The following is a 55543-nucleotide window of genomic DNA, read 5'->3' as shown; positions in this document are numbered from 1 at the left end:
CTCGATCTGCGCCTGATCCGCCGATGGGAACCGAGCGCAATTGCGTTGTGCCTTGGCTTGAAGGTTAAAGCCAGCCCGGCTGTAGAGCTGGGTTCCAACAGGGTTTGTGGTGCTGAGCGCGTATTGCACGATGTTGGGTTGGCCATCGACACCGCGTTCGGGCACGGCGGTTGGGGCGACAACCTCGTAGGTTTCGCGGTTTTGCTCAATCCGCGCCGCGTCAGATTCGATGCTGCGGCGGCCCGAGACAGCCGCGAAATCCTGCTCGTCAGAAATCGCCGGATTGCTGGGTGCAGGACCGGTTTGAGCAGTCTGGCCCGAGGTGTTGGCCAGCGCAGCCGCAGCCTGGTTCGCGATATCCGCATTTTCGCCAGTGGCGAGTGATGGCGGCAAGGCAGAACCTGGTGCGCCCAAGGGCTGTTGCGAGACATCGACTGGTGCCAGCAATGGGTTGTCGACGGTCCCCTGCCCGGCCAACTGTGCCTCACGTTGGGCCTGATAGGCTGGCGTGTTAAATCCCGTTCCCTGCACCGGCGCGACCGTATCGCAGGCCGCGACAAGGGCGATGACAGGAACCAAAGCAAAAACACGCATTCAACCGCTCCATTACTCGTGATCAGGCTGCCTGAGGCTTACCACCATTTCGCTGGTTTTGCCATAAAGCCCGCCGCGTTTTCCAACGCATAGGCGGTGTTGAGCAGGTCACCTTCATCCCAGGGCCGTCCGATCAGTTGCAGACCCAGCGGAAGCCCTTGTTTGTCGAGCCCCGCGGGTACTGAGATACCCGGCAGACCGGCAAGGTTCACGGTCACAGTAAAGACGTCGTTCAAGTACATTTGAACAGGATCGGCCTCTGTCATTTCGCCCAAACCGAAGGAGGCGGACGGGGTGGCCGGAGTTAGGATCGCGTCGATGCCTGCGGCGAAGACATCCTCGAAGTCTTTCTTGATCAATGTGCGGACTTTGCGGGCGCGGTTGTAATACGCGTCGTAGAAGCCCGCCGACAGCACGTACGTCCCGATCATCACGCGGCGCTGAACTTCGTGGCCAAAGCCTTCGGCGCGGGTTTTCTCGTACATTTCGGTGATGCCATCGCCCTGCGCCAGCGCCGCGCGGCGCCCATAGCGGACACCGTCATAGCGGGCAAGGTTCGAGGATGCCTCGGCAGGCGCGATCACATAGTAGGCGGGCAGTGCGTATTTCGTATGGGGCAGTGAGATGTCGACGATCTCCGCCCCTGCGTCTTTCAGCATCGCAGCGCCATCGGCCCACAGCTTTTCGATCTCGGCGGGCATCCCGTCCATGCGGTATTCTTTCGGAATCCCGATTTTCTTGCCTTTGATGTCGCCGGTCAGCATCGCCTCGAAATTCGGGACGGCCAGTTCGGCGCTGGTGGAATCCTTGGGGTCGTGACCGCACATGGTTTCCAGCATGATAGCCGCGTCGCGCACATTCTTGGTCATAGGGCCAGCCTGATCCAGCGAGGACGCAAAGGCCACGATGCCCCAGCGCGAGCAGCGACCGTATGTTGGCTTGATGCCGGTGATACCGACAAACGCGGCAGGTTGACGGATCGAACCACCGGTATCGGTGCCGGTCGCGGCCAGACACAGGTCAGCCGACACAGCCGACGCCGACCCGCCCGAAGACCCGCCGGGAGTCAACTGAGCGTCGTCATTGCCGCGCCGCCAGGGGCTGACCGCGTTGCCATAGGTCGAGGTTTCGTTGGACGAGCCCATGGCGAATTCGTCCATGTTCAGCTTGCCCAGCATCACGGCTCCGGCATCGGCCAGCTGCTGCGATACGGTGGATTCGTATTCGGGCTTGAACCCGTCCAATATTTTCGAGGCCGCCTGTGAGGGCACGCCCTTGGTGCAGAACAGATCCTTGATGCCGATCGGTAGACCGCACATCGACGGCGCGTCGCCGCCCTTGATCCGTTCATCGGCAGCCTTGGCGCGCTCCAGCGCGATTTCAGGCGTTTTGTGGACAAAAGCGTTCAGCGCGTCGGCGTCATCAATGGCCTTCAGGCAGGATTCCGTCAGCTCAACCGAGGTCACATCACCGGCGCGCAGCGCATCGCGGGCTTCGGCCAGGCCCAGTTTGTTCAGATCGCTCATGTCTTACTCCACCACTTTGGGGACGGCAAAGAACCCTTCGCGCGCGTCGGGGGCGTTGGCCAGAACCTTGTCCTGCTGGTTGCCATCGGTGACCACGTCCTCACGCCGCTTCAGGCGCATCGGCTCGACCGAAACCATCGGTTCGACGCCTTCGACATCCACTTCGTTCAGTTGCTCGATGAACCCAAGGATGGTGTTGAACTCGGATGCCAGCGCCGGCAGCGCGTCATCCTCGACCTTGATACGGGCCAGTTTCGCCACCTTGGCGGCGGTGCTTTGGTCAATCGACATCGGAAACCCTCATATGCGTTAGGGGGCATTTACCTGTCTGTTGCCGCAGTCGCAAGGCCAGTAGTCCCCGACAAGGGACAAGTTATCGTGTCGGATTTCGCCACCCATTCGCTGGTGAATAGCCGGTATGCACGTAAGTAAACCAATTAGTTCACTTCAAATCTTGAAAAACTAAACCGAACTGTTCATTTCATCTGTTGTGAAACGACACAAACCTGGAGACAGAACATGAAAAGCCTCATCACTGCCGTTACGTTGTCCGCCTCTCTTCTGGCCGCACCGGCCATGGCGATGGGCATCAGTTCACTGAACCTGACCCGTGATCTGACCTTCCCCACCCCGATCACCGAGCCGGTCACGCAAGATCAGGTCAAACCGGGCAAGTAAGCAGATCACCTGCCCCTCTGCCGGGTCAGAGTTCCCCCTCATCTGACCCGGCAATGACAGAATTGGGTGCTGCACATGTTGTGGCATCTCGCTACGGTGGCTTATCAAGACTGTGCGGATCGCCAAGATCCGCAAAAAGCCAGCGGAGTAAAACATGAGCGCGCGCAAACAAGCAGTTCTGGATGCCATCGACGCGGCCAATGCACATGATCCCAACGTTGATGATGGCCAGCCCGAAGCTTTGCTATACGGCAAACGCATGAGTGCCGAGATGGACCGGCTGTTTCCCAACGCCTCGGAAGCGCTACAGATCGCAGCGCGAGGGCAGCATATCGAGCGCTGGAAGTTGGCCCGAACCGAATATCCAGAGGGTCGCGCCGGATATCTGGCCTGGCGCAAGGCGCAAGGTGTGCACCATGCGGATGTGGTGATGTCCCTGATGGCCCAAGGCGGCTACAGCGAAACAGAGGTTGACGCCGCAGGCCGCATGTTGCGCAAGCAGGGCATCAAACGCGACGCCGAGGTTCAGGCACTGGAAGATGTGATCTGCTTTGTCTTTCTGAAATGGTATTTCCAGCCATTCGCAGACAAGCATTCCCCGGAAAAAATCCAGCGCATTGTCGAAAAGACCGCACGCAAAATGTCACCCGAGGGGCGCGCCCGGGTTTTAGTTGAATTTGACCTGCCGGAGCACCTGGCTGCAGCCTTTCAGGGTTAACATAAAGGCTGCGCTGAACCAGGTTCATTAATCGTGCGTTAACCAACGCCAGGTTAACTGAGCATGAACCATATTCAGCCCGCACGGGCGCTTCTTAACTCCAATTTCCGGGTCAAAGATGTCCAGAAATCTGTGTCTTGTCGTCGGCATCCTATTTGCCTTGGTTGGATGCCAGGAAATGCCTGCCAGCAAACCCGATGCAAAGGTCATTGCGGTCGGCGATTCGCTGATGGCGTGGAACTCGCCTTCGGGTTCATCAATCCCCGATGTTATCGAAGAAACGATTGGTGCACCGGTCGTTGACCGCACGGTGTCTGCAGCTTGGCTGCAAACGAAATTTGACCCGAATGGCGCACCTGAATCTGGGGTTCAGGCCCAATATGCCGAGGGCGATTGGTCCTGGGCCATTGTTAACGGCGGCGGTAACGATCTGATGCTGGGTTGCGGATGCACACGCTGTGATACCGTTCTGGACAATATGATCTCGGCTGATGGTCAGTATGGCCAAATTCCGCAGTTCCTGCGCCAGATTCGGGCGAACGGCACCCGCGTAATTTATGTCGGCTACTTGCGCAGCCCCAATCTGATCACACCGATCGAACATTGCAAAGCCGAAGGGGATGAGTTTGAGGCCCGCATTGCCAAACTGGCGCAGCGGGATGAAGGGATCACATTCGTCTCATCACAGGATGTGGCGCAGCCCGGCGATGCCTCATATTTCTCGTTTGACCTGATTCACCCATCGCGTAAATCCAGCCGGATCATCGGTCAGCGTGTCGCAGCCGTTATCAAAGCACAGGGTATTTGATGGCGCCCGCTCGCATGCGGATCAAAACCCTGCGATAGGCCTCAATCATCCAACCGAGCATCGTGGCATTCAGGATATGCCACATGAAATGTGTGCCTGTCGGGAACTGCGAACAGATCGGCTGATCCAAAGAACGGAACGTGATTGACAGGATCAGAATGAACGCGCCAATCGTCATATCCCTTGCAAACTGCGGTTGCCGCTGGCGCAATAGATAGGCGTAGATCAGGATCAACAAGGGCACAGGTGCATAAGCGGCCGAGCTGCCAAGGCCAGGCACCCACTGGAACAGCGGGATCGTCGCCGCTGCGTAGGGGACAAACAGAATGGTCCCACCCAGCGCATATCCCCATGGCATGCGCCAGATGTTTTTGTTTACGGCAAAGATGTAGATCAAGATGAAGAGCAGGATCGGCGTTACATCGGCAACGGCCGCCCAGACCTGTGCATGGGTATGAAACAAATAGCTGCCGACACCGATGATCCCAAGCACCAGAACCAGCCCCATCGCAAGAGGCATGTCTTGCCCGCGCACCCGCCGCCACATGATAAAGGCCGAGATCAGAAAGGCGGCATTGGTGATCGCATTGATCGGCTCGGCCCAATAGGCGGCGGACAATCTTTCACAATAGCTGTCGATTTCCTGCATCCAATCCATAGAATTTTACATAGCGGATGCTAGGCTGATGCCAATAGGCATCATTGGAGGATTTCAGCATGAACATCATTTGGTTGGGACATGGCAGTTTCCGCATCGAGACCGGCGGTCAAGTGCTGTTGATTGATCCCTGGCTGACGGGCAACCCGGTTCTGCCCGAAGACCAGCATGACGCCGCATTGGACGGGGCAACGCATATCCTGCTGACTCATACGCATTTCGACCACGTGGTCGATGTGCTGCCTTTGGCCAAGCACCTAAAGGTCCCAGTAGTGGGTCAGTACGATCTGATGGGCTATTGGGCCGAGGCCGAAGAGATCGAAACCATCGGGTTTAACAAGGGCGGAACCGTCAATCTGAACGGCGTCAAGGTTACAATGGTTCCTGCTTCGCACAGTTCCACATTCTCCACACCTGACGGGCTGCGGACCGGTGGTAGCGAGGTCGGCTATATGATCGCCGCCGAGGGGCGCATGCTTTATGTCTCGGGCGATACGGACATCATGGCCGACATGGATTGGATGGGCGACTATTTCAAACCCGATATCGGCATCCTCTCGGCGGGTGGCCATTTCACCATGGATATGAAAGCGACTGCCTATGCCGCAAAGCGATATTTCGACTTTAAGACGGTGATCCCCTGCCACTACAAGACCTTCCCGATCCTAGAACAATCTGCCCAGGCGCTTGTTGACGGGTTGCCTGGGGTCGATGTGATCGAACCCGAGGTTATGAAGGCAATCTCCCTCTGATGCCGGCCTCGGATTTCAGCACGCAGGAATACGCGGACCGTTTGGCCAAGACTCGCGCAGCAATGGCTCAACGCGGGGTTGAAACTTTGCTGATCACGGATCCCTCCAACATGGCCTGGCTGACGGGCTATGACGGATGGAGTTTTTATGTACCCCAAATGGTGATTCTGCCTGCAAAAGGCACCCCCCTTTGGTGGGGGCGCACGCAGGACAAAGCAGGGGCAGCCCAGACCACATGGCTGGACCCGTCTGACCTGTTGGACTGGCCCGAAGACCATGTTCAGCACCCTGATCACCACCCCGTCGACGCGCTGGTGACTACGCTGCGCGACCGAGGGTGGACCACCGGGTTGGGGGTAGAGATGGACAACTATTACTACTCGGCCGCCAGCCACCAGATTCTTGAACGCGCCTTTGGCGAATTAATCGATGCCACCGGCCTCGTGAACTGGCAGCGTGCGGTCAAAAGCGACGCCGAGATCGCAATGATGCGCAAGGCGGGTCAGTTGACGGCGCATATGCACGAGGTTCTGCGCGCGGCGTTTCGTGAAGGTCTGCCCAAAAACCAACTGGTTGCCGAAGTGCAAGCGGCAGGTATTGCCGGGTTGCCCGGCTTGGCTGGGGACTACCCCGCGATTGTGCCAATTGCGCCATCGGGTCGAGAAGCTTCGGCTTCGCATATCACCTGGAACGACAGGCCTTTGGCACGTGGTGAGGCAACCTATTTCGAAATCTCGGGATGCTACCGCCGCTATCACTGTCCAGCCAGCCGAAGCCTGTTCCTGGGCAACCCGCCAGACGATATTCGAAGGGCCGAAGCAGCGGTTCTGACCGCAATCGATACCACTTTGGCCGCCGCACGCCCCGGCACCACATGCGAGGAAATCGCCGCCTGCGTTTATGACTGCTTTGCCCGCGCCGGATATGAGAAGCGCAACCGCACCGGATATCCCATCGGGCTCAGCTATCCACCGGACTGGGGCGAGCGCACTATGAGCCTGAGGCCCGGCGACACAACGGAACTGCAGGAAAACATGACGTTTCATTTGATGCCAGGCCTGTGGACATCAGATTGGGGTCTGGCGATTACCGAAAGTTTTGTCGTGACCCCCGATGGCGGGCAACCACTGGCCGATATCCCGCGCGAGATGGTGGTGAAGCCTTAAGCGCGTTGCGCCGCGAAAAAACTTCTCAGCAATTCGGCGGATTCCTCTGCGGCGATACCGTCATAGATTTCGGGCTGATGATGGGCCTGCGGATGCGAAAACACCCGCGCACCGTGGGCAACGCCACCCGATTTCGGATCGGACGCGCCATAGTAAATGCGCCGGATACGGGCCGCGGCCATCGCTGCAGCGCACATGGCGCAAGGTTCCAGTGTGACATAAAGATCATGCCCCGGCAGCCGTTCTGACCCGGCTTCGGCGCAAGCAGCGCGTAAGGCCAGTATTTCGGCATGGGCCGTCGGGTCGTTCAACTCGCGCGTTCGGTTGCCGGCCGCAGCAACAAGCTGGCCATCGGGCGAGACGATAACGGCCCCAACCGGAACCTCGCCCCGCTTGGCGGCCGCGCGTGCCTCGGCCAACGCCTTATCCATATGCGATTTGAACACCATGCCTCTGACTGCCTCAGAAACCTGCCTTTCGCAAGCGGGCACGATGAGGTATGGCCGAGGCCATGAGTAATACCCCTCCTCCCGGCGATCGGATCGCCAAAGTGCTGGCCCGTGCAGGCGTCGCCTCGCGACGTGAGGCTGAACGTATGATCGAAGCAGGCCGCGTTGCGGTGAATGGCAAGGTGATCGACAGCCCCGCCCTGAACGTGACAGGCAAAGATAAAATTGTGGTCGACGGCAAACCAGTTTCTGAACCCGAACCCTCGCGCCTATGGCTCTATCACAAGCCGACCGGTCTGGTGACAACGACCAAGGACGAAAAAGGCCGCGCCACGATCTTTGACGAGTTGCCCGAGGATATACCGCGTGTGATGTCCGTGGGCCGGCTGGACCTGAACTCGGAAGGCCTCTTGCTGCTGACCAATGACGGCGGCATCAAACGCAAGCTGGAGCTTCCCTCAACCGGCTGGCTGCGCAAATACCGCGTTCGGGTGAACGGACGCCCCAAGGACGAAGACTTCACCCCCCTGCGCAAAGGCCTTGTAATCGAAGGCGAAAGGTTTCAGCCCATGACCGTGTCGCTGGATCGCCAGCAAGGTGCGAATGCCTGGCTGACCATCGGTCTGCGCGAAGGCAAGAACCGAGAGATTCGCCGCGCAATGGAGGACATAGGTTTCACCGTAAACCGCCTGCTCCGCGTTTCTTATGGCCCCTTCCAGTTGGGTGATCTGAAACCCGGTCAGGTTGAAGAAGTTCGCCGCCGTGTTATGCGCGATCAATTGGGGTTGGATGGAGGTGCCAAGCCCGAGGGCACCGCCAAACGAACCACGCGCCCGCAGCGAAAACGGCCCCTGATCGGCAAGAAACCCCGCAAGTGATGCGGGTTTAGCAACCTTCCCCCTAGCGCCAAGCCTGCGTATCCCCTAGATTTTCTGGGAACGCTGCGATTTGGGGGGCTGAATGTCCGGGAGCGGAGTGCAAAAACTGGCCTATGCGGCCCTGCTGGTGCTGTTGTTCGGCGTCTGCACCGGGCTGTTGGGGGGGCTGTAGCCATGGCCAAACGGTTTGGTGGCAAATACAGCCCGCAGGGCGGGTCTGAACCAGATGGACCACCGCCGCGCGGCCAATTTGATGGGGCGCGGGTCGAACCTGCTGGTGCAAGGGCCAACGTCTTGTTCATTCCAGCGATCCCGTTGGTCTTTTTGTCGTTGAATGATGGCGCAATTGGCATGACCATGGGCCTTGTGGCCGCTGGCCTGCTGACCGCTGCGGCTTTCTTGCTACGTGAGGGGTTGCGAGCCGAAGCAGCCTACAACGCACGCAAAACCGCCCGCCGCCCGGCCTTTCCGCGCAAGATCTTTGCCAGCATACTGACCGGTATCGGCACCGCGCTGGCCGCTTATCGGAGCGAGTATCTGGATGCCGAGGCCGTTGGCCATGCCAGCCTGTTGGCGCCAGTGTTGTTCGGCACAGCGGCCACTGTATTGCATTCGGTCTCCTTTGGCTTTGATCCGCTGAAGCACAAGGGCATGGAAGGCATCGACACATTTCAGCAAGATCGCGTGGCCCGCGTGGTTGATGATGCCGAAAAGCATCTGACCCAGATGACCGATGCGATCAAACGCGCAGGTGATCGCCGGATCGAAGCGCGGGTTGAACGGTTTCAGGACACTGCCCGCGACCTGTTTCGCACGGTCGAAGAAGATCCGCGCGATCTGGCCGGAGCGCGAAAATATATGACTGTGTATTTGCAAGGTGCGCGCGATGCGACCGTCAAGTTCGCCGATGTTTATGCCCGCACCCGAGACGGTCAGGCGTTGGCCGACTATTCAGCTCTGCTGGATGATCTGGAACAGAATTTCGCCGCGCGCACGCGCAAAATGCTATTGGATGACCGCAGTGATCTGACGGTTGAAATTGACGTGCTGCGAGACAGGCTGCAGCGCGAAGGCGTCCGGTTGGACTGACCGGCCACACAGTAAGCGAGGAACATCCCCATGTCCGATGAGATCAAGAACAAGGCGGTCGAAGCCGAAACCCTGGTGCAGGAAGTCACTGCCGTCGCCCTGCCCGAACCAACGACCGAGCTTGTCTCGCTGGAAGAAGCCGACGAACCAGTCGGCGCTGAGATTCGCAAACGCATGGGCGAAATCGACATGGGTGACACCAACTCCATCGTGTCTTTCGGATCTTCTGCTCAGGCCGAGTTGCAGGAAATCAGCCAGGCCATGCTGGCCGATGTGCGCAACAAGGATGTGGGCCCCGCCGGGGATAGCCTGCGCAATATCGTGACCACGATCCGTGGGTTCTCAGTCAGCGAACTGGATGTTCGACGCGAACGCAGTTGGTGGGAAAAACTGCTGGGCAAGGCCGCGCCTTTTGCGAAGTTCACCGCGCAATACGAAGAGGTTCAAAGCCAGATCGACCGCATAACGGACAATCTGTTGAGCCACGAACATACGCTGCTCAAAGACATAAAATCACTGGACCTGCTGTATGAAAAGACACTCGGTTTCTATGACGAATTGGCGCTTTACATTGCAGCGGGCGAAGAGAAGCTGACCGAGCTCGACAGTCATGACATTCCTGAAAAGGAAGCCGAGGTTCAGGCCGCGCCCGAGGAAGAACAGGTGATGAAGGCGCAGGAACTTCGTGATCTGCGCGCCGCGCGGGACGATCTTGAACGCCGGGTACATGACTTGAAACTGACCCGTCAGGTGACAATGCAGTCGCTGCCATCGATCCGATTGGTTCAGGAGAACGACAAATCGCTGGTCACCAAGATCAACTCGACCCTGGTGAACACCGTGCCTCTGTGGGAAACCCAGCTGGCACAGGCCGTCACCATTCAGCGCAGCGCCGAAGCTGCGGCTGCTGTGCGAGATGCCAATGATCTGACCAACGAACTTCTGACCGCAAACGCCGCCAATCTGCGCGAAAGCAACAAGATGATCCGCGAAGAGATGGAGCGTGGTGTCTTCGATATAGAGGCCGTCAAACAGGCGAATGCCGATCTGATTGGAACGATTAATGAAAGCCTTGCTATCGCCGACGAAGGCAAAGCCAAGCGCGCGGCAGCTGAACAGGAACTACAGAAGATGGAAGCAGAGCTGCGCGACACGCTCGCTGCTGCCAAAGCACGGCGTGATGGCACTGGCGACAACGCCGGAACGGCCGTTCCAGGATAAGGCAGGCAGGGGTGCGGCCTTTGACCCATACAAAGCTGGGCCTCGGGGTCGCTGCACTGCTGGCACTGGTCGGCTGTGAAGAGGTCCTGACGCCGTCTGCCGCGCCGGAACCGCGCCCAGTGCCCCCACCGCCAGCGGCCAATGCCTATGTGCCGCCGTCTGCCGCCAGTCAGGATCTTGCGCGTTTCTATCAACGTATCGAGCGCGACTTGTTGGCACGCGGTTTATTACGAACTGACGGGGGCGGCCCGGATACACCATATGACGCGAGCGATCTGGAACGTAACTTCGAGGCGATTGCATTCTACAGTGAATACCCAAACCACAGTATTTCAATCGGATCGCGCCAGACTGACGGGCAGCTCAGCCGTTGGGTTGGCCCCGTTCGCATCCAAACCGAGTTTGGACCATCGATCCTTCCAGCTACACGCCAGAAAGATGCTGCAGATGTGCAGTCTTATTCGGCACGACTGGCGCGGCTCACCGGGCATTCGATTTCGATCGTCACCCGCAAGCCCAATTTCCACGTATTTTTCGCAGGCAAGGATGACAGCGCCTATGTGGTGTCACGTCTCAGGCAGTTGATTCCAAACATAAGCCAAGCCTCGCTTGATCTGGTGGCCAACCCGCGCTCGAATTTCGATTGTTTTGTATTCGCCTCGGCAAATACCTCGTCGCCGAACAAATATGTGCGGGCGGTCACCCTGATACGGTCTGAGCTGCCCGATCTGGTGCGGCTCAGTTGTATTCACGAAGAGATTGCGCAAGGTCTGGGCCTGTCCAATGACAGCCCCGCCGCGCGCCCGTCGATCTTTAACGACGATGACGAGTTCGCACTGCTGACAAGTCATGATGAGAAACTGCTGCAAATGCTTTACGATCCGCGCCTCAAGCCCGGTGTATCGGTCGATCAGGCCCGCCCCGTGGTGCGGATCATTGCGCGTGAACTGATGGGTCAGCCGCTCTGACCCCTAAAAGACAGGAGACCCCAAATGGGAATTTTCGATTTTCTGACCGGAGAGTTCATTGATGTCATCCATTGGGTGGATGACACCCGCGATACCATGGTCTGGCGGTTCGAGCGTGAGGGTCACGAGATCAAATACGGTGCCAAGCTGACCGTGCGCGAAGGTCAGGCGGCCGTTTTTGTGCACGAGGGGCAGTTGGCGGATGTGTTCACGCCCGGCCTTTACATGCTTGAGACCAACAACATGCCAATCCTGACGACCCTTCAGCATTGGGATCACGGCTTTCAATCTCCGTTCAAGTCCGAGGTCTATTTCGTTAACACGACGCGGTTCAACGACCTGAAATGGGGCACGAAAAACCCAATCATGCTGCGCGATCCGGAGTTCGGCCCGACGCGGATCCGGGCCTATGGCACCTATACGGTGCGGGTGAAGGACCCGGCCAAGTTTCTGGTCGAGATCGTCGGCACCGATGGTGAATTCACCATGGACGAGATCAGCTTTCAGATTCGCAACATCATCGTGCAGGAATTTAGCCGCGTGATCGCGGGATCGGGCATCCCGGTTCTGGATATGGCGGCCAATACCGCCGACCTGGGCAAGCTGATTGCGGCTGAGGTATCGCCCGTGTTGGATAGCTACGGGTTGGAAATGCCCGAGTTTTACATTGAGAACATCTCGTTGCCACCCGCCGTCGAGGCCGCTTTGGACAAACGTACCTCGATGGGGCTGGCAGGTGATCTGGGCAAGTTCACCCAGTATTCAGCAGCCGAGGCTATGACGGCAGCGGCCAATAATCCCGGTCAGGGCGGCGGCATGGGCGCGGGCCTTGGCATGGGAATGGGCATGGCGATGGCCAATCAAATGGCGAATATGGCAGCGGGCCAGCCGAGCGGCCCGTGGGGATCTTCCGCCCCCGCTGCCTCGCAACCGGCTGCACAGATGGCCCCGCCACCCCCGCCCCCGGTTGAGCATGTGTGGCATATCGCAGTGGACGGTCAAACAAGCGGGCCGTTTTCCAAGGCCAAGATGGGCCGCATGGCTGCGGACGGAGAGCTGACGCGCGACACCCACGTCTGGACCGCCGGTCAGGATGGCTGGAAAAAGGCCGGGGACGTTCAGGAACTGGCGCAGCTGTTTACCATTTTGCCGCCGCCTCCGCCCGGAGCCTAAGTCGCACTATGACCGAAGAACACCGTTTCCCCTGCGCCCAATGCGGCGCGGATTATCGGTTCAGTCCGGGTGATGGCACGCTAACCTGTGATCATTGCGGTCATTCCGAGCCAATTGGCTCGGGGCCGTGGGGCGGTGCAAGCCTACGCGAGCTGGATTTTGATGCCGCGCTTGCGGATCGGCTGCCCGACAGTGAGATCGAAGAAACGCGGGTTCTGACCTGTTCCAACTGCGCCGCTCAGGTCGAGTTCGACCCCAACACCCATGCCGCTGAATGCCCGTTCTGCGCGACACCCGTAGTGACAGATACCGGGGTGAACCGCCATATCAAACCAAAGGGCGTGCTGCCCTTTGCGCTGAACGAACGCACCGCTCAGAAAGCCATGAATGATTGGCTGGGCAAGCTGTGGTTTGCGCCGAATGGATTGCAGGAATACGCACGCAAAGGGCGCAAGATGCAGGGTATTTATGTGCCCTACTGGACCTTCGATGCGGATACCAAATCCAGCTATCGCGGCGAGCGGGGCGTGGTCTATTATGAGACCCGCACCGTCATGCGCGATGGCAAACGGGTTCAGCAACAGGTGCCCAAGGTCCGCTGGACACCAAAATCCGGTCGGGTTGCGCGGTTCTTTGACGATGTTCTGGTGCTGGCCTCTCATTCCTTACCCAAAAGCTACACAGATGCGTTGGAGCCCTGGGATCTGCCCGCTCTGGAGCCGTATCAGCCCGAATACCTGGCCGGATTCCGGGCCGAGGCCTACACAGTCGAGTTGCGAGATGGGTATACCGAAGCGCGCCATCATATGTCCCGAGTGATCGAGCGGGATGTGCGCTTTGACATCGGCGGAGACCGCCAGCGTATCCATTCAGTTAACACCGATGTCAGAGATGTGACCTTCAAGCATATCCTGCTTCCGGTCTGGATGGCCGCGTATAAGTACCGAGGGGAAACCTACCGTTTTGTCGTTAACGGGCGCACCGGGCGCGTCCAGGGCGAACGGCCTTGGTCTTCGGTCAAGATCGCGATCGCTGTGGGGCTGGGCCTGATCGTTGCGGCCGGTGTTGGCTATCTGGTGGCAACGGGTCAGCAATAGCCCCCCTTGCGCAGGATCGGGGCTGCGGCCATCTTCAGCCGGAATTCTGCAAAGGAGAACGCGTTTATGACATTGTCTGCTTTGAATAATTTGCTAGAGCAGCGACATTCCTGCCGGGCTTTTCGCCCGGACCCGGTTCCCGCGCAGCAGATAGAGCAGATCGTCGCCAGCGCCTTACGCGTGCCCAGCTGGTGTAATGCGCAGCCCTGGCAATTGGTGATCACACGAGGTGAGGAAACAGACCGCTTCCGGCAAGCCTTGCAAAACGAGGTTGCAACTGGACAGCCCAACCCTGACATTCCCTTCCCGACCTCCTATTCCGGCCCCTATCAGGACCGTCGCCGCGCCTGCGGTTGGGCACTCTACAAGGCGGTCGGCGTCGAGCGAGGCGACCGGGAAGGATCCGCAGAGCAAATGATGGAAAACTATAAGCTGTTTGGGGCACCCCATTGCGCGATCCTGTCCAGCCCGGCTGAACTCGGCCCTTATGGCGCTATGGATTGCGGCGGCTTTGTCACCGCTTTCACACTAGCAGCTCAAGCGCTTGGAATTGCTAGCATTCCTCAGGCAGCAGTTGCCGCTTATGGGCCGTTTCTGCATCGATACTTTGATATCCCCGAGGATCGCCTGATCTTATGTGCACTCTCATTCGGGTATTCCGATACGGACCACCCGGCCAACAGTTTTCGAACAGATCGTGCCGCGTTGGGTGACATTGTCGATTGGCGCGGTTAAACCCACTGGGAATATTGGGGAGAGAGCTATTGCGCGCGCTTCTACAACGCATTTCACAGGCCCGCGTTTCGGTGGATGGAGCAGTTGTCGGGCAATCTGGTCCGGGGCTGATGGTTTTGGTCTGCGCCATGCAGGGCGATACCGAAGAGCATGCGGAAAAGCTGGCGGCAAAGATTGCCAAGCTGCGTATCTTTAAGGATGAGCTGGGTAAAATGAACCGCTCGATTCTCGATGCCGGTGGGTCCGCGTTAGTGGTTAGCCAGTTCACGCTGGCCGCAGACACCTCGCGCGGCAATCGTCCAGGCTTTGCCAACGCCGCACCTCCCGAAGATGGTGAGCGTCTGTATCTTGCCTTCGCCCGATACATGTCGTCTCACGGCATTGCCGTCGAGACCGGGCAATTCGGCGCAGATATGGCAGTTGAACTGGCCAATGACGGCCCGGTTACGATCTGGATGGAAAACTGATGACCCGCACTGAACAAGCAATCGAGTTTTGGAAGTCAGGTGTTGCGGCGGTTGATGGTTTCACAGCCACCAAGACCGCCCTGCCCGGTATCGCGCGGCCCGATCGTATCCTTGCCGTTGGAAAACCCGCCGCTGCAATGGCGCGTGCGGCATTGGATCAGTTTGGCGACGTGCCTACGCTTGTCGTCACCAAAGATGATCATGGGCGCGATCTGCCCGTGGGTGTCGAGGTGATCGAAGCCTCGCATCCTGTGCCGGATCAACGCAGCCTGAACGGTGGTCGTACCTTGCGTGAAGCGGTTGAGGCGATGGAACCAGGCTCTCATCTATTGCTGTTGGTGTCGGGGGGCGCGTCTTCACTGGCCGAAGATCTTGTGCCGGGGAAATCGCTTGAAGACCTTGCCGAATTGAACCGCCAGTTGCTGGCGGAAGGGTTGGATATCGTGGCGATGAACGCCGAACGGCGGAAGTTGTCGCGGGTCAAAGGGGGCGGGTTGCTGTCTCACTTCAACGGCGCGAGGGCCACGGTGCTGGCGATTTCGGATGTTCCCGGCGACGATTTGAATGTGATTGGGTCAGGCATCGGCGCCCTGCCCCAGACCTATGCGTTCGACGCAACCACCCGCATCATCGCCTCAAACGCCCATGCCCGGGCTGCTGCTGCAAAGGCCGCACAAACAGCGGGCGTGCAGGTATGGGCAAATGAAGAAGCCCTGCACGATGATTATCTGGCCGTTGCAGCAGATGTGGGATCGAAACTGCGCGGCATGGAATGCGGTGCAATGGTGTTTGGTGGTGAGCCCACTGTTGTTCTGCCTCCCACCCCCGGTCGCGGCGGTCGAAATCAGGCGTTGGCGCTGGCGTTGGCCAAAGAAATCGCTGGTCTGGAAGGGCTTACCGTTGTTGTGGGCGGAACGGATGGCACAGATGGTCCCACCAACGCGGCAGGCGGTGTTGTGACTGGAACGACCTGGACAGATAACGCCCAAGATGCCCTGAATGCAGCAGATAGCGGCACTTACCTAGAACAGGCCAATGCGCTGTTGGTGACCGGACCCACCGGAACAAATGTAATGGACCTCATTGTCGCAATCCGCGACTGATTTGCCGTTTCTAATGTCACTAAGCACATTTCATTCGCCATCTTGGTCTGATCGGTGCCAAGCGGCTCCGTCGGATACATGTTCGAATGGCTAAAATCAAAGAAACAAAGCGCAATGCGCCACGCGTCCAAGTGAGATATTAAATCTTGCCGGGCTGGTCCAAATGCGCCAACGTTGACTCATGCGTCAATAACAAGCCCTTGAAGGGCAATATTCACTCAACTGGGAGAGATTACAGATGAAAGAACAACTAACCCATATGGCAGGCCAGGTCACAGCGGGGAAACTGACGCGCCGTGAGTTCATGGGCAAAGCTGCCGCTCTGGGCGTGTCGGCCGCTGTCGCCAGCACGATGTTCGCCGATGCTGCGCGTGCCGCCAGCCCGAAGAAAGGTGGCGTTCTGAAATTCGGCCTTCAGGGCGGCGAATCCACCAACTCGCTTGATCCGGCCACCTATGCAAGCTCGGTTCCGTTTCAGAACGGCAAGCAGTTTGGCGACCAGTTGGTCGAAGTTGCAACGGATGGCACCATCGAACCACGCCTAGCGGAGAGCGTCGAAGGCAGCGCTGATGCGAAGGTCTGGACCTTCAAACTGCGTCAGGGCGTTGAGTTCCACAACGGCAAGACCATGACCAGCGAAGACGTGCTGAAGACCATGCAGCGCCATTCAAACGAAGATTCGCAATCCGGTGCACTGGGTATCATGCGCGGCATCGAGTCGATGAAGGCCGATGGCGACAACTTCCAAGTTACCCTGAACGAGCCGAATGCTGACCTACCCTATCTGTTGGCCGACTATCACCTGATCGTCCAACCCGATGGTGGCATGGAAGATCCGGGTGCTGGCATCGGCACCGGTCCTTATCAGGTCGAGGTCAACGAGCCCGGCGTCCGTCATACCTACAAAAAATTCGCCAACCACTGGAACTCTGATTTTGGACATTTTGACGGCGTTGAAATTGTCGTCATCAACGACGCGACTGCTCGCACTGCCGCGCTGCAATCCGGCCAGGTTCACGCGATCAACCGGGTCGAACCCAAGGTGGCCGATCTGCTAGGACGCGCACCCAACCTGACCGTGCACTCGACGGCTGGCCGTGGCCACTATGTGTTCATCATGCATTGTGACACTGCACCGTTCGATGAAAACGAACTACGCTTGGCGCTGAAGCATGCGATCAACCGTCAGGAACTGGTTGACAAAGTGCTGCGTGGCTATGGCTCAATCGGGAATGACATGCCGATTAACGCCGCGTATCCGTTGTTCGACGGCTCGATCCCGCAGCGTGAGTTCAGCATCGAAAAAGCGGCTGAGCACTACCAGAAATCCGGCCATGACGGTTCGCCCATCATCCTGCGTGTTGCTGATGGTGCCTTCCCGGGTGCGGTGGACGCCGCAGCCCTGTTCCAGCAAACGGCGGCACAGGCAGGCATCCCACTGGAGATCAAGCGCGAACCCAATGATGGCTACTGGTCCGAAGTTTGGAACGTTCAGCCGTTCTGCGCCTCTTACTGGGGTGGTCGTCCGGTTCAAGATCAGATGTATTCCACCGCCTATCTGTCAAGCGCGGACTGGAACGACACGCGCTTTAAAGTGCCCGCTTTCGACGAACTGCTGTTCTCTGCGCGCGCCGAGCTGGACAACGACAAGCGCAAGGACATCTACAGCCAGATGGGCCAGATGGTCCGCAACGAAGGCGGCCTGATCTGCCCGATGTTCAACGACTTTGTTGAAGGTGTCAGCAATGATCTGGCTGGTTGGGAAAGCGACCCGACCCAAGAGATGATGAACGGCAACATGTCCCGCAAGATGTGGTTCGCGTAACTCGGGCCACGGATCATGCATCCTATCATCAAACTGGTTTCCCAGCGCCTCGCGCTGGGACTCCTGCTTCTCTTCGGTGCATCGGCTCTGATTTTCGGCCTCACCGAAGCTCTTCCTGGGGACGCGGCACAAGCAGTCCTTGGACAATCCGCAACCCCCGAGGCGCTGGAGAACCTGCGCGAAGAAATGGGCCTGAACCGCCCGGCCTTGACCCGTTATGCCGAATGGTTGGGTGGTATTGTGCAGGGCGATCTGGGTCAGTCCCTGACCAACAAGCTCGACATTGCTGAAAGCATTGGCAAACGGTTGGGCAACACCCTGTTTCTGGCCTGTGCTGCCGCAGTCGTCTCTGTTCCTCTTGCCATCTTTCTGGGTTTGCTGGCCGTGCGTTACCGCAATCGCTGGCCGGACAAGCTGATCTCTGCCATCACGCTGACAACGGTTTCGATCCCGGAATTTCTGATCGGCTACGTGGTAATCTACTTCGTTTCCGTGAAGCTGGGTTGGTTCTCGTCTCTGGCGATGATCAACGACACAATGTCGTTCGGAGAGAAGCTGAACGCAATCGCGCTGCCCGCCTTTGTTCTGACACTGGTCGTGCTGGCGCAGATGATGCGCATGACCCGAGCGGCGATCTTGAACCTGATGCAATCCGCTTACATTGAGACGGCCGAGTTGAAGGGCCTGTCGAATTTTCAGGTCATCGCGCGCCATGCGTTCCCGAATGCAATCTCACCCATCGTCAACGTAGTGATGCTGAACCTCGCCTATCTGGTCGTCGGCGTCGTCGTAGTCGAGGTGGTGTTCGTCTATCCCGGAATGGGTCAATACCTAGTGGATTCGGTGACCAAGCGTGACGTACCGGTTGTTCTGGCTTGCGGCGTGGTTTTTGCCGCCGTCTATATCGGGCTGAACATGGTGGCTGACATCGTTTCGATCCTGGCCAACCCAAGACTGAGGCATCCGAAATGATGAAGAATATTCCTATTTCGGCAATGATCGGTCTGTTCTTTACAGGATTGTACTTTTTCATCGCCTTTGCAGCCCCGCTGATCGCCCCCTACGGCATGGCCGAAGTGGTTGGCGATGTATGGGAACCGTCCAGCGCCGAGCATCTGCTGGGCACCGACAATATCGGGCGCGATCTACTGACCCGCATGATCTATGGTGGGCGCACCACGATCTTTATCGCAGCGGCAGCCACTATTCTCAGCTTTGTCACCGGCACCTCGCTGGGCCTTTTGGCGGCGGTGCTGGGCGGATGGGCCGATCAGGTGCTCAGCCGGGCGGTTGATCTGGTCATGTCGATTCCAACGCTGATCCTGGCCCTGGTCATTCTGGCGATTGTTCCGGTGACCGTGCCGATCCTGATCCTTGTGATGGGTCTGTTGGACGCCACGCGCCCCTATCGCCTGTCACGATCTGTCGCGGTGGATATCAACGTGATGGACTATGTCGAGGCTGCCAAACTACGCGGTGAAGGCCGCGGCTGGATTATCTTCCGGGAAATCCTGCCCAACGCCCTGTCGCCGCTGGTGGCCGAATTCGGCTTGCGGTTCATCTTCATGGTTCTGTTCATCTCGACCCTGTCCTTTCTGGGACTGGGCGTGCAGCCGCCGCTGGCGGACTGGGGCGGCATCGTGAAGGAAAACAAGGACGGCATCGTCTATGGCATCGGCGCGGCTCTGTACCCCGCTGTGGCCATTGCGACACTGGCCATCTCGGTCAACCTGGTGGCTGACTGGGTCCTGAACCGCACCACATCGCTGAAAGGAGGCCGGGGATGAGTGATACCCTTCTCAAGGTCCGCGACCTCAAGATCGGCGCGACCGTCTATCCACCGGGCGAAAAGCCCGATGACATCGAAATCGTACACGGGGTCAGCTTCGACCTCGAACGCGGCAAGGTGCTGGGGCTTATAGGTGAATCTGGGGCCGGTAAATCCACCATCGGTCTGGCCTCGATGGCCTATGGCCGGGGCGGTGTGAAGATCACCGGTGGTGAGGTCTGGGTCAACGGGCGCGATATCATGAAGTCGACCCTTGGCGATATTCGCAACCTGCGGGGTGGCGAAGTCAGCTATGTCTCGCAGTCTGCCGCCGCGTCCTTTAACCCGGCCAAGAAGATCATGGATCAGGTTGTCGAGGCGGCTGTTGAGCACAAGAAGTTCAGCCGCAAAGAGGCCGAGGTCCGTGCGCGCGAACTGTTTGCCAAGCTCGGTCTGCCCGATCCGGACAACATTGGGGATCGCTATCCGCACCAAGTGTCGGGAGGTCAGTTGCAGCGGTGTATGACCGCGCTGGCGCTGTGCCCCGAACCTGATCTGGTGGTGTTTGACGAACCGACGACGGCGCTGGACGTGACCACTCAGATCGATGTTCTGATGGCGATCAAGGAAGCAATCGCAGATACTGGTGTTGCCGCGCTTTACATCACGCACGACCTTGCTGTCGTGGCGCAGGTGAGTGACGACATCATGGTGCTGCGCATGGGCAATACGGTCGAGTATGGCAACACCGATCAGATCATAAACAACCCGCAAGAGGATTATACCAAGGCTCTGGTCTCGGTCCGGTCCATCGAGCATGAAGAGAAACAGCCGACATCGGAACCGGTGCTGAGCGTCGACGGGATCACCGCGCGCTACAAGGGGTTGAATTTCGACGTGCTGCACAATGTCAATGTCGAGCTTCATCCGGGGCAGACACTGGCGGTTGTGGGTGAATCCGGCTCGGGCAAGTCTACGCTAGCCCGCGTGATCACTGGTCTGCTGCCACCGCGCGATGGTGAAATCACGTTCAATGGGCGTAAACTGTCCGCGGACCTGAAAGGCCGAACGCGTGAGGACCTACGTGAGCTGCAAATGATCTACCAGATGGCGGACGTGGCAATGAACCCGCGCCAGACCGTTGGCACGATCATCGGTCGTCCGCTGGAGTTCTACTTCAACATGCGGGGCGCGGAAAAGCGCAAGCGCGTGGTTGAACTGCTGGATGAGATCGAGCTGGGCGAGAAGTTCATCGACCGCTACCCGGCTGAGCTGTCTGGTGGTCAGAAACAGCGTGTCTGCATCGCACGCTCGCTGGCGGCAAAGCCCAAGATGATCATCTGTGATGAGGTCACCTCGGCCCTTGACCCACTTGTGGCCGACGGCATCCTGAAGCTGCTGCTGGACCTGCAAAAGATCGAGGATGTGGCTTACCTGTTCATCACCCACGATCTGGCGACGGTCCGCGCGATCAGCGATAGCATCGCAGTGATGTATCAGGGCCGCGTTGTGCGCTACGGGCCCAAGAGCCAGGTGCTGAGCCCGCCTTTCGATGACTATACCGACCTGCTGCTCAGCTCGGTGCCCGAGATGCATCTAGGCTGGCTGGAAGAGGTTGTCGCCCATCGCAAGATGGAGAGCGCCGGGAACTGAGCACTGTATAACAGTTCCATGAAGTTTCGAAATCCCGGCACCTTGCTCAATTGCAGGTGTCGGGATTTTGATATTTGGGGCGCGAATGAACGGCCCTGAAACCGCGATTCCGCTAGAGTCGGTAGAACACCAAATCAGATAGGTAGGCCGATGGACCGCAAACTTCTTTTGATCATCCTGGACGGCGTCCCATGGCGCAATTTCCGCCGCCTATTCGGCAACCTCGAAGGTTGGGTGGACAGCGGAGAGGCGCGCGTTTGGAAGCTGCGAGCTGTGCTGCCCTCAATCTCGGCCAGCTGCTACGCGTCGATCCATACGGGCGTCACACCGCAGGAACATGGATGTACCGGCAACGGAAATGTGTTCCGCCTCAGCCATAAGGATGTATTCAGCCAAGTGCGTGAGGCTGGCGGTATCACCGGGGCCGTCACGCATAGCTATTGGTCCCAGTTTTTCAACCGGCACCCGTTCGATTATGTCCGCGACGTGGAATATGATGAACCAGATAGCAAGACCATCAACCACGGCCGGTTCCACACAATGACGGGCTATGGCAAGGATAACCAAATGACGCCTTCGGACGTTGATCTGTTTGCCACTCTGACCAACCTGTGCCTGCGCTTTGGTCTGGACTACGGCATCCTGCATGCCTGCACCCTGGACAGTATGGGCCATCGGTTTTTTCACGACTGCCAGGAAATGGACCATGCCTGTTTTGTCGCCGATGAAATGCTGGCCCCTTTCATCCCCCGCTGGCGACAGTTGGGATATGAGGTCATCGTAACCGCCGATCACGGACAGGACGAACGCGGCCATCACGGTGGGCGGGGCGCTTTGCAGCAGGAAACGGCGCTGTATTATTTTGGCGATGCCGACGGCCCGCGGGCCGATGCGGTGATTGACCAGTTGCAACTGGCCCCCACAATCCTGACCCGGATGGGCGCACCGATTGCGGACACAATGAAGGGCGAACCATTCCTGAAATGATCAGGGCCTAACCATAGGGCCAAATGCCCTGTCCCAATGCTTCGATGGCCACGGAGATACGTTCGAAACTGTCAGCTGCGCGTTTCACGCTGTTGCGTGCGCGCAGATAGCCGTGCACCAGACCCGCTTCGTTGATCCAATAGGCCTTACCTCCTGCCTCGGCTATCCGCTCGCAGTACGCAGACCCATCATCGCGCAACGGATCGCAATCCGCAGTGATCACTACAGTTGGAGGCAGGCCCGAGAAATCGGTATCGTTTAGCGGTGCAAAGGTCGGATCACTTTCGGGCGCGGCCCCGCCACACCGGACCTTTTCATAGAACAGGATCTCGTCGCGCGTCAGCAGCGGCGCCTGCGCATGCTCCAAATAAGACCCGGCAGAGCTGTCTCCGCCCAAGCCCGGATAGATCAGAACTTGCCCCAACACCTCAGCTGGTCGGCCCCTCATATGATGGGCAACTGCCGCAGCCAGATTGCCACCGGCACTGTCACCCGCCAACACAATGGGAACGCCGTATTCTGAAACCGCCCATTCAACTGCTGCCACACTATCCTGAAACTGCGCGGGATGCACATGTTCTGGGCATAGCCGGTAGTCCACTGAAACAACGCGATACCCAGTTTGGGCGCAGATTTCTGCACAGACGTCATCATGGCTGTCGAGCCCGCCCACGACAAAGCCACCGCCATGAAAATAGAGGACCACGCGGGTCGGATCGCCCGCTGTATAAACGCGGACCGGCACGCCATTGGCGGACCGGTCCTGTGTTTCAACTCCATTCGGGCGCGGCTGGCGAAAGGTCTGACACATCGCATCATAGACCTTGCGTTGATCTTCGATCGACAGATCAACCGCGTTGTCGGGATAGTTTTCTGCCGTGCGTCTTATGAACGCCCATGTTTCTTCATCGATCAGACGTTCATAATCCATGTTACCTCCCGGTCAGGCAGCCCACTCCCACGGCCGGGTGAACGATCCCAGCACCTTGCTGACATCGTCTTCGGATGAACCGTTCGCGTCAAGCTGCGCAACAAGGCCGCGCTTCTTGTCATCAATGACCGAAACCACCCGAGCGGCCACTCCAGCCTCTTCCAACGCACCATTATAGACCCGCGTGATCGCGTTTTTGCGGAGGTCCGGCTTGAATACTTTGCCAACCGCTGTTTTCGGCAGTTCCGGAAGGATGGTCATATGTTTGGGCTGTGCTGCACGTTCGTGTACGTGGACCTTACAGAACTCCAACAATGCCTCTTCGGTGACCGAAGCGCCATCGACCAGTTCGACAAAAGCACAGGGCAATTCACCTGAATGAGCATCGGGCTGCCCGATAGCTCCGGCAAAGGCCACGGCCTCGTGCCCCAACAGGGCTTCTTCGATTTCAGCCGGATCAATGTTGTGTCCGCCACGAATGATCAAATCCTTCGCGCGTCCAGTGATCCATAGATACCCGTCTTCGTCAAAACGACCCAGATCACCTGTGCGCAGGTATTTTTCGAAGTGATACAGGTTCTCGTTCTTATCGACCTCGGTATAGGTGTGACCCGGAAAGACACCAGGGTTCGAGATGCAGATCTCTCCGATTTCGTCAGCGGCGCATTCCTTGGGACCTTCTGGTCCATCCATCAGGATTTTGACATCCGTGTATGGGAACGGGATGCCGATAGACCCAATCTTTTTCTCACCATCAACCGGGTTGCACGAGACCAGGCAGGTCGCTTCGGTCAGGCCATAGCCTTCGACGATCGTCACACCGGTTGCTTCTTCGAAACGGCGGAACAGTTCAACCGGCAGCGGCGCCGACCCCGAGAAGGCGGTTTTTACGCTGGAGATATCCGCATCCACCGGGCGTTGCATTTTCGCAGAAATCGCTGTGGGCACGGTGATGATAAAGCTGACTTTCCAGCGTTCGATAAGCTTCCAGAAATTGTCGAAAACACCATCGCCGCGATACCCTTGCGGTGTCGGGAAGATCACATGCGCCCCGGATGAGACCGCTGCCATCATGATCACATGTACTGCGAAGACGTGGAACATCGGCAGTGGGCACATGATGACGTCATTTTCATCAAACAGCAGCGTATGCCCAAGCCAGCCGTTATAGATCAGGCCCGAATATTTATGCTGCGCCACTTTTGGCATTCCGGTCGTGCCACCAGTATGGAAATAGCAGGCGACGCGATCTTCGGTGCTGTCTGCAAAAGTCAGCGTCTTGGGCTGTTTCGCCAGTTCTTTGTTGAAATTCTTGTAATCCGCATGGGCCAGCTTTTCCTTGTCGCCCATTTTAGGGCGCAGCAGCGGAACGATCCATGATTTCGGAGGGGTCAGATAGCGGTTCAGGTCAATCTCAAGGATCGTATGCACCTTCGGCGAATGGCGCACGGCCTCTTCCACCTTTTGCGCCACATCCGTCTTTGGGAAGGAACGCAGGGTCACCACAACCTTGGCTTCGGTTTCCCGCAAGATCGCGGCGATCTGTTCGGGCTCCAACAGTGGGTTGATCGGATTCACGATCCCTGCAACCGCGCCACCCATCATGGTGACCAAAGTCTCATTACAGTTGGGCAACACATAAGCAACGACATCGTTTTCGCCCACGCCAAGCGAGCGGAACAAGTTCGCCGCCTGATTGACCTGCCCCAGCAAATCAGACCATGTCAGCGTTTCGGCCTTGTCTGTCGGACCGGAAAACAATTGGAAACTGATCGCGTTATGATTGGGAAACTTCTCTGCTGTCCGAGACAACAGTTGATGGAAGGTGACCGGCAGATCACGATCCTCCCACGCCATTTCCTGTTCGATACGCAGTTTGTCTTCACGCCCTACAAAGGCCATGTGGCTCCTCCCCGTCTTGTATTCTCCCACGTGTCTCACGCGGTTTTGATCCTCACATAGATGGGATCACAACCCGGCTGACACAAGCAAGGGCTTAGCGGTGGAAAACTTGAAAATGTAGAATAACGCTACGGCGGAAGCTGATCTGTCCCTACGTCACCCTATTCTGCGGCCACCCCATCGGTGAATTGCAGACGCGCCAAGCGGGCATAAAGCCCATCTTGCGCCACCAGATCGTCATGCGTGCCCTGCGCAACAATGCGCCCCGCTTCCATGACGACAATCCGATCCGCCTTCTTCACCGTGGCCAAACGATGCGCCACAATAAGGGTCGTGCGGCCCGCGCGCATCTGATCAACCGCCCCCTGCACCGCCCGTTCGCTTTCCGCATCCAGGGCCGAGGTCGCCTCGTCCAGCAGCAACACCGGCGCATCCCGCAGAATGGCTCGGGCGATGGCGATGCGTTGTTTTTGCCCCCCCGACAGCATCACGCCCCGCTCGCCTACAAAACTGTCATAGCCTTCGGGCAGTGCCATAATGAACTCATGCGCAGCGGCGGCACGCGCGGCAGCTTCGACCTCGGAATCCGAGGCATCAAGACGGCCAAACCGGATGTTCTCGCGCGCTGAGGCGGCAAAGATCACCGGGTCCTGCGGGACAAGGGCAATATGGCGGCGGAAATCCGTCCGATCCAAACTGGTCAGGTCTTCCCCATCCAGCAGAACACACCCGGAGTTCGGGTCATAGAATCGCTGGATCATCTGAATAACCGTCGTCTTGCCAGCCCCGGAAGGGCCAACAAAGGCAACGGTTTCGCCGGGTTTCACCTGCAGGGACAGGCTATCAAGCGCTACCACATCGGGCCGCGCAGGATAGCGGAAACTGACATCCTGAAACCGGATTTCACCGCGAACCGGTTGTGACAGCACGTTGGCCTGAACAGGATCAAGGACCGTATCTTCGGCGTTAAGCAACTCAACCAGCCGCTCGGTTGCGCCGGCAGCGCGTTGCAACTCGCTCCAGATTTCGGACAGCGCGGCGACTGATCCTGCCATGATCACCGAATAGATCACGAACTGGATCAGCACCCCTTCTGTCATCACCCCGTTGCGGACATCATTGGCCCCCATCCAAAGCACGCCGACGATACCCGAGAACACCAGAAAAATGACGATCACGGTCAGGATCGCACGGGTTTGAATGCGGCGCAGCGAGACGATATAGGAGGTTTCCGTCATCTCACCAAACTGCTCTCGGCTCGCCCGTTCGTGGGTAAAGGCCTGAACCGTTTGCACCGCGCCCAACGCCTCACCCGCATTACCAGAGGACGCCGCGATCCAATCCTGATTTTCACGGCTAATGGCGCGCAAGCGACGGCCCAGAACCAGAATCGGTACGATCACCACAGGAATCAACAACAGGACAAGCGCTGTCAGCTTTGCCGATGTCAGCAGCATCAGCGCCAAACCACCCACAAACATCAACATATTGCGCAGAGCGATCGAAACGGATGAGCCCAAAACCGATTGGATCAAGGTTGTGTCCGTCGTGATCCGGCTGAGCACCTCGCCGGTCATGATACGCTCATAAAACGCGGGGCTCATGCCAATGACCCGGTCAAACACCGCCTTGCGGATATCGGCCACCACGCGTTCGCCCAACCGCGTGACCAGCGCATACCGAATGCCTGTGCCTACCGCCAAAACACCAGCGATGCCCAGCGCCGCAAGGAAGTACCAATCCAGCAGTTCCCCATCCTGGATGCGGAAATTATCGACCACGCGCCGCACAGCCAATGGCAATGTCAACGTCATCCCTGCGGTCAGACACAATGCAAGCGTTGCACCAAACATCAGCGCACCGTAAGGGCGCATGAAGGGCCAAAGCGCCCTTAGAACACTCAGCTTTTTCGAGGTGGCACGCTCTTCACTAGCCCCCTGAGGTGATGATGGTGTCTGACCGGTCGCAGTCTGTCTTGCCATGTCGGGCCTGTGTTTCCTGATCAATTCCGTGTTGCTGCTTCTTGGCGCTAGAGGCAACCGCGGTCAAGCTCACGCGCTGAAATTGCCCGTGCCTCAGGGCCATTTGACGCAGAAATCGCGGGGGATACAACTGGGGCGGGTAGACGGAATCGAACCGAGATAGCCTGTTTGGAAGACAAGCGTTTCGATTGAATTTTTTTCAAAAAATCAAATGGTTGCAGGATTTATTTCCTAAGTTTTGCAGGTCTTGTGTCGGAAAATAAACCTTGGAGCGGGCGGCGGGAATCGAACCCGCGTCATTAGCTTGGAAGGCTAAGGTCTTACCACTACACAACGCCCGCTCAAGTACAGCATCACCTATTTCATGTGAATTTGGAGGTCAAGTGGAACCACGCAAGAGTCTACAAACAATCTGTATTGCGTCTCATCATATTTGTTTTTATCAGAACCCAACAGCTGACTGGACAGTAGTGGTTCGATGGTTCGACGAGAGGGCGCCTGAACGAGGGCAGCGCGGCCTCGCGCTATCCTAGGCGTGAAACCAAGAGACGCTCACACATCCATTGTTGGTTTCCTCTAACGAACGATCTTGAATTGTTTAAGGGACCATCTATGCGAAAGAAGTTCCGCGAGCAGTTGAATCGCCGAAAACATCAGTCGATGATTCTAAGAAAAAAGAACACATGTCTCAAATTGATCTAAACCAATCTGCGCGGCAACTCCGTTACCTTTTCACGTTGTTTGCAGCACTTGGCCTGCAATCGCAAGGAGCATGGGCAAGTTATGACTTCTCGGTACAACCAGCGCTAAACCGGTCTCTGTATTGCGATGAAATGTGTCACATTCTTCCCATCATCCAAAACCGGGCGCAACTCACATTCATGGACAAAACGTTCACCATTTTTCCGATAATTTGTGATGCGGACTGTTCCAGATTGGCCGTTTTTTATTAGGTTTCTGAAGTGGTTAATCGCTTCGGGCTCGGTATCAGGGCCTTGCAGTAGCCCGAGACTACGCCCCGCAACGTCTTCAAGCCGATAGCCGGTATGGGATTCAAAGGCGTCGGACACGTATATAACAGGAACGCCCGGTTGAGCGAGGCAAACAACCGCTGAATGCGAACCGATGGCTTCGCTTGCACCTTCTTCTCCGCGATCCTTCACAAACCGATTAAAGTCACTTTGTTCCATCGAGTCCCCTATTTCTGTTCGGCAGAGACAATCGCTTCAACCAATTGTACCAACCTCAACTTTTCGTTCACGTCTGAGAGTTTCACGAATGAACTAACCAAACGGGCCAGCAAATCTGCCTCGACAGGAATTTCTGCCGTTGGGCTCGGCATGTTGGTCGAGCTTTCAGATTGTGGGAGAAGAGATTCAATAGGGACTTGATAAAATGCGGCAAGCTTCATCAGGTATGGCAAGCTGCACTTGCTTTGTGCATCTTCATACTTTTGATACTGTTGAGGGCTGATTTCCAGGAGGCGCGCGACTTCCGCTTGTGTCATACGCTTTTCAGACCGCAATCCGCGCAGTCTTTGCCCGACATGCCCATAGACATCTTCGGATGAAAGAGCCTCTTTCAGAAATACGACTTCCTTTGCGCTCATCGGACCCGCCTTTTGTATGATTTAGAGATATCAATGTGACGACTATTTACCAAGCCTGCGCGGTACGAACAATCTGTCAGAGAGTTTTTCGCGCAACTATGTCGTGGTTCCAATCTTCCTTTTGAATTTTCCCAAAACATGGGCGCACTGCACGCTTGTTCTAAATTTGGATGATAAAATCCTCTCTTTGAGAGATATTTTCTTAAATTTGACCGCTATCTAACATTTTCTCGCCTGATTTGGAGCTCAATCATCTTCTGTGAGCAAAGAGTTTCGTATTGTGAGGAAGACCATGGTTGATGACGCACGGCAACAGGATTACCACACGGCCGGGGACGAACTTCAGCCCGGTACCGAGTTGATGCGGGGTCAATACAAGATCACGCAATATTTGAATTCCGGCGGGTTTGGCATCACCTATCTGGCAACAGACAGTCTGGATCGACAGATCGTCATCAAAGAGTGTTTTCCCCAGTCGTTTTGCCGCCGCAACGGGCGCCAGATTGAGGCCCGGTCCGAGGCCTATGTCGGTGAGCTTCGCTCAATTGTTCGGCTCTTCTCGCAAGAAGCAAGAGCGCTGGCGAAACTCAAACACCCTTATATCGTTGGCGTGCACCAAGTCTTTGAAGAGAACAATACCGCCTATATGGCGATCGATTTCGTTAAGGGCCACGATCTGCTTGCCATTATTGAACAGAAGGTCATGCTTTTGCGGCCAGATCAGGTTCGCGCGATCCTTCGTAAATTGCTGGATGCAATCGGATTTGTGCACACTGCCGGAATGCTTCACCGGGATATCTCTCCCGACAACATCATCGTAACCGATGAGCTGACCCCAGTGCTGATCGATTTTGGCGCAGCACGGGATCAGGCCACCAAAGCCACACGCGCGCTATCGGCGCTGCGCGTAGTCAAGGACGGGTATTCACCCCAAGAGTTTTATATCGCTGGCAGTGAACAGGACCCTAGCAGTGACCTTTATTCACTGGCGGCAAGCTTCTATCATGCGATCACAGGACAGCGCCCACCGGACAGCCAGGTTCGGATCGCGGCGCATGTGGCCAAAGAACCGGATTCCTATATCCCGCTTGGCAAGCTGACCTCGGACTATGATGAGGCATTTTGCGCCGCGATCGACAAAGCCATGGCCATTCTGCCCAAAGACCGGATGAAAACGTCAGCGGAGTGGTCTCTGCTGATGGAAGCTCCGGTCAAAACGATCTCAAGCCGCGTTTCCAAGCAATTGAAATCTGCGCGCCGCAAATCCACCCGTCCTGCAAGCCAAGCGACTACAAGTCCGGTCAAGCCGGTCAGAAGCGCATCAAAGCTGGTTGCGCGTGCATCGGCGATTGCGATTGCAGCCGGTATCGTTGGGGGATCGGCCTATCTTCTATTGAATCAGGATCAGGTTGAAATCGGCACTGCCTCGACAAAGGCAGCTCCGGTATCTCAGCAAGAATTGGCTTCAGTAGAGTCATTCGATCAGGTTCTGCCGCCCGTCGCGCCAGGTTCAACTACGGCACCCACAGCGACTGTGCCCGTCGAGCAGCCCGCTGTTGTTCCGGGAAATACCCCAGCAACAAAGGTGGCAGTTGACCCAATCCTGCAGGACTTTATTCATTCCTATGCGGATGGAGAGGTGGAAGCGTCCTGGAAACTGGATCTGCCGTTTCGTCTGGATCAAGAAAACTTCGTTCTTAAAGTAACGCAGAGCCTGGAAAATCGACTGCCGATAGGTAGCCGTATTTTGGAAGTTGAGGGCACGCCGGTCACCGACCTTGATCTCCAGCTCAGAACACTGGCCAGGCAAAGTGATGGGATGCAGATCAATTTCCGCGTTGTCGCTGAAGTTCCCGAAACGGGTGCCCGCCTTTATACACAGGTATCCGCGCCGATCATCTATTTGACCGACCTCATGAATGGGTTTCGTTTTCAAACCCAATTTGACGGCTCTGTCTGGCTGACTCAGGTCATTAACGTGCCACCGGGCGCCGACAGCGGCCTTATGGCCGGCGACACGGTGGTGGCCATGGTGGGTGACAATGAACGTATCTCGGACGGTGCCACAATGGCGCGATTGCTGGCTCAGAAAATCACCTCCGGTCAGGATCAGGTGCGTCTGGCGATCAGTCGTGCAGGCACAATGTGGGTCGAAAGCATCGAGACAGGAGCCTGACAATGATCACTCGCATTCGCATGGCGGAGGCATCTTGATGCGATTTCTCAAGAAGAACAAAAGCCGAAGCCTGAATCCCAGCCGATCTCTGCCGATTGAAACTGATGACCTATGGCAAAGCCCGATCATGGAACAGCCGATCACCTTTTCGACGGCTCAGAGTACCTCGCCCGCCATTGTTTCGCGCCCCCGGGAAAACGTGGGCAAAACGCGGCTGATCGGATTTGACACCGGCAACGGACCAGGAGACTTAGAGCCGCCGGAGGCCGAGCAAAGAGTCGAAAACCCAAGCTATATGCCCGTCGGCTGGTTGGTCGTAACGACCGAGCCGGGGCGCGGTCAAAGCTTTCCCTTGATGGCGGGCCTTTCGACGATTGGACGGGGTGAAGATCAGGCGGTGTGTCTGGATTTCGGCGACAGATCGATTTCGCGGGATAACCACGCGGCCGTTGTCTACGACTCCATCACCAACGAGTTTTTTCTGGGTCACGGTGGCAAGGCCAATCTGGTCCGCATGAATGGTGCACCGATCACAACGACAACACCGATCCAAAGCGGCGCAGAGATTCAGATTGGAGACACCAAACTGCACTTCAAAGCGCTGTGTGACACCGCGTTCCATTGGGACATGACCAGCCATACGGAGGACGGCGATGAAAGCCAGTTCTAAAACGTGTTTCGATGTTTCGACCGGAATTGATGTCGGCGCACGCGACTATCAGGAAGATTGCCTTGTGGCGGATTTCCCAATGTGCGAGTCCTACGGCATAGGTGTGCTTGCCGATGGAATGGGCGCGCATGCCTCGGGCGATATGGCCAGCGCTTTGGTGGTCAGCCAGGTGTTTGCCGCGTTGAAAATGCGTCGGAACATGTTGAAATCCGGCGACGCCAACATTCCCGCTCTGCTCAAAAAAGCGGCGGGAGAGGCTAATACGGCCATGTCAAATTTCATCAAGAACAACCCCGATTCCAAAGGGATGGGGGCCACTCTGATCGCAACCGTTGTTCGAGACAATCAGCTTTATTGGCTGTCTGTCGGGGATTCCCCCCTCTACCTGATCCGCAATGGTGAAATCCAAAAACTGAACGAAGATCACTCGATGGCGCCACAGATTGACGCGATGGTAGCGTCAGGTCAGCTGAGCGCTGAGGTTGCCGCACAACATCCGGATCGGAATTGCCTGACTTCGGCTGTGCTGGGTGAGGAAATTCCGCGGATCGATTGTCCGGAAACGCCCATGGCTCTAGAGCCGGACGATATCCTGATTCTGGCAAGCGATGGTCTGCAGACCCTGACCGACGGCACAATCCTGAAACTGGCTAACAAAACGGCGGCCAGCAGCAGCGCCGTGGTGACCCAAAACTTGATGTCAGCTGTCGAAGCCGCGGCAATGCCCGAACAAGACAATATCTCAGTCATGGTTCTGCAAATCGACCAGATGCCTGTGATGTCACCCGAACCAAAAACCGAACGACGAATTGAAACACAGCCAGTCCATCGGTCGGCCGAAGAGGATGCCATCCTGGCAGCGCTGGTGCCGGATATCGAAGAGGCACCGGACATCATCAATCAGGCCATGGCGCTGTAACATGCCAAGCCACAAAGCGAATGACCCAACTACAGGGCGCGCCGAAGTGAGCGTCGCGCACCCCGATTGCGAACCATAGAAGACGGAGATCTGACTATGACGAACATCTTTAAGCTAAGCAAAAGCGTTGCAAGCGCCATTGCCATCGCCAGTGCCCTGCCCACGATAGCCGCGGCAGGGCAAGTGGAACTGTCAGCTCCCGACGGATCGCTGCGTTTGTCCGGCGAATTTCTGGACCTTGTTGACGGCCACTTTCTGATCAAAACGCCCATTGGGGAGATGCGCGTCAGCACCGATCGGGTGACGTGCAATGGTGAAGGCTGCCCCACAATTGACACCAGCGATGTCAGTCTACGGATCGCTGGATCAGGTGTCATGGCGACCGAGTTGATGCCCCTATTGATAGCCGGGTATGCGGCGCATGTGGGCAATGAAATCTCGACGCAGCTTCTTCCCAACAGCCAGAATAAACTGCTTAACCTCGTCACCGCCGAAGGATTCGGGGATGATCTGGATAGCGTCCTTGTGATCCCTTCGAATTCCGGTGAAGCGTTTGATGCGTTGGAAGCTGCCGAGGCCGAAATTGGCATGTCGACCCGACGCATTGAGAGCCAAGAAGCGCGCGGCCTTGCCGCCAGTGGTGCGGGCAACATGACATCTGTTGGTCAGGAACATTTGCTGGCGCTGGAAAGCATCGCAATCGTGACCCATCCGGATAACCCGGTTTCGGCGATTGAGCTGAACCAGTTGCGCGATGTCTATCTGGGCAAAATAACCAACTGGTCCCAGTTGAATGGCCCTGACATGCCGATTCAGGTTATCGGTCGCAACACCGAAACCGCCTCGCGCGAGCTATTTGAATCTGTCTTGTTCGACGGCACGGACATCACACCTTCCGGCATTACGGCGGTAGGTACCGACATTGAAGCCGCAACGCAGGTCATCGAAAATCCCGGCGCGATCAGCTTCCTGCCGTTCGGAGTGCAGCGCAGCACCAAAGCGATGAATATCATCGACGCTTGTGGCGTAGTAACAGAACCCAATCATTTTTATGCAAAGACCGAGGAATACCCCTTCGTCCGTCGGGTCTATCTGTATAACCGTGGCGATCTGGACAACGATACTGCGCGGGGTCTGTTGAATTTTGCCAAGTCGGAAGAAGCCGAGGATGCGATTTCGGTCGCTGGCTTCACCAGCTTTAGCATCGGCAGGCTGCCGCAACACATGGCTGGATTGCGTGGTGAAACCCTGCGCGCGTCAAGAACTGGCGCTTATGAGCAAGGTATTGTCGATGAGATGCTGGATACAGCGGGTCAGTTTGATCGCTTGTCCAGCACCTTTCACTTTCGTTCGGGTTCCTCTCGATTGGATGGTCGCGGGGCAGCAGAACTCACCCGTTTGGTGGAATTCCTCAAGGATCACCCGCGCGGAACCAAAATCAAACTGGTCGGTTTCAGCGACGATGTCGGAACCTTTGACAGCAACAGGCGCCTATCTCTACGCCGGGCCAATCGGATTGCGGCCTACTTGAACATCGAAGCGGCGGATCAGCTTCCGGGCATCGAAATATCCTCAGTCGGATATGGCGAAATTGCACCCGCAGCCTGCAACCTAACGCACGAAGGACGGATTAAGAACCGGCGGGTCGAGGTCTGGATCGAAAGCACTGTTCAGGGGTGAGCTTTTGAGCCATCGGTCCCATGATCCAGTGGACAAAACCAAAAAGAAACACCGGGCCTCAGGTCCGGTTTTTTGCCCACGAAACTTAGCAAAGCCTAAAGCATGAGAGCCGCTCGAAAGAATTCTAATTTTTCAGTGTCTCAACACACCAAAAAAGAGGTCATCACAATAAAACCCCTCTTTTGTTGGTAGTTGCCTCTCATTTTTCTCAATTATGACACTATCCAACATCATTTTCAGATGAAACAGCAAGCAACCGGAAACACTGAAAATGATCCTTTATTCTCATCGCCTTCAAGGCGTTTTACAGCAGATGGTTGTCGAACTTGGGTTAGACCTGATTTTGTCCGACGACAATTCACCGGTATCGCTGGTGGATAACGAGCAGACTTTGACCGAAGTCGCGGCTGGTATGAACATCGATGTCAAAAAGCTGGCAGCGAATAACGGCAGCGTTTTGTTCAGATTTCAGAGGAAAGCATGATGTCTAAGGCACGCCAAATGGATGGTGCTCCCGGCAAACGCGCTGGCTTGCCACTGGCTCGAGCCAACCGACTTGCAGAAAACGCCGAGGCCAAAAAGGGTCGCGGGCCGAACTTTATCGTGGCAACCGGGTTGCTGACCGTGGCTGCAATCGTTTCGCTTGGGGTGACACCGGGCAATACGGCGTTAAACAAATTCTTCAGCAATTCAGAAAACGCTGACACCGCACCCGTCCTGGACTTATCAATAAGGCCGGTCGCACATGCGGAACCCGTGGCCGAACCGGCCCCTGTGATAGAACAGACAACCGCTGCTGTGGCTGAAATGCCGGTCGAATCAGCGCCCGTTGCCAAGGCCATCGAACCCCCGGCAGAGCCCGCAAAAGAAGGCCGCCTCCTGGCCATGGTTGGTGACAACTCGAACGATCCCTACTGTATCCAAAGGATTGAGTCTCGCTTGGTGTCGCTGCACGCGGCAACGCTTGCAGGCCCTGAATGGAACAATCGGGTGAATGACGTCAGCCAGCTTGTCCAGACCACGTTGGACTGCTCGCACGCGGGTCTGCAAGTCATTGGCAGCCTTGAATTGGCGGGCACCGGAATCGCCGATCTGCGCGTCAGCTGGAACCTTGAAACATGGACCCTGGACCTGGCTGTCGTCGACAGCAGCAATCCTGATGCCGACCTACAAGTGGCCAGCGCCTCGGACCAGTCAATCGAATTTGTTGTTCAGTAAAAGAGGTCGAAGTTATGGAAATACTTGAACAAATCACCCAACTGGAAGCACCGGCCAAGGCTTTGCTTGCAGATATTCAGGCCTTCGAAGCGCCGCTGCCTGACTATTTGATGCTGGGTGTGTTTGTGATCCTTTTGCTGGTGCTTTACCGGTCTGGTCGTAAGGGCATCAACAGGGTGCAAACCGACCTCGTCGGAGCCTATCAGAAAGAGCTTCTGACAGCCAATCGCCGCGCGCATCAAGCCCGCAGCGAGTTGCGCCGCGCCCATCTGGAACTGGAACGCGAACGACAGCGCAAACGTCGTGCTTTGCGCGATCAAGGGCCCTCGAGCCTGGGTGCTACGCGGCGGCGTCTCGAACCAGTCGAACGGCGTCCGACACAGTCGGCCCCTTCGGGTACGGTGCCTTTCAAACCACCAACACAGAACCGCAACAAGACCCGGCCCGTTGATCCAATCCCGGCAACGGCTGCCGCGTCGAATGAAAACCTGTTTCTCAACGGAGTGGAAAAATGAATCTTACTCGTCTCATCTACTACAGCCAGCGCAACCCGTCCATGAGCCTGAATCTGGGCGAGTTGCTGGAAGTCTGTAAACGCAATAACGCAGCAATGAACGTCACCGGCATGCTTCACTTTAACGGCAACTACTTCCTGCAGGTTCTGGAAGGCGGACGCGCCGAGGTCAGCTCGATCTATCATCGGATCTCTGCCGACCCACGGCACCTGAACATCATCCTGATTTCATGTCAGGATGTGCGCGAGCGGATTTTCCCGACCTGGTCGATGGGCCACCACGAAGGCATGGAAGGCGAAACACGTAGTATCTTCCTGCGGTACTTTCCGTCGAATTCCGTCAACCCTGAAGCGGTCAGCCCCGACAGCCTGCTCGACTTTCTGCAGGACGTATCAACCGAACTGGTCTAACGGCCAGTTCTTAAAGGAAAGATGTTGCATATGAGTATGTTCGATACCTTAGTGAACCGTCGCCGCAGGCCTGCAACCGAGTCGGTGCTGCCTGCTGAAGACGCATCATCTGCAATATCAACTACACCACAAGACGACACCGACCAACACGCCCGGAACTTGAGACAGCGTCTGATGTCTCCTAACCATTCGGTTGGCGCGGTCGGTGTCGCTGACATCGCTCCGAATGTTGGCGCGGAGCCTTTCCAGCGGATGACCGAGACACCAATGGAAGAGCTTGTCTCCGCACCTGTGTCCAGACCCGTCAGCGCCAACCCGCGCGACACGCGTACGCGTCTGATCGGGTTTGACACATCCGAAGGTATAACCAAGGATCTGTTCAGCCCGGACCATGCGCCTGAACCTGAACAAACCTTGCCGGTAGGGTGGCTTGTGATTGTCAGCGGCCCCGGTCGGGGCTACGCATTCACACTTCGATCCGGGCTGTCCCGGATCGGCCGCAACCCTGATCAGACCATTTGTCTGGATTTCGGAGATATGGCGGTCTCGCGCGACAATCACGCCGCGATTGCTTACGACCCCGAAGAGAACGGCTATTTCCTCGGTCACGGCGGCAAGACAAACCTTGTTCGCCTGCAGGGTAAACCAATCATCTCGACCGAAAAATTGAACGACGGTGATCGCATTTCTATCGGAGAAACAACAATGGTGTTCAAAGCGTTGTGCGACAAGACGTTCAACTGGATTGTGGGAGATGACGATGAGGATATGGTTGATTTTCTCTGACCTTGTCGTCGGTACCCTGCTGGAATGGCATGTAAGATGAATAGTCCATCATGCCCGCAGCTAGCCCTTCACTCGCGTCTGCAGGCTGCCGCGACAAATGGCGGAGCAAACGCAGACGTTGCGACGCGTGCACGCGCGCATTTGGCAGCACTTACAAGACCCATTCGCGTTTCCATATTGGCTCCGACGTATCTCGATCGGGCCAACCTGGTAAATTTCGTAATGGGGCAAGCCGTGCTCCCGCAGACCGTCATGTGCGACCTCGTTCGCCTAAGCTTTGCCGAGCAAGAAGAATTGACGGTTGTGAAGCGCGACGGAGCAAAGGTCGACTACCCATCTCCCTTCGACCTAATTGCACTGGCAGAAACCGATGCCACTGAGGTAAATTTGGCTTTGTCTTTGAGAGCCCTGAAGAAGATATCTGTTTTGGCCACTGCGGCAGCGGATCTAACAGGTGCATCTATTGAATGGCTAGCCCTGCAAACAGATATTGCGATATGGTGTACCCATGATTTTGATCATACAGATCAACGGGTTTGGGCACAGATACCCAATAGGTTGAAGGATCATGCAATCCTGGTTTCGATCAACTCGGGACGCGAGCGCGATAAAACCGAAGCGCGCCTTTGCGCTGAATTTGGGTCTGAATTTCTGGATTTTGTTTGCCTTTCACCTGAGGACGCCTCGCAGGCCCGGTCGGGCTCTAAACTGGACAAGACCCTGTTTCGCGCATCAGGCGGGCACAAACTGATCTCGATTCTAAGGCGCGACATTGACGCGGCGAGAGAGCACGCTTCGGGGCAGGCTGAACTGTTCCTGCAAGGTACGGGTGGCCTTTTGGGTCCCGACGACGCTAGTATTGAAGATGCTCAAAATACGGTGACCGATCCTACGCGGCCGGTGGGGGAACCAACACTTGCCGCTAGTCCTATTACAGATGCCATTCCGGCCCCCGGCTTAGATGACGCAATTAACAAACTGTCCCGACTGAGTGACTCTCCCGCATTAGGCAACGTATTTTCAAACTCTGAATTTCTGACCGAAATGGCAAAGGTTCTGGAAGAGATTGAACTCGATCTGGACGCGTGGTCGGATGACGTGAACATGCGAGGCTCACTTCAGATGTTGCGCGAGCTTGTAGACCTGGTTGAGCTGTTCCGGATCGAAGCAGAACGGGCAGATGTGACCGAGACCATCATGGCCGCAATTCAGCTAAAGAGAGAACTATCCCGAGCCAAGAACTCAAAAAATGCGAATGATGCCCCGATATAGTCATATTGCCTACCTATTGACCCTTTAACTCATCATGTGTGTTAAAGATGATTAGGGTTATGTCCATGGTTGTGCGGACAGGTAGTCAAGTCAGTTCCGATCAAAATGCTCCCGGAGCTCTGGTCTTTCTGAATGCCAGTTTGGGCCCTCTGAACGATCTCAGCAGCTGCATTCAGTTTAGCAAAGAGAAACTGTTAGATATTGCAAGCCTCGGCGGTCGAAACACGCAAAAGAAACTGCGATCGATGTCACGCGATGTTGAGAGTTTTTCACCTGAGATTACGTTCATAGGCCAGATCAAATCCGGCAAAACATCCCTAGTCAATGCAATGGTGGGCAAGCCAGGCCTGTTGCTATCGGACGTTAACCCCTGGACTTCGGTTGTTACGTCACTGCACTTGAACGTCGAAGATAGCGGCAACTGTGTCACAGAGTTTCAGCTTTTGGACGCAGACGAGTGGGACAAGCTGATCCAGAACTCGGGTCGGATCGGAGAGACCCGATGCCTGACTTGACCGATTTTCAAAGCAATTTGTCCAAGTTAGCGACATGCCGCTTTCCGTTTCTAAATGGAAGGCTGCCGTTGGAGGCTGCTGATCCAATGGCGGCAATGCTGCGTGAAATCGAAAACGCTGTGCTTGGGACAACACTGCGGTTCGTATCCGATGAGAACATTCTGGAATTGCAGGTCACAGGCCGCCGAGTGGTTCTAGTTTCTGACTGCAGCAATCTGGGCTTTCAAGAGATCATTGACCAGGCGCCTATCGTGAATTCCGAAGACATCGTGAATCTGATGGTCAGTTTCACCGACGCAATTGGCCCCACGTCTGATTTTGCTTTGATCCCAGGCCCATTGCGCTCCGATTTGTACGGTGTTTCCGGAATGGTATCGGTCACGGCAATCCGTCAAGGAGTTCTTAATGTGGCCGATACCGATGACCACGGCTCAATGCTTGATGTGGTTATACGTAGGTTGCAGAGACTTACTTTAGCATCCTTGCAGTTTGGCAAAGAGCGGGCAGAGCACGCCAATGGCCCGGAAGGCTTGCTCTCTGGTCTCAGGGATTTCCAGCGAAACAGGCTTGAGCAACTTCTCTCGGCCGAACGACTGGTAGCGCCCCAAGTGTCCGAACCGGACCTGACCGTCCTAAGTGAAACCATTGGCGCAGGCGTCTGCGTGGGACACATCCGCTGGGACACCGAGGTGGCCCTGATTGCCTTTGACGTTGCAGCCTTGTTCGATGTGATTAAAGAGTTCGAAGTTGAGCACAGAACAGAATGCTGAAGTGGTTCGGCTAGCGGACATTGATCAACAAATGTCGGGTCAAGTGTGAACATCTCCTGACCCTGGACGTGCTGGCCATAGATCTCCTGTCAGTTGACAATTTTAGAGTGGAGGCTCGGGCATTCACGTCGCATCAATTGAGTATTAATAAACCACTTGTTTAATTAACCAATTGGTATAATAATGCCCTATGACCAAAGATGACCAGCTAGACGCCGCGTTTTCCGCCCTTGCGCATCCGGCCCGCCGGGCAATTCTAGCCCAACTTGCACAAGGAACGGCCAGCGTGAACGCCTTGGCAGAGCCGTTTGATATGACCTTGCCTGCCGTGTCGAAACATATTCGGGTGCTGGAACGTGCTGGACTGATTTCCCGAGAGAAAAACGCCCAGTTTCGGCTGTGCAAACTCGAAACGGCACCGATCCAAGAAATCGCAAGTTGGACCGAGAGGTATCGGTCGATTTGGGAGGCACGTTTCGAAGCACTGGAAACTCTTTTGGCTGACATGAAGGAAAACGATACATGAGCGAAGAGAACAACTGGGTTCGGATCGAGAGGGTGTTTGATGCGCCGATCGATCTTGTTTGGAAAATGTGGACCGATCCGGTCTTGTTCAAACAGTGGTACGGGCCGAACGGCATGTCGGTCCCGACAGCCGAGATGGATGTCAATGTAGGCGGAACCCGCAAAGTCAGCATGGCGATGCAAACACCCGAGCGATCAATGGAGATGTGGTTCACCGGTGTCTACAAAGAGGTCCGCGCGCCGGATCGTCTGGTCTACACGGAAAGCATGTGCGACGCGGACGGCACCATTATTTCACCGCAGTCGATGGGGATGCCGGATTCCTTCCCAGACATCACGGAGGTCATCGTCGAGCTGAGCGAGGTCGACGGCAAGACGCGAATGGTGATGGTTCATGTGGGTGTCACCGAAGGCACGGCCGGGGCTGGTGGTTGGAACCAGGCCTTCGATAAGCTTGCTGCTTTCGCGCAATCGTTAAACGAAGACCAGCCGTAAGATGCGCGAACTTGCGGTACTGTCCTTTGTGACACTGGATGGGGTGATGCAGTCGCCAAGCATGCCCGATGAAGACCCGTCGGGCGGCTTCACGCAAGGCGGTTGGGCGGCCCCCTATTGGGAACGCGTGATGCCGCATGTTGAACGCGTCGCCATGTCGGAAACTTACGATATCCTTTTTGGGCGCAAGACTTATGACATCTTTGCCGGACATTGGCCAAACGCGCCGCGTTCTGATCTTGGCAATCGGTTAAATTCCGCGCGAAAGTATGTGGCAACTTCGCAGAACTCACCACTGAGCTGGAAAAACTCACACGCGTTGAACGGAGACGTCGCGAAAGCTGTGCAAGAGTTGAAGGAGCTGGACGGGCCGCTGCTACAAATCCATGGCAGCTCTGCATTAATCCAAACGCTGCAGTCTCACGATTTGATCGACGAGTTTCGGATCTGGACCTTCCCGGTTGTCGTCGGCGCGGGAAAGCGGCTGTTCGAGGGCACCGCATTGCCACGCGCCTATGCTCTTGCGTGGGCTGAAACTCTTGGAAACGGAGTTACTCATCAGTGCCTTAGGCGGTCGTGACTGGCGTTCGCCTTACCCCGCGCCCCGAGGGACCGGGTGGATCAGGCACTAAGATCCAGCTGACCGGTTCACCCACCAGTCGTGCATCGATGTGAACACTGGGGCCAGCGCCAAGCCATCCGCACTGGCCGAGTATTCCACCCGTGGTGGCACCTCCGCATAAACCTTTCGGGTTACCAGTCCATCGGCTTCCAGCGCACGAAGCTGGTTTGTCAACATCGTCTGGGTGATCCCGTCGATGGATTTCCGCAACTCGCCAAATCGCTTGGTGCCCTGAAAGATCAGAATCTGTAGAATAAGCAGCTTCCATTTGCCGCCAATCATCCCGATGACACGCGGTGCTGGGCACGCACTTGCATCTGGAATTTGTGCTTGAACTTGGTCGACAAGGGCCTCAGACATCATGTTTTCCTCAATAGTATCATTTTCGATAGTATAGCAAAAAATTCTGCCTACTTTTCGAATAATACCGTAGTGGATATGTTTCTGCAAACACCCACCCACGGAGGAATGTGAATATGTCCCTGGAAATTTGGACCGTAAGCGGGGCCCCCAGCCCCTGGCGCGCAGCCCTTGGTATGGCCTTCAAAGGCCTCGACCATGAAGTCCACCTGCTGTCCGCCGCGCAGAAGGAGCACAAATCCGACGCCTACCGTGCCATCAACCCGCGCGGAACGGTTCCGACGGTGAAAGACAGAGACGCGACCCTTAGCCAATCCATTGCCATCCTGGCCTGGCTGGATCGAGAATATCCAGACCCTCCCTTGTTTGGGGACACACCACAAGACGCAGCGCTGATCTGGCAGCGAACGATGGAAATCTTCGACTATCTGCCAGACGCAACAAGTGGTGTCCTTTCACCGATCTTCTTTCAAGGCGCGGACGAAGCCACAGACGATCTGAAACACGCCAGCGAGAATCTGCGATCAGAACTTGCTCACTTAACCGGCATCTTGGTCGAAAACTCCTACCTTTCTGGTGAACGCCCGGGCGCGGCCGACGCCGTCGCCTTCCCTCATGTACGTCTGATCCAACGGGCGACGGAGACGAAACCGATGATAATGCAAGCGCTCGGCCTGCCAGACCTTACGACCATATCAACCGAAATCGCAGAATGGGTCGCGCGGATCGAAGCCCTTCCAAACGTCGCCGCAACCTTTCCGCCCCATTGGGCCGAAGCTGCTTAAGGACAACCAAGATGACAGCACCAAGCTACACAAAGTTCATAGACGTTCAGTCTTCCCCGTCCGCCGCGTTCGACGCGGTGACCAAGGGTGTCGCCTACTGGTGGACCCGACCCGATCAGCCGCTGGCAAACATCGGGGATCGCGCGAAATTCACTTTCCCACCCGGTGTGTCCTATTGGACATTCGAATTGACCAGTGCAGAAGAACCAGCGCATGTCGAGTGGACCTGCGTTGATGCCTTACATGTCCACGAGGGCCAACCAAAAGAGATTGAAACTGAGTGGCTCAACACCAAGGTGCTGTGGCAAATCATCGAGCAAGAAGGTGGCTCTAAAATTGAGATGCAGCACCAAGGGCTCACCCCCGACTTGCTATGCTATGATGTTTGTGAGGCGGGCTGGGATATGTTCTTTCTGGGCAGTCTCAAACAATACCTCGACACAGGGCAAGGCGAGCCTCACCAAGGATAGTCCGGGCCTGAATTTAAAGAGATTAAGTTTGGTCACCTCAGATCGTCAAAGAAGCAAGAAAGTCCGGCCGAAGGCCGCTATTGTTTTCAGCCTGTATGCCGCAGGATGGCTTGGCATTGCGCTTTCGTCGCCGGTCGCAGCCGATGCAGTAGATGTCGAGCCCAATGTAACGGTCGCAGGCGCCCAAATTGAAAACACGACGATTGTGATCAGACGCCTGTCTGATGGCCAGCTTTGGATTGCAAACCGCGACCGCGCCGAACAGCGATTTTCGCCGGCCTCTACGTCCAAGATCCCTCACAGCTTGATTGCGCTGGAAAATGGATTGGCGACGTCCGAAACAGTGTTTCAGTGGGACAATGTTCCAAGAAGTAACCAAGCATGGAACCAGGACCATTCACTTGAGTCCGCGTTCCAAAACTCGGTTGTTTGGGTCTATCAAGAGATTGTCCGAACCGGCGGGCAGGCCGTGATGGCGGACGGGTTAAAAAGCTTCGACTACGGAAATGCAGATGTCGGAACCATCGACCAGCTCACCACCTATTGGCTGGACGATACACTGACGATCTCGGCGCTTGAGCAAGTTGAGTTCCTTTCGAAACTCACACTGAAACTGTTGCCGCTGTCTAAAAGTACATTTGCGGAGGCACGAGATATCATGGTGACCGACACACACGCTAATTGGACTATGCGTTCCAAGACCGGCTGGCGGTACAGCAAGACGGACATGGACATCGGGTGGTTTGTCGGGTGGCTGGAATGCGCGAGCGATACTCATGTCTTTGCTCTGAATATGGACATGCCGGACACGCGGTTTCTTTCGAAAAGAAAGGCGATCACATACAGCGTGCTGGACGACATCCGGGCCTTTGAATGCGATTGAGAACGGCCCAGACCCGACATGGCTGACGGGCCAAGATGCTGCGGTCGCAGCCCGCATTGCTGCCCTTTGCCGCGAGTGCAAAGACTGAAGGCCATTGAGCTCAATTTCAGCGGACAAACCAGACATCCACTTAGGGTGGGTCGCGGGACTGTATCTCGACTTGCATGATTATCCGAATGCAATTGTGAGAATGACCGATCATGGATGTCCTGAGAACGCCGGATGAGAGATTTCAAGCTCTGCCCGGCTACAATTTCGACCCGAACTACGTCTAAGACCTCGAAGGCTACGAAGGTCTTCGCGTGCACTACGTGGATCAACGCCCGGATAACGCACCACGAACATTCCTGTGCTTGCCGGGTCAGCCAACTTGGGCCTATCTTTTTCGACGGATGATACCCGTTTAACGCAATCTGGTGCTCGTGTCGCTGTGCCGGACTGGTTGGGTTGCGGTAGGTCTGACAAACCCGTCAGTGACGCGTTGTACAGCTTCGATTTTCATCGCGATATGATGATCGCCCTTATAGTGAAACTGGACCTGAAAAACATCACGCTGGTGGTACAGGACAGGGGCGGCATTCTGGGATTGACCCTGCCAATGGATCTTCAGGATCGGTTTTCCCGTTTAATCGTTATGAAGCAGCGCTGCCGACCAGAGAGAGCCCTGGGGACGGTTTCAGAAGCTGGAAGACTATGTGGCCAGCCGACCGAACCTAGATTGCGGCGCATTGATTCAGCGGGCTTGTCCACAATTGAGTGAAGCCGAGGCGCTTGCGTTTGAAGCTCCGTTCCCTGATCAATGGTACAAGGCGGTGTACGCCGGTTCCCCCAAATGGTGATGATTGAGCCGGGTATGGCCGGTATTGAAACAGCAAAGCGCGCCCAAAAATTCTGGCAAACAGAATGGGCCGCGGAGAGCTTCATGGCAATCGGAGCGAAAGACCCAGTTTTGGCGTACCTGGATGATCAAGCTGCGCAAAGTCATCAGAGGTTGTCCTGCGCTGTTGGTTTTAGAAGAGGCTGGACATTTCGTGCAGGAATGAGGTGATCAAGTCGCAAGTGCAGCTCTGAAGCGTTTTGGTGACGCTTCATGAATTGAAGCAGTAGAATCGACCGCAACGTTGCGCTTAAGGTCCGCCTCGGACTCGAACCGGTCATCGGGTCGGTTCAGACGGCATCAATGTCAGCCGAAGGGACCTTGCAGATCTTCGACGCGTTGGCAATCTGTTGAGCAAAGCACGGGACAACAGCCACACAGCTGACCTTAGCCGCGATTGCAGCACCAAGCCCTACAAGCGGCTTCTGTGTGCAGGAAACTTCGCAACAGAACCCGCCCGGGCTCCAACTGTATTAGTAGTTCGTCCAATTGGCAGGATAATCAACCAGAGCGTCGGTCCTTCTCACCCTTGCTCAAAGTTTGCGACAGCTTCGTCTAACAGTCTCGCAGCCATCTCTGGTGTCAGAGATTCGGGCCGCGCGCAGGTTGTGGTCATGTCGACAAATCCCCCGCTCTCGGCCGAGGTCAGTATCGCCGTCATCACATCCACGCTGTGCGTGGCCAGTTCCAGCGCACAGCGATGTGGGCGGTTTTCTTGCAATGCAACGACCATATCGGCCAACCCCGCGCAGCGATAGTTGGCGCGCGGATCGTTCCCTTCTGTTCCCTCGTTGGGGATGCCAAGCGGATGCGCCCACGGCTCGATCCCATGCACTGCGCCATCCGCCCCCGCGAGCTTCAGCGTCCCGCCAAAGAAATTCGGGTCCGGCACAAATAACGAGCCTTCACTGCCATAGAGCTCCATATTGCTGTGCCCATGCGCCTTGACGTCCCAGCTGGCCCCCAATGTGATGATCGCGCCCGAGTCAAATTCCAGCAGAGCCATCAATGTCGTGGGTGTTTTGACTGGAACCGTCTCGCCCCGGCGCGGTTCAGACGTGATCGTGCGGGTCTGATACGCGGTCTGCGACAGGGATGCGACCCGCTGAACCGGCCCGATCATGTTCACAAGATTGGTGATGTAATAGGGACCGATATCCAGAACCGGACCGGCACCGGGCAGAAAAAAGAAATCGGGATTGGGATGCCAGTGTTCCATCCCCGGTCCCATCACATAAGCCGTACCGGACACCACTGGGCCAATGGCGCCATCATCGATCAATTGCCTTGCCTGCTGATGGCTGCCCCCCAGAAACGTGTCCGGTGCCGACCCCACCCGCAGGTTGCGCCCGGCGGCCAGTGCAGCCAACGCCTCGCCCTCGGTGCGGGTCAGCACGACGGGCTTCTCCGAATAGGCATGTTTGCCGGCCTCAAGAATGGATTTCGTCACCTCGAAATGCGCCGCCGGGATGGTCAGGTTCACCACCACGTCGATATCATCCGCCGCCAGCAGTCCATCGACCGTTTCAGCGCGAATGCCAAATTCGGCGGCCCGCGCGCTGGCGGCCTCGGCATTCAAATCAGCAATCGCCCTGATCGAAAATCCCCGGAACAGCGGTGCCAGACGCAGATAAGTCGCAGAAATACTCCCGGCACCTATGATGCCGACACCCAATTCTTCCATCATTGCGCCTTTCCCAGTTCAAGAGCCGCATCCAGCGACCGTGCCGCAAATCTCAGATGATCCGAGGGGTTGTCATGCTCCATGATGTAATGCTGCGCCGCACCGTCCCGCAGTGCTGCGTAGTATCCTGGCCAATCCATCACGCCCTGCCCGACATCAGCCCAGCCATCCTCGTCCATGCAGGTTCCAGCCGTCGCGATGTCCTTGACATGCACCGCCCGGATACGGTCGCCATAGTTCGAGATGTATTGCAGCGGATCGCGCCCGCCGCGCACCACCCAGGCCACATCAAGCTCGATCAGCAGATCGTCTGACGCCTGCAGGATCAGATCCAGCGGCACCTCGGGGATGCCCAGATCGACCAGCTCGAAATCGTGATTGTGCCAGCCATATCCCAGCCCGGCATCTTGCAGGGGCTTTCCCAGCTCGGCCAGTTCCGTGCCAAATGCTGCCCAGCCCTGCGCCTCCTTCGGCCGGTCTTCGGCAGCAAGATAGGGCACGAACACGGTGCTGATACCAATCCGACGACAAAGGTCGATCACCTCACCCGGTCGGCCCCGCAATACGTCCAGCCCGAAATGCGCGGTTGGCATGCGCAGCCCGGATGCGTCCAGCCCGGCCAGTAACTGCTGAAACAGCGCGTCGTCCTGAAACAGCGCGCTATAACCTTCGACCTCGGCGTAACCGATCTCGGCCAGCATATGCAGCGTGTCAGTAAGCGGGGGGAAATTGCGGGAACTATAAAGCTGAAACCCAATCGCGGTCATGGCCTGTCCTTGTTGTTGGAATGATATGTGGCGCTGCGCAGATCGCGCAGGGTAAACCGGCAATCGGCTCCGGGCTGCGCCGGTGTAAACGTCAGGCGCACAGGTTGGCCGGGCAGCACCAGCACCGCATTGTCACTTAGCCGACCCGGTTGATCCGGCTCGACACTGGCATAGAAAGCAGGCTGATCCGCAGTCAGAGTCATCGCGACGTGATCGCCAAGATCCTCGGTCTGCAGCCGCAGCCCGTTCTCCGGCAGATCATAGGCCTTGTAGGACAACGGCGCGTGATGACCGGTGCGGACCGTTCCATCGGGCATGGTCATGCGGTAGAGCAGTACTTCATCCGGCTTGAGCGCATCCTGCCGGATCATCAGAAAGGTTGCGGCAGCATCGGTCGGGACGATCCCCTGGGCTGTACCCAGCTCGCGTTCGCTGCCATCAAGGTTCAACGCGCTGGCGCTGAGCGAGATACTGACCGGTGCACGCGTGTCGTTGACCGCAACCAGCGCAAGCTGCCCTGCCCCGGGCACCGCAGTCACCGCGACGGGATCGTAAAACCGCCGCGCCATGTGATGCAGCAACTTCCATCCGCCGCCATAATCCAGCGACGACCAGCTCGCCACCGGCCAGGTGTCGTTCAACTGCCAGTACAGCGTTCCCATGCAGCGCGGCTTTTGCGCCCGCCAATGCGAAACGGCGGTTTTGATCGCCAGCCCCTGCTGCACCTGGCTGAGATAGACGAAATTCTCGAACCCTTCAGGAAAGCGGAAATACCGAAACATCGTCTCGGCAATCCGCGCATTGCCGCCTGCGTTCTTTTGATGGCTTTCCAGCACCGGGGCGGCGATGTTGAAATCCTGCAGCTCGGCAAAGCTGCTGATCACATCCATCGACGGGTAAGACTGAAACCCGAATTCACTACAGAACCGGGGGGCCACATCACGGTAATGGTCGAAATCCCGACCCTCGTGCCAAACCGACCAGAAATGCATGTCCCCTGCCCCGTCCTCGTGCCAGCCATCACCGAAGTTCAGCGGGCCCAGCGAGGGCGAAGACGGCCACCAGTTCACATCCCTACCCAGCGTGTTCCGGATGGCGCGTTCGATGGTTTGGTTCAGCCGGTCATACCCTACCAGATAGCGATCGCGGTCTTTGACACTGACATCATACCACCCCAGCGCGCCCACCAGTTCGTTGTCGCCACACCACAGCGCGATGCAGGGATGTACGGACAGCCGCGCCGCCTGTTCGCTCAGTTCGGCCTCTACATTGTCCAGAAATTCCGGGTGCGACGGGTAGAGGTTGCACGCGAACATGGCGTCCTGCCAGATCAGCAGCCCCAGCTCGTCGCAGGCTTCATAGAAGCTATCCCGCTCATAGCGCCCGCCACCCCAAACCCGCAGCATGTTCATATTGGCATCGACCGCCGATTGCAGCAGATCGCGGGTTTTCTCTGGCGTGATCCGCCCCGGCAGTGCATCGGCGGGGATCCAGTTAGCTCCCCGACAGAAAACATCCATGCCATTCACGCGGAACTTGAAACTGGAGCCGATTTCATCCGGTTCGGTGATCAGTTGAATATCGCGCAGCCCGATCCGCCGGGTTTCCGAGGCGTCACCGCTGCTCAGTGTCAGCTCGTGAAGGGTCTGTGGCCCCAGACCGGCTGGCCACCAAAGCTCCGGTTGATCGATGACAAACTCGGCCTCAATCCGGCCATCGCTGTCGACGGACAAACTCTGGCTTTGCCCGCAGAAACGCAGCTCAGCGTTTGCCGCTCCATCCAGCCGCGCCTGCACAGTCAGTGTCGCCCTGCCCCTGGCATGGCGCTGCAGCACGGTAAGGCCCGAGAACCGGGGCTGCGACTTCGGCAGCAGCTGTATCTGCCCGTATACCCCGAAAGGGGCCAGCGCGATGTTCCAGTCCCAGCCGAAATCGCATTGCACCTTGCGCAGCATGTTGCCGTTCGGGATCGGGCAATTGCGCGGATGGCTTGGCACCGGATAAGGCAGCGCCACCTGCCGTGCCGCTCCCTCGGCGATACTTGACCGAAGGGTGATGCGCAGGGTGTTTTCACCCACCCGCGCCGCGCCGGACAGATCCGCCTGATAACTGCGGAAAACATTGTCGGTGGTCAGAACCACGCTGCCGTTCAGCGCAATTTCCGCCACTGTATCCACCTCGGTCAGCTGCAGCAGATAGCTCGTACCATCCAGATGAAAGCTGCGCTCGAACATCCAGTCCCGCTCGGCGATGCGGCGCAGATCATATTCGTTGCGTCCCTCATAGGGGTCGGGGATCAGCCCAGCCTGATGCAGCGCGGTGATCCCGTCACCGGGCAGCCTCACAGCCAGATCATACTCCCCGCTCGCGTCCCGCATCCGCCACTGACCCGACAAATCAAGCGCCGGCAACGCCCCAATATCCTTCACAGCCGCAACTCCGTCTCCGCGTCAAAGAACGAGGCTTTGGCAAGGTCGATACCGATGGTGATTTGATCGCCAGGGCTGACACCGCTTTGCCCGTCAAGGCGCACGCGGAAAGGCTCAGCGGCGAACCGGGTCCAGGCCAACGTGTCCGACCCCATCGGCTCGACCACCTCAACCGGAACCGTGGTGTGAAACGGCAGCTCTTCAGCCGCTGCACCCGTTACGACATGTTCAGGCCGCACACCCAAGGTCGCCGGACCGCAGGGCTGCTTAGCAAAAGGATAGCTGTCCACCGCCAGCGCTTGATCCGCGACCTCAAATCGCCCCTCGGTCAGCAGGCCCTCCACAAAATTCATCGATGGCGAGCCAACGAAATCCGCCACATAGCGGTTGCCGGGCCGGTTGTAGATTTCGGATGGCGAGGCCAGCTGTTGAATTTGCCCGCCCTTCATCACCGCGATCCGGTCAGCCAGCGTCAGCGCCTCGACCTGGTCATGCGTCACGTAGATGATGGTGTTCTTCAGCTGCTGATGCAGGCGCTTGATTTCCACCCGCAGATCGGCGCGCAACTTGGCATCGAGATTGGACAGCGGCTCGTCAAACAGGAACACATCCGCATCGCGCACCAAAGCCCGGCCTATGGCCACCCGCTGACGCTGACCACCCGACAGCGCCGCGGGTTTGCGCTTCAACAACGGTTCGATCTGCAAAATCTCAGCCGCGCGTGCGACCCGTTTTGCAATCTCATCCCGCGCCATCCGCGCGTTTTTAAGGCCAAAAGACAGGTTTCCTTCAACCGTCATCTGCGGATAGAGCGCATAGGACTGGAACACCATCCCGATGCCCCGATCTGATGGCTCTTCCCATGTCACGTTGCGGTCATGAATGAAAATCTGGCCATCCGTAACCTCGAGCAACCCGGCGATACAGTTCAGCAGGGTGGATTTTCCGCACCCAGACGATCCCAGCAGCACCAGGAACTCACCATCTGCAATATTCAGGTTCAGACCCTTCAGCACCTCGACCGCCCCAAAGCTCAGATCCAGATCGCGTATTTCGACAGAATGCATGATTATCCTTTCACCGCACCGGCGGCGATGCCGCGCACGAACAGCTTGCCCGAGACAAAATAGATGACGAGAGGCACCAGCCCGGTCAGCAGCGTCGCGGCCATGTTGACGTTGTATTCCTTGACCCCCTGCACCGAGTTGACGATGTTGTTCAGCTGCACCGTCATCGGGTAGGTCTCCGGCTTGGTATAGATCACGCCGAACAGGAAATCGTTCCAGATGCCCGTAACCTGCAGGATGATCGCCACCACAAAGATCGGCAGCGACATCGGCAGCATGATGCGGAAATAGATGCTCCAGAACCCGGCACCGTCGACACGGGCGGCCTTGTGCAAATCCTCGGGGATTGAGGTGAAGTAGTTGCGGAACAACAGCGTCAGGATCGGCATGCCAAAGATCGTATGGACCAGCACCAGACCGCCTAGATCGCCCATCAGACCGATCTCACGCAGGATGATCACCAGCGGATAGAGCATGGTTTGATAGGGAATGAACGCACCCACGATCAGGATGGTAAAGAACACCTCCGAGCCTTTGAATTTCCAGCGCGCGAGCGCATAGCCGTTGATCGAGGCAATGGCGATCGACAACACCACCGAGGGAATCAGGATCTTGACCGAGTTGCCGAACCCCCGACTCAGCCCATCGCAGTTGATGCCGGTACAGGCCTGCGCCCAGGCCTTGACCCAAGGCTGAAAGGTGATTTCAAGCGGCGGTGAAAAGATGTTCCCGGCCCGGATTTCGGGCATGCCTTTCAACGATGTCACCACCATTACGTAAAGCGGCAGCAAGTAGTAGAACGACACCACAATCAGCGTGCCATAGAGAAAGATGTTCGCCCGGCTCAGGCTGCGTTTTGGCTTTGGGCCGCGCGGCCCTTCGGCATAGCCGGCAGAGGTCAGTTCAGCCACGTTTGCGCCCTCCGAATTCCAGATAGGCCCAAGGGATCAGAATGATCACCACCGAGATCAGCATCATGGTCGACGCGGCAAACCCCTGCCCCAGATTCTGCGCCCGGAACATGTACTGGATCACGTATTTCGCAGGCACTTCCGAGGCGATGCCGGGCCCGCCGTTGGTCAGCGCCACCACCAGATCGTAAAGCTTGATGATGCCGCTGGTGATCAACACCAACGCGGTTACGAAAACCGGCCGCATTATCGGGATAATGACCACCACATAGGTCTTGATCGTCCCGATCCCGTCGACGCGGACGGCCTTCCAGATGTCTTCGTCAATCCCGCGCAGACCAGCCAGCATGATCACCATGATCAGCCCTGTCCCCTGCCACAGGCCCGCGATCAGAATACCGTACATCACGATGTCCGGGTCGTTCAGCGGGTTGAAGGTAAAGCTCTCCCACCCCACGCCGCGCACCACGTGCTGAATGCCCAGATCGGGGTTCAGGATCCATTGCCAGGCCAACCCGGTCACAATGAAGCTGAGTGCAAACGGATAGAGGAATATGGTGCGGAACACATTCTCACCCCGGATCTTGCGATCCAGCAGCGCCGCCAGCGTGAACCCGATGACCAGCGTAAAGATCAGCGACAACACACCATAGAGCGCTAGATTCCCGATCGATTCCAGCCAGCGCGGCGTGGTCCACAGCCGTTCGTATTGATCGAACCCGACAAAATTCAGCTTGGGCAACAGTTTGGACGAGGTGAACGAATGCACAACCGTCCAGGCAGTGCCGCCTACAAACACCACCAACGCGGTCAGGATCATCGGGATCGATGCGATCTTGGCGGACATGTTGCGAAACAGCGACACGGGTCGCCGGGCGCGCCCGCGTTCTGGCGGGTCGAGAGAAGTTGGGTTTTCCATATCGGTCTTTCTACGCAGCTCTGGCCTGCCCGGGGCCGAGTCTCCCCGGACAGAGCAGTGCGCGGTGGTGCCTTACTCGGCGGACCGGATGATGTCGGCGTAACGCGATTGCGCGTCCGCAGCCGACATGTCAGTGGACCAGAACTCAGCCATCAGGTCTTCTATCTGAGTCTGGGTATCCGGCGTCAGGTTCATCTCGCCTGAGGGGAGGACGCCACCAGCCTTCAAAATGTCCAATCCCTTTTGCATGCAGTCGTTCGCGGCGGACAGATCAATATCTCCGCGCACCGGCAACGAGCCTTTTTTGAGGTTAAAGGCAACCTGAACATCCGGGGCAATCAGGGTCGACGCCAGCGCCATCTGCGCCTTTTGAATTTCCGGATCATCAACGACCGGGAAATAGAATGCATCGCCACCAGTATCGAGAATCTCATTCACGCCCAGGCCCGGCAGACAAGTGTAATCCTGTCCGGCGACCTTCTCGGCAATCTGGAACTCGCCTTGCGCCCAGTCCCCCATGATCTGCGCGCCTGCCTTACCAGTGATCACCATGTTGGTGGCCTGGTTCCAGTCCTGAACGTTCGAGTCCGCAGCCAGATCACGCGCGTCCACGATGGCTTCGAACACTTTGGTGTATTCCGGCCCCATCGCCGCATCGGCGTTGCGATTGACCACAACCTCGCGCCAGGCATCCACACCGGCAATCGCCACGGCCAACACGCCAAAGGCCCCGTTCTGCTGCCAGCTTTGCTGACCCATGGCCAGCGGTACGATACCCGCTGCCTGCAGTTTGGGCGCGGCGGCCACGAATTCGTTCCAGTCGGCGGGAACCGGCACACCGGCTTTGTCAAACGCCTCATGGCTCAGCCAGATCCACTGCCATGAGTGAATGTTCACAGGCACGCAATAGATGCGGCCTTCAAAGGTACAGGCCTCAAGCAGAGACGAAGGATTCACGATGTCCTTCCAGCCTTCCTGCTCGGCTAGCTCGGTCAGATCGGTCAGCAGCCCCGCTTCGATCAGCTCTTCCGCCTGACGTCCGTGATTCAGCTGTGTCGCCCCCATGGGATCGCCACCAATGATTCGACTGATGATAATGGGGCGCGCCGTACCGCCCGATCCGGCAATGGCGCCATCAACCCATGAATGTTCCGTATTGTTGTTAAAGGCCTTGGCAAATTCCGACACCGCCGCAGCCTCGCCGCCCGATGTCCACCAATGGGTGACTTCCAGATCAGCCGCCTGGACCGCACTCGCCCCGACCAGCACAGTCCCAGCCAGCAAACTCGTCAGTCGTTTCATCGATTCCTCCTAATCTAAAACGTTATAGCAAACTACTATAACGATTTAGTAATTTCTTGCAACGGATTTACACCCGCCCTCTTAGCCACTAGGGTCAGCACCAATATTCTACCGGATTTCACCGCAGGCGACGTGCGCCATGCAGCGAATTTCGCAAAGCAAACCAGGAACCGAATGTCTCGATCCGAAAAAAGCCGACCAACGCTGCGCACCATCTCCGAACTTTCGGGGCTAGCGGTGCCAACCGTATCGCGGGCGCTGAACGATGCCCCGGATATCGGTGCCGCGACCAAGAAGAAGGTGCGCGAGATTGCGGCGCAGATCGGCTATATCCCGAACCGCGCGGGGCTACGGCTGCGGACCGGAAAGACCAATGTGATCTCGCTGGTCCTGTGTTCGGATCACGAAGTAACGGATCACACCGGTCAGCTTGTCGCCTCGATCGCGCAAGCCCTGCGCGACACCCGCTATCACCTGATCATCACGCCCTATTTCCCCGGCGAAGATCCCATGCAGCCGGTCCGCTATATCCTCGAAACCGGATCGGCCGACGCGCTGATCCTCAACCGGATCGAGGTCGAGGACCCGCGCATCGCCCATCTGCTGGACCGGAAGTTTCCGTTTGCCACCTATGGCCGATCGAAATGGCGCGATCAGCACCCGTATTTCGATTTCGACAACACTTCGTTCGGGCAGCTTGCGGTGCAGGAGCTGGTACGTTCCGGTCGCCGCAAGATCGCCATGCTCACGCCGCCGCTGGAACAGAACTACTCACAGGACATGCTGCGCGGCGCGCGCGAGGCCTGCGCACAAACCGAAGCGCAGTTCGAGGCGATTCCCGGGATCACCAGCGACGAAAGCGGTGAAGAGATGAAACAGACCCTCATCGCCTTTCTTAAGTCCCGCCCGGATATTGACGGCATAATCACCCCCTCCTCGACCGCCGCGATTTTCGCCAGCGTGGGAGCTGAAAGAGCCGGTCGCATCCTAGGTGAGGACCTCGATATCTTCGCTAAAGAAGCGGTTCCTTTTCTCAAGCACTTCAGACAGGCAATCAAAGTTGTCCGCGAGGATGTGCAGAACGCGGGAAACTTTCTGGCCAGCGCGGCGATTCAGGCCATCGAGGAACCAGACCGGCAACCCAGTCAAAGCCTCATCTCGGCGCGACTGGTCTGACACCGATACAGTTCAAGCAGGATCTGCCGATATTTTGTGGGTCTGGGCGGAGTCGCAAACTCTTTAGTCTGTCTGTCGATCTGATCGATGGTCCGGTATGTCACGACGATTGCAGGCGATCTCCGTGCAAACTCGAAACTTTCCTTCGAAGTCGCGGGCCACAAGGACGACCGGGGCAGCGACGCGTACAACCTGCAGCTTTCGATCGCCCGCGCGAACGCTGTCCGCATCGCTCTTGTGTCCGTGCACGGCATAGGTCCAAACCGTCTTGACGCGACCGGATACGTTGAAGCGAAGCCGATCGACGACAACACCACGGTAGCCGGGCACGAACGGAACCGGCGGGTTGAAATCGTGAACGCAAGTTACGTCTGATTGACAAACGCTTATTTGCCCCGATCGCCTTTTTCCGCGACTATAGTTCAATGTGTATGATGCGCAAAACAACGCGAGGCCTCACGAAGAAGCGCATCATACCCTCTGATCACGGCATCACCGTGGCGAACTGTTAGTGTCCGTCGTCAGGGAATTTGGGGCAGATGGCCGCGTGAGCTGAGAGAGGATCTGGCTCATCTGGTTGGTTTGATTATGCGGTGGATTTGC

Annotated in this window: 58 protein-coding genes and 1 tRNA gene (1 of these 59 cut by a window edge); 40 read left to right on the top strand and 19 right to left on the bottom strand. The window is 57.0% G+C overall.

Annotated features, from left to right (window positions below; genetic code table 11):
* The 3 genes in view from ACR0EL_RS16820 to gatC are tightly spaced (at most 38 nt apart) and all read right to left on the bottom strand, a layout consistent with a single transcriptional unit that may run on beyond the window.
* Positions 1–594, bottom strand: partial view of a hypothetical protein gene (locus ACR0EL_RS16820; protein WP_480501231.1) — the 5' portion only. 111 nt of this gene lie to the left of the window's left edge; 594 of the gene's 705 nt are visible here — the first part of the coding sequence; the start codon lies at positions 592–594; its stop codon lies beyond the left edge, outside the window.
* 38 nt (positions 595–632) lie between these two features.
* The gene (gatA, locus tag ACR0EL_RS16815) at positions 633–2120 is read right to left on the bottom strand and encodes an Asp-tRNA(Asn)/Glu-tRNA(Gln) amidotransferase subunit GatA (protein WP_480501230.1); all 1488 of its coding nucleotides are present in this window, start codon (positions 2118–2120) and stop codon (positions 633–635) included.
* A gap of 3 nt (positions 2121–2123) precedes the next feature.
* Positions 2124–2411 carry an Asp-tRNA(Asn)/Glu-tRNA(Gln) amidotransferase subunit GatC gene (gene gatC / locus ACR0EL_RS16810; protein ID WP_170325838.1) on the bottom strand — a complete coding sequence of 96 codons (288 nt, stop codon included), beginning with the start codon at positions 2409–2411 and terminating at the stop codon, positions 2124–2126.
* Between the two features lie 228 nt (positions 2412–2639).
* Between gatC and ACR0EL_RS16805 the strand changes: the two genes are divergently transcribed.
* The 3 genes from ACR0EL_RS16805 (at position 2640) to ACR0EL_RS16795 (ending at position 4324) form a co-directional block, all read left to right on the top strand.
* Entirely contained in the window at positions 2640–2798 is a 159-nt protein-coding gene (locus ACR0EL_RS16805; protein ID WP_170531829.1) for a hypothetical protein, read from the top strand.
* 154 nt (positions 2799–2952) lie between these two features.
* Positions 2953–3516: a DUF4202 domain-containing protein gene (locus ACR0EL_RS16800; protein ID WP_480501229.1), complete on the top strand. Its 564-nt coding sequence runs from the start codon at positions 2953–2955 to the stop codon at positions 3514–3516.
* A gap of 178 nt (positions 3517–3694) precedes the next feature.
* Positions 3695–4324 (top strand): SGNH/GDSL hydrolase family protein, encoded by a 630-nt coding sequence (locus ACR0EL_RS16795; protein WP_480501228.1) that lies wholly within the window; start codon positions 3695–3697, stop codon positions 4322–4324.
* On the opposite strand, the gene ACR0EL_RS16790 is transcribed toward ACR0EL_RS16795, so the two are convergent.
* The gene (locus tag ACR0EL_RS16790; RefSeq protein WP_480501227.1) at positions 4305–4982 is read right to left on the bottom strand and encodes a ceramidase domain-containing protein; all 678 of its coding nucleotides are present in this window, start codon (positions 4980–4982) and stop codon (positions 4305–4307) included. The genes ACR0EL_RS16795 and ACR0EL_RS16790 overlap by 20 nt on opposite strands.
* A gap of 59 nt (positions 4983–5041) precedes the next feature.
* Between ACR0EL_RS16790 and ACR0EL_RS16785 the strand changes: the two genes are divergently transcribed.
* Both ACR0EL_RS16785 and ACR0EL_RS16780 read left to right on the top strand, forming a co-directional pair.
* The gene (locus ACR0EL_RS16785) at positions 5042–5734 is read left to right on the top strand and encodes a metal-dependent hydrolase (protein ID WP_480501226.1); all 693 of its coding nucleotides are present in this window, start codon (positions 5042–5044) and stop codon (positions 5732–5734) included.
* Positions 5734–6900, top strand: coding sequence for a M24 family metallopeptidase (locus ACR0EL_RS16780; protein WP_480501225.1), 1167 nt, complete (start codon positions 5734–5736; stop codon positions 6898–6900). The genes ACR0EL_RS16785 and ACR0EL_RS16780 overlap by 1 nt, the downstream gene beginning before the upstream one ends.
* On the opposite strand, the gene ACR0EL_RS16775 is transcribed toward ACR0EL_RS16780, so the two are convergent.
* Positions 6897–7349: a nucleoside deaminase gene (locus tag ACR0EL_RS16775; protein ID WP_480501224.1), complete on the bottom strand. Its 453-nt coding sequence runs from the start codon at positions 7347–7349 to the stop codon at positions 6897–6899. The two genes, ACR0EL_RS16780 and ACR0EL_RS16775, sit on opposite strands and share 4 nt — an antisense overlap.
* 62 nt (positions 7350–7411) lie before the next feature.
* Between ACR0EL_RS16775 and ACR0EL_RS16770 the strand changes: the two genes are divergently transcribed.
* The 14 genes from ACR0EL_RS16770 (at position 7412) to ACR0EL_RS16705 (ending at position 22313) form a co-directional block, all read left to right on the top strand.
* Positions 7412–8227: a pseudouridine synthase gene (locus tag ACR0EL_RS16770; RefSeq protein ID WP_480501223.1), complete on the top strand. Its 816-nt coding sequence runs from the start codon at positions 7412–7414 to the stop codon at positions 8225–8227.
* A gap of 174 nt (positions 8228–8401) precedes the next feature.
* A complete protein-coding gene (locus ACR0EL_RS16765) occupies positions 8402–9316 on the top strand; it encodes a 5-bromo-4-chloroindolyl phosphate hydrolysis family protein (protein ID WP_480501222.1) in 915 nt (304 codons plus the stop codon).
* A 30-nt stretch (positions 9317–9346) separates the two neighbouring features.
* Positions 9347–10537 (top strand): toxic anion resistance protein, encoded by a 1191-nt coding sequence (locus ACR0EL_RS16760; protein WP_480501221.1) that lies wholly within the window; start codon positions 9347–9349, stop codon positions 10535–10537.
* Positions 10538–10548: 11 nt separating this feature from the next.
* Positions 10549–11505: a DUF2927 domain-containing protein gene (locus ACR0EL_RS16755; RefSeq protein ID WP_480501220.1), complete on the top strand. Its 957-nt coding sequence runs from the start codon at positions 10549–10551 to the stop codon at positions 11503–11505.
* 24 nt (positions 11506–11529) lie between these two features.
* Positions 11530–12678, top strand: a complete 1149-nt coding sequence (locus tag ACR0EL_RS16750; RefSeq protein WP_480501219.1) for an SPFH domain-containing protein — start codon at positions 11530–11532, stop codon at positions 12676–12678.
* Positions 12679–12686: 8 nt separating this feature from the next.
* Positions 12687–13775: a TFIIB-type zinc finger domain-containing protein gene (locus ACR0EL_RS16745; protein WP_480501218.1), complete on the top strand. Its 1089-nt coding sequence runs from the start codon at positions 12687–12689 to the stop codon at positions 13773–13775.
* A gap of 66 nt (positions 13776–13841) precedes the next feature.
* Positions 13842–14510, top strand: a complete 669-nt coding sequence (locus ACR0EL_RS16740) for a nitroreductase (protein WP_480501217.1) — start codon at positions 13842–13844, stop codon at positions 14508–14510.
* 29 nt (positions 14511–14539) lie between these two features.
* Positions 14540–14977, top strand: coding sequence for a D-aminoacyl-tRNA deacylase (dtd, locus tag ACR0EL_RS16735; RefSeq protein ID WP_480501216.1), 438 nt, complete (start codon positions 14540–14542; stop codon positions 14975–14977).
* The gene (locus tag ACR0EL_RS16730; protein ID WP_480501215.1) at positions 14977–16080 is read left to right on the top strand and encodes a DUF4147 domain-containing protein; all 1104 of its coding nucleotides are present in this window, start codon (positions 14977–14979) and stop codon (positions 16078–16080) included. The genes dtd and ACR0EL_RS16730 overlap by 1 nt, the downstream gene beginning before the upstream one ends.
* Positions 16081–16318: 238 nt before the next feature.
* Complete coding sequence (locus tag ACR0EL_RS16725; RefSeq protein ID WP_353011531.1) at positions 16319–17905, top strand: ABC transporter substrate-binding protein; 1587 nt, start codon at positions 16319–16321, stop codon at positions 17903–17905.
* Between the two features lie 15 nt (positions 17906–17920).
* Positions 17921–18877, top strand: coding sequence for an ABC transporter permease (locus ACR0EL_RS16720; protein ID WP_353011533.1), 957 nt, complete (start codon positions 17921–17923; stop codon positions 18875–18877).
* Positions 18877–19692 carry an ABC transporter permease gene (locus ACR0EL_RS16715; RefSeq protein ID WP_480501286.1) on the top strand — a complete coding sequence of 272 codons (816 nt, stop codon included), beginning with the start codon at positions 18877–18879 and terminating at the stop codon, positions 19690–19692. The genes ACR0EL_RS16720 and ACR0EL_RS16715 overlap by 1 nt, the downstream gene beginning before the upstream one ends.
* The gene (locus ACR0EL_RS16710; RefSeq protein WP_480501214.1) at positions 19689–21326 is read left to right on the top strand and encodes an ABC transporter ATP-binding protein; all 1638 of its coding nucleotides are present in this window, start codon (positions 19689–19691) and stop codon (positions 21324–21326) included. The genes ACR0EL_RS16715 and ACR0EL_RS16710 overlap by 4 nt, the downstream gene beginning before the upstream one ends.
* A gap of 150 nt (positions 21327–21476) precedes the next feature.
* Complete coding sequence (locus ACR0EL_RS16705; RefSeq protein WP_480501213.1) at positions 21477–22313, top strand: alkaline phosphatase family protein; 837 nt, start codon at positions 21477–21479, stop codon at positions 22311–22313.
* A gap of 7 nt (positions 22314–22320) precedes the next feature.
* On the opposite strand, the gene ACR0EL_RS16700 is transcribed toward ACR0EL_RS16705, so the two are convergent.
* The 6 genes from ACR0EL_RS16700 to ACR0EL_RS16675 all read right to left on the bottom strand — a co-directional run bounded on the left by ACR0EL_RS16700 (position 22321) and on the right by ACR0EL_RS16675 (position 28737).
* Complete coding sequence (locus ACR0EL_RS16700; RefSeq protein ID WP_480501212.1) at positions 22321–23244, bottom strand: alpha/beta hydrolase; 924 nt, start codon at positions 23242–23244, stop codon at positions 22321–22323.
* A gap of 12 nt (positions 23245–23256) precedes the next feature.
* Positions 23257–25146, bottom strand: coding sequence for an acyl-CoA synthetase (locus ACR0EL_RS16695; protein WP_480501211.1), 1890 nt, complete (start codon positions 25144–25146; stop codon positions 23257–23259).
* A 161-nt stretch (positions 25147–25307) separates the two neighbouring features.
* Complete coding sequence (locus ACR0EL_RS16690) at positions 25308–27128, bottom strand: ABC transporter transmembrane domain-containing protein (RefSeq protein WP_480501210.1); 1821 nt, start codon at positions 27126–27128, stop codon at positions 25308–25310.
* A 267-nt stretch (positions 27129–27395) separates the two neighbouring features.
* Positions 27396–27469: transfer RNA gene (locus ACR0EL_RS16685), tRNA-Gly, on the bottom strand.
* Positions 27470–27934: 465 nt separating this feature from the next.
* Entirely contained in the window at positions 27935–28318 is a 384-nt protein-coding gene (locus ACR0EL_RS16680; RefSeq protein WP_480501209.1) for a PAS domain-containing protein, read from the bottom strand.
* A gap of 8 nt (positions 28319–28326) precedes the next feature.
* Entirely contained in the window at positions 28327–28737 is a 411-nt protein-coding gene (locus ACR0EL_RS16675; protein ID WP_480501208.1) for a helix-turn-helix domain-containing protein, read from the bottom strand.
* Positions 28738–29029: 292 nt separating this feature from the next.
* Between ACR0EL_RS16675 and ACR0EL_RS16670 the strand changes: the two genes are divergently transcribed.
* From ACR0EL_RS16670 to ACR0EL_RS16600, 15 genes are all read left to right on the top strand, one after another.
* Entirely contained in the window at positions 29030–30913 is a 1884-nt protein-coding gene (locus ACR0EL_RS16670) for a serine/threonine-protein kinase (protein ID WP_480501207.1), read from the top strand.
* Between the two features lie 37 nt (positions 30914–30950).
* Complete coding sequence (locus ACR0EL_RS16665; protein WP_480501206.1) at positions 30951–31583, top strand: FHA domain-containing protein; 633 nt, start codon at positions 30951–30953, stop codon at positions 31581–31583.
* On the top strand, positions 31567–32502 hold the full coding sequence (locus tag ACR0EL_RS16660) for a PP2C family protein-serine/threonine phosphatase (protein ID WP_480501205.1): 936 nt from the start codon (positions 31567–31569) through the stop codon (positions 32500–32502). Before ACR0EL_RS16665 ends, ACR0EL_RS16660 begins: the two co-directional genes overlap by 17 nt.
* Before the next feature lie 96 nt (positions 32503–32598).
* Complete coding sequence (locus ACR0EL_RS16655) at positions 32599–34182, top strand: phosphate ABC transporter substrate-binding/OmpA family protein (RefSeq protein WP_480501204.1); 1584 nt, start codon at positions 32599–32601, stop codon at positions 34180–34182.
* A 271-nt stretch (positions 34183–34453) separates the two neighbouring features.
* The gene (locus ACR0EL_RS16650; protein WP_353011555.1) at positions 34454–34666 is read left to right on the top strand and encodes a hypothetical protein; all 213 of its coding nucleotides are present in this window, start codon (positions 34454–34456) and stop codon (positions 34664–34666) included.
* On the top strand, positions 34666–35400 hold the full coding sequence (locus ACR0EL_RS16645) for a hypothetical protein (protein ID WP_480501203.1): 735 nt from the start codon (positions 34666–34668) through the stop codon (positions 35398–35400). Before ACR0EL_RS16650 ends, ACR0EL_RS16645 begins: the two co-directional genes overlap by 1 nt.
* A gap of 14 nt (positions 35401–35414) precedes the next feature.
* Positions 35415–35915, top strand: a complete 501-nt coding sequence (locus tag ACR0EL_RS16640) for a hypothetical protein (protein ID WP_480501202.1) — start codon at positions 35415–35417, stop codon at positions 35913–35915.
* Positions 35912–36325, top strand: a complete 414-nt coding sequence (locus tag ACR0EL_RS16635) for a BLUF domain-containing protein (protein WP_353011559.1) — start codon at positions 35912–35914, stop codon at positions 36323–36325. Before ACR0EL_RS16640 ends, ACR0EL_RS16635 begins: the two co-directional genes overlap by 4 nt.
* 174 nt (positions 36326–36499) lie before the next feature.
* Positions 36500–37111, top strand: coding sequence for an FHA domain-containing protein (locus ACR0EL_RS16630; protein ID WP_480501201.1), 612 nt, complete (start codon positions 36500–36502; stop codon positions 37109–37111).
* Positions 37112–37363: 252 nt separating this feature from the next.
* Positions 37364–38383, top strand: a complete 1020-nt coding sequence (locus ACR0EL_RS16625) for a hypothetical protein (RefSeq protein ID WP_480501200.1) — start codon at positions 37364–37366, stop codon at positions 38381–38383.
* Between the two features lie 245 nt (positions 38384–38628).
* On the top strand, positions 38629–38898 hold the full coding sequence (locus ACR0EL_RS16620) for a dynamin family protein (RefSeq protein WP_480501199.1): 270 nt from the start codon (positions 38629–38631) through the stop codon (positions 38896–38898).
* Positions 38886–39668 carry a hypothetical protein gene (locus ACR0EL_RS16615; RefSeq protein ID WP_480501198.1) on the top strand — a complete coding sequence of 261 codons (783 nt, stop codon included), beginning with the start codon at positions 38886–38888 and terminating at the stop codon, positions 39666–39668. The genes ACR0EL_RS16620 and ACR0EL_RS16615 overlap by 13 nt, the downstream gene beginning before the upstream one ends.
* 190 nt (positions 39669–39858) lie before the next feature.
* Positions 39859–40194: an ArsR/SmtB family transcription factor gene (locus ACR0EL_RS16610; protein WP_480501197.1), complete on the top strand. Its 336-nt coding sequence runs from the start codon at positions 39859–39861 to the stop codon at positions 40192–40194.
* Positions 40191–40688, top strand: coding sequence for an SRPBCC family protein (locus ACR0EL_RS16605; RefSeq protein ID WP_353010940.1), 498 nt, complete (start codon positions 40191–40193; stop codon positions 40686–40688). The genes ACR0EL_RS16610 and ACR0EL_RS16605 overlap by 4 nt, the downstream gene beginning before the upstream one ends.
* Before the next feature lies 1 nt (position 40689).
* Positions 40690–41268: a dihydrofolate reductase family protein gene (locus ACR0EL_RS16600; RefSeq protein WP_480501196.1), complete on the top strand. Its 579-nt coding sequence runs from the start codon at positions 40690–40692 to the stop codon at positions 41266–41268.
* A gap of 48 nt (positions 41269–41316) precedes the next feature.
* Here the strand turns inward: ACR0EL_RS16600 and ACR0EL_RS16595 are convergent, their stop codons facing one another.
* A complete protein-coding gene (locus ACR0EL_RS16595) occupies positions 41317–41670 on the bottom strand; it encodes a winged helix-turn-helix transcriptional regulator (protein WP_480501195.1) in 354 nt (117 codons plus the stop codon).
* A 116-nt stretch (positions 41671–41786) separates the two neighbouring features.
* On the opposite strand from ACR0EL_RS16595, the gene ACR0EL_RS16590 reads away from it, so the two are divergent.
* The 4 genes from ACR0EL_RS16590 to ACR0EL_RS16575 all read left to right on the top strand — a co-directional run bounded on the left by ACR0EL_RS16590 (position 41787) and on the right by ACR0EL_RS16575 (position 44568).
* The gene (locus tag ACR0EL_RS16590) at positions 41787–42455 is read left to right on the top strand and encodes a glutathione S-transferase family protein (protein WP_480501194.1); all 669 of its coding nucleotides are present in this window, start codon (positions 41787–41789) and stop codon (positions 42453–42455) included.
* Positions 42456–42466: 11 nt separating this feature from the next.
* Positions 42467–42925 (top strand): SRPBCC family protein, encoded by a 459-nt coding sequence (locus tag ACR0EL_RS16585; RefSeq protein WP_480501193.1) that lies wholly within the window; start codon positions 42467–42469, stop codon positions 42923–42925.
* Complete coding sequence (locus tag ACR0EL_RS16580; protein WP_480501192.1) at positions 42834–43808, top strand: penicillin-binding transpeptidase domain-containing protein; 975 nt, start codon at positions 42834–42836, stop codon at positions 43806–43808. Before ACR0EL_RS16585 ends, ACR0EL_RS16580 begins: the two co-directional genes overlap by 92 nt.
* Before the next feature lie 349 nt (positions 43809–44157).
* Positions 44158–44568, top strand: a complete 411-nt coding sequence (locus tag ACR0EL_RS16575) for an alpha/beta fold hydrolase (RefSeq protein WP_480501191.1) — start codon at positions 44158–44160, stop codon at positions 44566–44568.
* A 640-nt stretch (positions 44569–45208) separates the two neighbouring features.
* Here ACR0EL_RS16575 and ACR0EL_RS16570 read toward each other — a convergent pair.
* From ACR0EL_RS16570 to ACR0EL_RS16540, 7 genes are all read right to left on the bottom strand, one after another.
* Entirely contained in the window at positions 45209–46372 is a 1164-nt protein-coding gene (locus ACR0EL_RS16570) for a Gfo/Idh/MocA family protein (RefSeq protein ID WP_480501190.1), read from the bottom strand.
* Positions 46369–47136 (bottom strand): sugar phosphate isomerase/epimerase family protein, encoded by a 768-nt coding sequence (locus ACR0EL_RS16565; RefSeq protein WP_480501189.1) that lies wholly within the window; start codon positions 47134–47136, stop codon positions 46369–46371. The genes ACR0EL_RS16570 and ACR0EL_RS16565 overlap by 4 nt, the downstream gene beginning before the upstream one ends.
* On the bottom strand, positions 47133–49565 hold the full coding sequence (locus ACR0EL_RS16560; RefSeq protein ID WP_480501188.1) for a beta-mannosidase: 2433 nt from the start codon (positions 49563–49565) through the stop codon (positions 47133–47135). Before ACR0EL_RS16560 ends, ACR0EL_RS16565 begins: the two co-directional genes overlap by 4 nt.
* Positions 49562–50635 carry an ABC transporter ATP-binding protein gene (locus ACR0EL_RS16555; RefSeq protein WP_480501285.1) on the bottom strand — a complete coding sequence of 358 codons (1074 nt, stop codon included), beginning with the start codon at positions 50633–50635 and terminating at the stop codon, positions 49562–49564. The genes ACR0EL_RS16560 and ACR0EL_RS16555 overlap by 4 nt, the downstream gene beginning before the upstream one ends.
* Positions 50635–51543, bottom strand: a complete 909-nt coding sequence (locus ACR0EL_RS16550) for a carbohydrate ABC transporter permease (protein WP_480501187.1) — start codon at positions 51541–51543, stop codon at positions 50635–50637. The genes ACR0EL_RS16555 and ACR0EL_RS16550 overlap by 1 nt, the downstream gene beginning before the upstream one ends.
* Positions 51536–52462, bottom strand: a complete 927-nt coding sequence (locus ACR0EL_RS16545) for a carbohydrate ABC transporter permease (RefSeq protein ID WP_480501186.1) — start codon at positions 52460–52462, stop codon at positions 51536–51538. The genes ACR0EL_RS16550 and ACR0EL_RS16545 overlap by 8 nt, the downstream gene beginning before the upstream one ends.
* Before the next feature lie 72 nt (positions 52463–52534).
* Positions 52535–53764 carry an ABC transporter substrate-binding protein gene (locus ACR0EL_RS16540; RefSeq protein WP_480501185.1) on the bottom strand — a complete coding sequence of 410 codons (1230 nt, stop codon included), beginning with the start codon at positions 53762–53764 and terminating at the stop codon, positions 52535–52537.
* 174 nt (positions 53765–53938) lie between these two features.
* On the opposite strand from ACR0EL_RS16540, the gene ACR0EL_RS16535 reads away from it, so the two are divergent.
* Together ACR0EL_RS16535 and ACR0EL_RS16530 are read left to right on the top strand one after the other, a co-directional pair.
* On the top strand, positions 53939–54940 hold the full coding sequence (locus ACR0EL_RS16535; RefSeq protein ID WP_480501184.1) for a LacI family transcriptional regulator: 1002 nt from the start codon (positions 53939–53941) through the stop codon (positions 54938–54940).
* 87 nt (positions 54941–55027) lie between these two features.
* Positions 55028–55315: an OmpA family protein gene (locus tag ACR0EL_RS16530; protein ID WP_480501183.1), complete on the top strand. Its 288-nt coding sequence runs from the start codon at positions 55028–55030 to the stop codon at positions 55313–55315.
* Positions 55316–55543 lie beyond the last annotated feature (228 nt).

This window comes from Ruegeria sp. AH12, assembly GCF_056541465.1.
Note: the sequence above shows the minus strand (reverse complement) of the source record. Positions and strands in the feature narration are given on the sequence as shown.

Bases quoted from the DNA above. Each gene is read 5' to 3' on its own strand.
- gatA (WP_480501230.1), bottom strand. From the start codon at position 2,120: ATGAGCGATCTGAACAAACTGGGCCTGGCCGAAGCCCGCGATGCGCTG.
- gatC (WP_170325838.1), bottom strand. From the start codon at position 2,411: ATGTCGATTGACCAAAGCACCGCCGCCAAGGTGGCGAAACTGGCCCGT.
- ACR0EL_RS16805 (WP_170531829.1), top strand. From the start codon at position 2,640: ATGAAAAGCCTCATCACTGCCGTTACGTTGTCCGCCTCTCTTCTGGCC.
- ACR0EL_RS16800 (WP_480501229.1), top strand. From the start codon at position 2,953: ATGAGCGCGCGCAAACAAGCAGTTCTGGATGCCATCGACGCGGCCAAT.
- ACR0EL_RS16795 (WP_480501228.1), top strand. From the start codon at position 3,695: ATGCCTGCCAGCAAACCCGATGCAAAGGTCATTGCGGTCGGCGATTCG.
- ACR0EL_RS16790 (WP_480501227.1), bottom strand. From the start codon at position 4,982: ATGGATTGGATGCAGGAAATCGACAGCTATTGTGAAAGATTGTCCGCC.
- ACR0EL_RS16785 (WP_480501226.1), top strand. From the start codon at position 5,042: ATGAACATCATTTGGTTGGGACATGGCAGTTTCCGCATCGAGACCGGC.
- ACR0EL_RS16780 (WP_480501225.1), top strand. From the start codon at position 5,734: ATGCCGGCCTCGGATTTCAGCACGCAGGAATACGCGGACCGTTTGGCC.
- ACR0EL_RS16775 (WP_480501224.1), bottom strand. From the start codon at position 7,349: ATGGTGTTCAAATCGCATATGGATAAGGCGTTGGCCGAGGCACGCGCG.
- ACR0EL_RS16770 (WP_480501223.1), top strand. From the start codon at position 7,412: ATGAGTAATACCCCTCCTCCCGGCGATCGGATCGCCAAAGTGCTGGCC.
- ACR0EL_RS16765 (WP_480501222.1), top strand. From the start codon at position 8,402: ATGGCCAAACGGTTTGGTGGCAAATACAGCCCGCAGGGCGGGTCTGAA.
- ACR0EL_RS16760 (WP_480501221.1), top strand. From the start codon at position 9,347: ATGTCCGATGAGATCAAGAACAAGGCGGTCGAAGCCGAAACCCTGGTG.
- ACR0EL_RS16750 (WP_480501219.1), top strand. From the start codon at position 11,530: ATGGGAATTTTCGATTTTCTGACCGGAGAGTTCATTGATGTCATCCAT.
- ACR0EL_RS16745 (WP_480501218.1), top strand. From the start codon at position 12,687: ATGACCGAAGAACACCGTTTCCCCTGCGCCCAATGCGGCGCGGATTAT.
- ACR0EL_RS16740 (WP_480501217.1), top strand. From the start codon at position 13,842: ATGACATTGTCTGCTTTGAATAATTTGCTAGAGCAGCGACATTCCTGC.
- ACR0EL_RS16730 (WP_480501215.1), top strand. From the start codon at position 14,977: ATGACCCGCACTGAACAAGCAATCGAGTTTTGGAAGTCAGGTGTTGCG.
- ACR0EL_RS16725 (WP_353011531.1), top strand. From the start codon at position 16,319: ATGAAAGAACAACTAACCCATATGGCAGGCCAGGTCACAGCGGGGAAA.
- ACR0EL_RS16720 (WP_353011533.1), top strand. From the start codon at position 17,921: ATGCATCCTATCATCAAACTGGTTTCCCAGCGCCTCGCGCTGGGACTC.
- ACR0EL_RS16715 (WP_480501286.1), top strand. From the start codon at position 18,877: ATGAAGAATATTCCTATTTCGGCAATGATCGGTCTGTTCTTTACAGGA.
- ACR0EL_RS16710 (WP_480501214.1), top strand. From the start codon at position 19,689: ATGAGTGATACCCTTCTCAAGGTCCGCGACCTCAAGATCGGCGCGACC.
- ACR0EL_RS16705 (WP_480501213.1), top strand. From the start codon at position 21,477: ATGGACCGCAAACTTCTTTTGATCATCCTGGACGGCGTCCCATGGCGC.
- ACR0EL_RS16700 (WP_480501212.1), bottom strand. From the start codon at position 23,244: ATGGATTATGAACGTCTGATCGATGAAGAAACATGGGCGTTCATAAGA.
- ACR0EL_RS16695 (WP_480501211.1), bottom strand. From the start codon at position 25,146: ATGGCCTTTGTAGGGCGTGAAGACAAACTGCGTATCGAACAGGAAATG.
- ACR0EL_RS16690 (WP_480501210.1), bottom strand. From the start codon at position 27,128: ATGGCAAGACAGACTGCGACCGGTCAGACACCATCATCACCTCAGGGG.
- ACR0EL_RS16680 (WP_480501209.1), bottom strand. From the start codon at position 28,318: ATGGAACAAAGTGACTTTAATCGGTTTGTGAAGGATCGCGGAGAAGAA.
- ACR0EL_RS16675 (WP_480501208.1), bottom strand. From the start codon at position 28,737: ATGAGCGCAAAGGAAGTCGTATTTCTGAAAGAGGCTCTTTCATCCGAA.
- ACR0EL_RS16670 (WP_480501207.1), top strand. From the start codon at position 29,030: ATGGTTGATGACGCACGGCAACAGGATTACCACACGGCCGGGGACGAA.
- ACR0EL_RS16665 (WP_480501206.1), top strand. From the start codon at position 30,951: ATGCGATTTCTCAAGAAGAACAAAAGCCGAAGCCTGAATCCCAGCCGA.
- ACR0EL_RS16660 (WP_480501205.1), top strand. From the start codon at position 31,567: ATGAAAGCCAGTTCTAAAACGTGTTTCGATGTTTCGACCGGAATTGAT.
- ACR0EL_RS16655 (WP_480501204.1), top strand. From the start codon at position 32,599: ATGACGAACATCTTTAAGCTAAGCAAAAGCGTTGCAAGCGCCATTGCC.
- ACR0EL_RS16650 (WP_353011555.1), top strand. From the start codon at position 34,454: ATGATCCTTTATTCTCATCGCCTTCAAGGCGTTTTACAGCAGATGGTT.
- ACR0EL_RS16645 (WP_480501203.1), top strand. From the start codon at position 34,666: ATGTCTAAGGCACGCCAAATGGATGGTGCTCCCGGCAAACGCGCTGGC.
- ACR0EL_RS16640 (WP_480501202.1), top strand. From the start codon at position 35,415: ATGGAAATACTTGAACAAATCACCCAACTGGAAGCACCGGCCAAGGCT.
- ACR0EL_RS16635 (WP_353011559.1), top strand. From the start codon at position 35,912: ATGAATCTTACTCGTCTCATCTACTACAGCCAGCGCAACCCGTCCATG.
- ACR0EL_RS16630 (WP_480501201.1), top strand. From the start codon at position 36,500: ATGTCTCCTAACCATTCGGTTGGCGCGGTCGGTGTCGCTGACATCGCT.
- ACR0EL_RS16625 (WP_480501200.1), top strand. From the start codon at position 37,364: ATGTGCGACCTCGTTCGCCTAAGCTTTGCCGAGCAAGAAGAATTGACG.
- ACR0EL_RS16620 (WP_480501199.1), top strand. From the start codon at position 38,629: ATGTCACGCGATGTTGAGAGTTTTTCACCTGAGATTACGTTCATAGGC.
- ACR0EL_RS16615 (WP_480501198.1), top strand. From the start codon at position 38,886: ATGCCTGACTTGACCGATTTTCAAAGCAATTTGTCCAAGTTAGCGACA.
- ACR0EL_RS16610 (WP_480501197.1), top strand. From the start codon at position 39,859: ATGACCAAAGATGACCAGCTAGACGCCGCGTTTTCCGCCCTTGCGCAT.
- ACR0EL_RS16605 (WP_353010940.1), top strand. From the start codon at position 40,191: ATGAGCGAAGAGAACAACTGGGTTCGGATCGAGAGGGTGTTTGATGCG.
- ACR0EL_RS16600 (WP_480501196.1), top strand. From the start codon at position 40,690: ATGCGCGAACTTGCGGTACTGTCCTTTGTGACACTGGATGGGGTGATG.
- ACR0EL_RS16595 (WP_480501195.1), bottom strand. From the start codon at position 41,670: ATGTCTGAGGCCCTTGTCGACCAAGTTCAAGCACAAATTCCAGATGCA.
- ACR0EL_RS16590 (WP_480501194.1), top strand. From the start codon at position 41,787: ATGTCCCTGGAAATTTGGACCGTAAGCGGGGCCCCCAGCCCCTGGCGC.
- ACR0EL_RS16585 (WP_480501193.1), top strand. From the start codon at position 42,467: ATGACAGCACCAAGCTACACAAAGTTCATAGACGTTCAGTCTTCCCCG.
- ACR0EL_RS16580 (WP_480501192.1), top strand. From the start codon at position 42,834: ATGATGTTTGTGAGGCGGGCTGGGATATGTTCTTTCTGGGCAGTCTCA.
- ACR0EL_RS16570 (WP_480501190.1), bottom strand. From the start codon at position 46,372: ATGATGGAAGAATTGGGTGTCGGCATCATAGGTGCCGGGAGTATTTCT.
- ACR0EL_RS16565 (WP_480501189.1), bottom strand. From the start codon at position 47,136: ATGACCGCGATTGGGTTTCAGCTTTATAGTTCCCGCAATTTCCCCCCG.
- ACR0EL_RS16545 (WP_480501186.1), bottom strand. From the start codon at position 52,462: ATGGAAAACCCAACTTCTCTCGACCCGCCAGAACGCGGGCGCGCCCGG.
- ACR0EL_RS16540 (WP_480501185.1), bottom strand. From the start codon at position 53,764: ATGAAACGACTGACGAGTTTGCTGGCTGGGACTGTGCTGGTCGGGGCG.
- ACR0EL_RS16535 (WP_480501184.1), top strand. From the start codon at position 53,939: ATGTCTCGATCCGAAAAAAGCCGACCAACGCTGCGCACCATCTCCGAA.
- ACR0EL_RS16530 (WP_480501183.1), top strand. From the start codon at position 55,028: ATGGTCCGGTATGTCACGACGATTGCAGGCGATCTCCGTGCAAACTCG.